Source organism: uncultured Pontibacter sp. (genome assembly GCF_947502515.1).
GTDB lineage: Bacteria > Bacteroidota > Bacteroidia > Cytophagales > Hymenobacteraceae > Pontibacter.
On record NZ_CANNAI010000001.1, the window covers coordinates 284,136 to 341,806 of the forward strand.

Consider the following 57,671-nt stretch of genomic DNA (forward strand, 5'->3'; position numbering starts at 1 on the left):
CAATCAGATAAATAACTTTGTGGGTTATAAATCGTGTAAAACTTATTTCTGTTACCTAACCTAAAAACTATGGCATCTTTTGATATCATCAGCAAAGTAGATCCGCAGACGATGGACAATGCGGTGAACGTGGCCCGCAAGGAGATCATGAACCGCTATGACTTCCGCGACACCAAAGGCTCGCTCGAATTCGACAAGAAGAACAATGAAGTGCACATCAGCATGGAAAACGACATGCGCCTGCAGCATACCGAAGACGTGCTTATCGGCAAAATGGTAAAGCAGGGCCTCGACGCCACTGCCCTCGATTTCTCCAAAGAGCCCTACGCATCCGGCGCCATGGTGAAGAAGGACATCAAAGTGAAAGCCGGCATCGACAAAGAGACTTCCAAGAAGATCATGAAGCTCATCAAAGACAGCAAGGCGAAAGTATCGGCTGCCATGATGGATGAAACCATTCGGGTGACAGGCAAAAAAATCGATGACTTGCAGCAAGTAATCGCGCTTCTGCGTACAAACGCCGAAGAAATTGGTATGCCGCTTCAGTATGTCAATATGAAGTCGTAATACCCTCACCTCACTCACCTTATATCTTATGTTTGACATATTCGCTAATCCGGATACCTGGATCAGTCTGCTGACGCTGACCTTTATGGAGGTGGTGCTCGGCATCGACAACATCGTGTTCATCTCCATTATTGTGGCGCGGCTACCCAAGGAGCAACAGGCCAAGGGGCGCAACATCGGTATTATGCTGGCGCTGGTTTTCCGCATTATTTTGCTGATGTTTATCGCAGCAATCGTAAGTGCCAGCAACCCGCTTTTCTCGATCAACCTGCCATTTACCAACGAGGATTTCCCGGTGTCGTGGCGCGACATTATCCTGTTTGCGGGAGGTCTGTTCTTGCTGGCCAAGTCCGTGACCGAGATTCACAACAAGCTTGAGGGCACCGAAGAGGGACACAATGTGGGAGAGGGCTCCATGACCATGGGCAAAGTGCTCGTGCAGATCATCCTCATCGATATCGTGTTCTCATTCGACTCCATCCTGACGGCGGTGGGCCTGGCGCAGGAGATTGTCGTGATGGTGGTTGCCGTGATCATTGCCATGATTATCATGCTAGTATTCGCCAAGTACGTGAGCGACTTCGTGAACAAGCACCCGACTGTGAAAATGCTGGCGCTTTCTTTCCTGCTTCTCATCGGCTTTATGCTGGTAGTGGAAGCGCTGCACCAACATATCCCGAAAGGCTACATCTACTTTGCGATGTTCTTCTCGCTGATGGTGGAGATGCTCAACATGAAGCTACGCAAGAAGACCACTCCGGTGCACCTGCGCCAAAACGAGGTGCTGCCCGAGGGTGATCCTTCCCGCTAAGGTTAAACAATTAGCTATTATCGCAAGCCCCACCAGGTATACTGGTGGGGCTTTTGTTTTCCAGAACACTCCGGCTTTGTGCAGCATCTTTAGTTCGTGCGAGGCATCTGGAAGATTGAGTTTTTGTACTTGCTGGTGTGCGGTGCCCAAGCAATTGGAGGCGCTGGCAGGTATAAATACAATGTATATAGGAATTTGCTATATTAACCGTATAGAACCACCCTATACCTGGCTATGTCTAAAAGACCTTATCTCGTTTCTTTGTTCCTACTGGTAGCCCTTGTAGGGTTGAGTGTATACAGTATTAGTCTGATGAGCCCACCTGAAGCTTTGTCGGCTGATGCTCCAGCTACTGACTTTTCGGCGGAACGTGCTATGGCACACGTTCGGAAAGTGGCCAGCCAGCCGCACGCCATGGGTACGCCGGGACATGCGGAAGCGCGACGGTACTTGCTGAAACAAATGGAGATGCTGGGACTTCAGCCTGAAGTGCAGGAACAGGTGATCGTGAATCCGGTGGGCGATGCCAGCAATGTGGGCTATGTGTACAACCTGCTAGGCAGAATAAAAGGAACGCAACCAGGCGGGGAAGCTGTGCTGGTGATGGCGCACTATGACTCGCAGCCCAACACCCCCGGTGCCGGCGACGATGGCGCAGGTATAGCAGCCATGCTCGAGACCGCCCGTGCCCTGCAGATGGGTGAACCGCTGCAACACGACGTTATTTTTCTGATGACTGACGGCGAAGAGTATGGCCTGTACGGGGCCAAGGCTTTTTTGAAGCATCCCTGGGCGAAGGAAGTAAGTGTGGTCGTGAACGTAGAGGCACGTGGCAATGCAGGCCCGAGCATGACCTTTGAGATAAGCCCCGAAAACGGCTGGATCGTGGAGCAGTTTGCTGAGTCGGCACCATACCCTTTTGCCAGCTCCATGATGTATGAGGTATACCGCAATCTGCCCAACAACACTGACTTCACCGTATTCAGAGATGCCGGGTATACGGGGGTAAACTCCGCTTTCATCGACGGCTTTGTGCACTACCACAAAATGACCGACTCACCCGAAAACCTGGACCGAAACAGTCTGCAGCACCACGGCAGCAATATGCTGGCGCTGGTGCGGCACCTGGGCAATGTGTCGCTCGATAACACCAAGGCGCAGGACAAGATTTTCTTTAACCCGGCAGGCAGTTGGCTGGTGCAGTATCCGGCCGTATGGAACCTGCTGTGGGCGGCACTCACGACAATGCTGCTGCTGGCATGCATCGTGGTGGGTATTCGCAGAAAAGCTTTTTCGGCGGTGCAGTTGATCGGAGGCCTTGTCGGTTTCCTGCTGGTGGTCGGCATCGTGGCGGGACTGACATTCCCCATCACCGGCTTTGTAAAAGGCATGCTGCCTTACAGCCATGATATGAATGGGGTATACGGCGCCGGAAGTTTCTTTATGGGCTACCTGCTGCTGGCGCTTGGGTTGATGCTGCTGCTGAGCTGCCTGCTGTTGCGCTGGGCGTCGGTGTTTGCTTTGGCCACGGGCGTCTGCCTGCTCTGGTTTGCCCTGATGGTGGCAGCCCTGCTGCTGGTACCGGCTGCGGCTTATCTGTTCATGTTTCCGCTGCTTTTCTGCTTGTTGGCTATGCTGGTGCTTTTCCTGAAAGACCTGCACCAACAGCCCGTCGGCTGGTCTTATGCACTGGTGCTGCTGGCAGGTATAGTGCCCGCTGTTTTTATGCTGATGCCGCTGGTGCGCTTCCTGTTTGTGGTATTTGCCTTACAGATGCCTGTCGCTACGGTAGCCACGTTGCTCTTGCTTGCCGGCCTGGCTATGCCTTTGCTGGTCACCATCGAGCGCAGCTTCGGCTGGCGTACGCTGCCGCTCTTGCCTGCCTTTTTGCTTTTTGCAGGAGGTATACAACTGTTCCGGGCCATTGAAGCCGAGAAGCCAAGCCCTGAGCAACCGCTGCACAGCCATGTGAGCTACTACCTCAACACCGACGATAGTGTAGCCGTCTGGGCCTCGGCTTACCAGCGCACCGATGACTGGAACCGGCAGTTTTTCCCTAGCCCAACCACAGGAGCTTTGACCGAAATATACCCGATGGCTGCAAGGCAGTATTTGAAAAACGAGGCAGAGCCTATACCTGTGCAGGTGCCGGTAGCGAGTCTGGTGAACGAAGGGATAGCCCCTGGCGAACGTGTGCTGACCATCCGGCTACAGTCTCCGCGTGGGGCGGCTCATCTGGACCTGGTGCTGCAGCCCTCCGAACAAGACGCTATGCTGGGAGCTGCGATCAATGGGGAAGCGCTTGCCCTCGGGCCCATGGAAACAGAACAGGGATCGGTATACTTTGCCAAGGTGCACGGACTGCCCGACACTAAAGAGGTTGAGCTGGAAGTGCGTCTGAAGCAAAGCAGCAGCCTGCAGCTATACCTGTATGATGTGAGTATTGGTCTGCCCCAGCAACTGGTGCGGCAGCCGATGCCCGCGCATGTGATACCGGAGCAGGGCCGCGAAAGCAACCTGACACTGGTCCGGAAGTCGTACCGGTTTTAAACCTGATAAGGGATTGCTGTACTTTTAAGTGTTTTTGAGCAGATGGCATAACTTGTGATGCCGGGCATACGGTATAGCTATTCAACTACCTGACGGCCCCTTACTTATGCTCAACGATAAACTGCTCACCCTTGCCTGCGGGCTTTTATTTTTGCTGATGATTGCCTGTGGCGACAGCCCCAGTACTGACCAGGCCAAAACTACCACGCCTCCGGTTGTAAAAGAGATGAGCCGCAGCGCCGCCTTTATAGACTATGCCGCCAGCACCACGATGTTGCAGTCTGAGCTGGCCCTCCTAGCCACCGAACGTGCCCAATCCGAAGAGGTCAAGGCCCTGAGCGCAGAAATGCTGGCCTTTTATGGTGATGCGATGAAGCAATTGCAGCAAGTTGCCAAAGCAGAAGGTTTGCACACGAGTTTGCCCGATTCGCTGGGTTCAGCTGACAGGGCTACATTAGAAGAATTTGGGAAGTTGACCGGTGCTGAGTTTGACGAACACTATCAGGCGTATGTGTATGCTTCGCAGCGATCGCAGCTGGACCACTACAGAGAAATGTTGTTAAAAGCAGAAGAAGAGGAGATCCGGAACTGGGTCAATGAAATGCAGCTACAATTGCGGGCGCGCCTGCAACTGGCCGCACAGTATGACAGTGTCAGATAGGTATAGCAGACAGGCTTAGCTCCAGAGATCGGCAGCTTTTCGGGCCATCCGGAAGAACAGGTCTTTTTCCAGGCCTGCCACCTGCCTGGCTTCACACTCAGAATAACCGTTTTCGGAGGCATTCAGGTAATCGTAGTAGAGCTGTGCCAACTCCAGTGAGTCGTCCTCAAACTGCTCCGTCATATTTTCGCGCTGCAGCTTTTCTGGCTCGAAGATCTTGGAAGGATATAGCTTGTCCAACTGGTAGATCAAATACTTCTGCGAGGTATTGTCAGAGCGCTTGCTTCCGCCACCCAGCAGTTGCTCCAGTGGCAGGTCGTCGTCGTCGTCATACTCGTCTTCGAATTCATCGTCCACAGCCAGTGGTTCGTACACTACCAGGTCAAAGCCGGTTAGCTCCAAGTAGTCGTCAAACTGCTCTTTTATGGGTACCAGGGTAGGGGAGTCATGTTCGCTGTTGAGCACGTTGGCCATATGCAGGGCAATCTCCTTGCCTTTCTCGCCGGCGCCGATCAGGATCTGGTTGAATTGTGTGAAATCGCAACCCAGGTAAATAAATTTGTACTCATCATCGAGCACAGTAAAACACCACAAGGTGATGAACTCTGTATCGTCTATTACGACTGTATCAATATAGAGCTCATTGATCTGGATGTAGTAAGGTGTGTACTGCGGAGAGTCCATGGCTGATTCGGCTTTTGGTGTACAGTATTTGCGTATACGCAGTTTGTTTGCACATGGCAAAGTTTCTATATAGAAAATAAGCGAATGGCCCTAATCTTCGTGTCGGTAAATATAGTACAATACCCCACCAAGCGCCGTAATGCCTGCCCGGATAGCCCAACCAATGCCCTCGCCCCACTGGTTTACCCAGTCCAAAGCCAGCAGATTGGCGCCTGTGAAACCAATAACGAGCGAAACCAGCCCGGCAAGAAGGAGAAAAAGTCCAATGAATTTCATAACAGCATTTTATAAGGTGACAGACCTGAAATACAGAAGTATGTTATAACAAAGAATGACTTGTTTTAAACAGTCTCTATATAGTCCACTTTAAATATAATAAATATTATTTTCAGCACAAGTTTTTTGCTGAAAAAGCGTTATTGGGTGCTGTCATTCTATTGGACAAAAGCACGAATCAGGACCAGATTCGGTTGATGAAATTCTGTGCGTTTTTATAGGCAAGCTTGGCCAACTGTTCTTCGGAAAGGTGGTTTTGCAGCCGCTCCAGCAAAAAGCTGTAACTGGTACCTGCCTGTTCGTGCTCCGGAAAATAAAAAGGGACACGCGTTGGATCCGGAAAATCAGCGGTATAGAAATAGTCGGCACCGAAACTGATAACATCTTCGGCACCCTTCCCAAAACCATACAGGATGTGCTCTATTAGTGCGTCAGGCTTCCCGTCGTTCACAAAAGCACGCAGGAAGTTCATGCCGATCAGCCCCCTGCGATGAATAATCTCCTGTGCCAACTCGTCGGGCAGGTTGCGATTGTGTACCCATACCGGTCTAAAGTTGGAGTGACTGGCGATAACAGGTATAGCAAGCCGCTCCCGGTCGATGTGCTCTAGGATGTCGAAAGCCAGGGCGTCGCTGGTGTGGGAAAGGTCTACGGCTATGCGGCGTCCATGCAGGTAGTCGAGCAGCATTTTGCCATCGCGGGAAATACCCCTGTCCGTCATGTTGCCGCCCCCAAAGCGGTTGCCCATGTGATGCGTAAAGCTAATGTAAAGCAGGCGGCCTACGGTGTCGATGATCTTCTCTAGTTTCTTAAAACCATCTTCCAGTGGTTCATCTTCTTCACAAAAACCGGAGGCATTCTCAATGGCTGCCACCATGCCGATGTTGCCTTGGCCGGACAGCACCTGGTGCAGAGTGCCTGGGTCTGAAACAGCAGTCAGGCAGCTTTTATCGTCTTCTGCCAGCTTTCTGAATATCTCGGCTTGCAAGTGGGCATAATGGGTACTGCCCGGAGCGGTGGAGCAGTAGATGGCCATGGTTTGTAAGCGGACATTGCCTTGCGTAAGGGCGGGTAGGGCACAACCGATCTCAGCTACGTTGTCAATGGCCGAACCGGGCACATCCGACAGGTATACCAGCAGGTCGCAGTGTAAGTCAATGATAGGCAGTCGGGCAGGAGCAGTCATTATGTTTGGTTTGGTTTCGGCTTAAGGTACGGAGAAGTCATGAAAGAAGGTATACCTGCCTGCATTGCCTGGGTACGAGTAAGGAAGTGTGCATAAAAAAAGCCGGAGATTACTCCCCGGCCAACGTTTGCCTATCCATCGCTGTTAATAATCAAATCCGTCGTCACCGCCTCCTTGCTCATCGCGCTGCCGACGGCGTTCGCGGTTGCTGTCTTCGCTGTTGAGGCGATAGGTAAAGCCGATAAAGGCAATGCGCGTCTGGCGCTTGTTGTTGTGCGTCTGCTCAAAGCCTGGCCCGAAGCTCTCAAAGTTAAACTCGCGGGTGTCGAATATGTCAGAAATGCGCAGTGTGATGGTACCTTTCTTGTTGAGCACGTCTTTTTTCAGGCCCAGGTCTACCGCATACATTTCCTGCATCTGGCCCTGTATATCAGCCATTGGAGCACGGTAGTTCGCCGATACCTGTATGGCCAGGTCTTTCCAGACGGTCATGTTGGAGTTAAGTTTGGAGTTCCAGGTCCACTGGTCATTGCTGAGCTCGGTATCTCCGCCCGCATCATTCAGTTCTACCCTGAAGCCCGATACGCTGGCATTGATCTTCCACCACTTAAATGGATTATACGTTCCGACCAGTTCCACACCATAGGATGAACCGCTGGCAAGATTAAGGAAGGTAGTGGACGTTACGCCAGAAGCCGGATCAAAAGTGCGGAAACGCTGGATCTGGTCGTTTGTGCGACGATAAAACACAGTGGTGTTAAAGGAGGTGTTGTCCCAGTACTTGATATAGCCAAGTTCATAAGAGTTAATGAATTCAGGCAACAGCTCCGGGTTGCCAGAACGGATGTTGAGTGTGTCGGAGTAGTCGATGAAGGGGTTAAGCGACCAGGCCCGTGGTCTGTTAATGCGACGGCTGTAGCTGAACTGTACCGTGTTGTCACGGCTGAATTCTTTTGTAACAAACAGACTTGGGAACAAGCTAAAATACTGGTTGTCGAACACCCTGTTCTGTGTACGCTGGTCTGATTTGGTGAAGGTCTGCTCTGCCCGCAAACCCGCCTGGAAGCTAATGTCTTTGATCTTATTGCTGTAGTTGCTGTAAAGGGCATGTACCTGCTCATCGTACACAAAGCGATTGGTCACATTGTCGTTCACCAGCCACTGGTTGGTTTCAGGGTCGTAATTAAAGAACTTGTTGTCGTTGTCGAGCAGCTGGAAACTACTACGGTAACCAGCCTCAAAGCGACTGTTTTCGTTGATCGGGTGCACATAATCAGACTGCGTTACGATGCGGCGGGTATTATCATCAGAAGAGACCCGCTGTTGGTTCATACGGTCGACAGGCTGTCCGTTTTCGAGTGTTAACCGCTGCATGATATTATCCACCTCGTCACTGAATCGCTCCGTGTAAATCACGTCGGCAGTCCACTCGCGGCCTTTCTGATCGAAGGTGCGCCGGTAGCCAAGGTTATAATCCATCACACCGTCATCCTCAGTGCCGCGTGTCTCGCGCAGGTTCAGACGCGTCAGGTTCATCTCACCATCCAGGTTGCGGTTCAAGATGCTGTTAAAGCCCCGCTCGTCGCCGGTGCGGTATAGGGCAGATGCCGAGATGGTGTTTTTGGGATTGATGCTATAGTCGGCCCCAAATCGGAAGCTGTGCGAAATATCGGTTCGGCGGTTAGTGCCCAGGTCTTCACGGAAAGTGCCCTCCTCCAGGTTAGTCAGGAAAGAACGGCGCACACCGGGACGATAGCTTCTGCGGAAATCGTAGCCGCCGTTGAAATTCCACTTGTAATGGCGGTAGTTCAGGTTGAGGGAGCTGTTGTAGTTTTCGTAAGTACCCACATTCACGGTAGCAGTGCCATTGAAACCGGGCTTCATATTCTTCTTCAGGATTAGGTTGATCACACCAGATGTGCCTTCCGGGTCATACTTGGATGATGGATTGGTGATCAGCTCCACGCTCTCGATCATACTGGCCGGAATCTGGTCAAGGGTCAGGTTGGACAGAGCCGTACGTTTGCCGTCTACCAGTATGGTCACGTTGGAGCTTCCCCGCAGACTCACATTGCCGTCTAGGTCCACATCCACAGAGGGCACGTTTTGCATGGCATCGGCCACGCTACCGCCTTGCGCCGCTATGTTCTGCTCCATGTTCACAACTTTTTTGTCAAGCTGAAATTCCACCATGGGCCTTTCGGTCACGATCTGCACCTCTTTGAGCTGCGTAGCGCCACCTTTTACAGGTATAGCGCCCAGTCTGATGTTGCTGTCAGTATCAGTTATCCTGATGTTCGGGATAAAGCGGGTCGGGTAGCCTACAGAGGAAATGCGGAGGATGAACTGCCCCTGCGGTACACGGTCGAGCTCGAACTTGCCTTCTATATCGGAAGTGGCGCCGGTTACCAGGCTGGAGTCGCGAGCAGTCAGGAGTACAATGTTGGCGAAGCCCAGCGGAGCTTTAGAGTCGGCATCCTGTACAGTGCCGGATACTTTGCCGCGGGTGCTGGTATTTTGAGTGGGTTGGTCCTGCGCCTGCAGGTCAGGTGGAGCGCTAAGGTATAGAAATGTTAAAAAGAGTAATGGTAAAACGTAGGTTCTCATAATTTTAGATACGGATATGTCAAGAAAGCGCTGAGTTGCTTCAGGGTGGGAAGCGATAGGGTAGTGTAGGAAATTGTGCCGGGGCTGGCCATTCCTTTCCATCTGAGAAGATCACAGTTCGCCCCGGCTTCAACTATTAGCCACAGGTAGGACAGGCGGGAAAGGCAAAGGTTTAATCAGTGAGGCAGATTTCCGGGAGGAAGGAGCAGGATTAGTGCAATTTTTTGGAAGTTTGTTCTTTAATAGACTGGCAGTTAGGTGTTTGTGGGTCTGAAGAATTTTTTAAAATTGTTGTTAAAACTTTATTTGGTTAGGCAAAATAGTAAAACCCTTGCCCTCTGTAGTTTGAGAGGGCAGGGATCGTATATTGGCTACTTTGGCATCACCTTACTCAGGAAATCCCATACCACCACACCTGTGGCGACTGAGATGTTGAGTGAGTGCTTAGTACCAAACTGCGGTATTTCGAGCACAAAGTCAGAATGGTTGATGACTTCCTGTTCCACGCCAAATACTTCGTTACCAAGCACCAGAGCATAATGTTGATGTGGTTCAGGTATAAACTCGTTCAGTTTCATGCTGTTCTCCGCTTGCTCCACAGAGCCAACCTTATACCCCTGGGCTTTTAGTTGCTTCACCAGCTCCAATGTATCCGGCACATGCTCCCACTCCACGGATTCAGTAGCGCCGAGGGCCGTTTTCTCGATGTCGCGGTGGGGCGGCGTGCCGGTAATACCACAGAGGTATACCTTCTCGACCATAAAAGAGTCAGCGGTACGGAAAACAGAGCCCACATTATTGAGGCTGCGCACATTGTCGAGCACCAAGACTAACGGTATTTTTTTCTTATTTTTGAATTCTTCAACCGAGTCGCGGTTGAGGTCGTCCATGGAAAGTTTGCGCATTTTTTAAGGACTCAAGATATCAGACACAGGACGCAGGAATTCTGCGCAGGTATAGCATTTGCCATGCTTCGGTGCAAAGGTCCGGCGGTTAGGGGAGAAATCAAATAGGGATCAGGATTTACCCACCCCTGCCCCCCCCCTCAATAGGGGATTCCTTGACACTGCTTAGCATTGTAATAACTGTTACACATCGCTGGCGGGTATGGCAAGACTAACTCGCACGCTGGCTATGAAACGAGCAGCAGTGCCATGTGCGTTTTTCGGCGCTCCACTGTTTGAGCGTTCAGCGAGTTTGGAGCGTCTTGATTTTTTTTGCTTACTTTTTTCATCAAGGAAAAAAGTAGGGCCCGCCTGGCTAAGGCAAAAGCCAGCTATGCAATAGCACAGTAGCTATACCTGCTAAATTGCAAACGATGCAGCGACAACTGTTGCTATACCATACACTGGGCCAGAGGCCCCACCATAGTAGACACGAGCGAGGACGCTCGCGCCATTACATAATAAGATTAACCGGGAAGATGCTTCCCATCAAAGATATACAGGTATGAAAGGAGGAGACAACGGCACAGTAACCCCACTGATGAAACAATACAACGCCATTAAGGCGAAGCATCCGGGCGCGCTGCTGCTATTCAGGGTAGGGGACTTTTACGAAACCTTCGGCGAGGACGCTGTGAGGGCAAGCAAGATATTGGATATCGTGCTCACCAAACGCGGTGCCGGCTCAAGCTCTGAGACGGCGCTGGCCGGCTTCCCGCACCACTCCCTCGACACCTACCTGCCCAAACTGGTGCGTGCCGGCGAACGCGTTGCCATTTGCGACCAATTGGAGGACCCGAAATCGGTAAAAGGTATTGTGAAGCGCGGTGTGACCGAGCTGGTAACACCCGGCGTTTCCTTCAATGACCAGGTGCTCGAAAAGCGCAGCAACAATTACTTAGCGGCTGTGCATTTTGGTAAGACCGAGGCTGGTGTTTCTTTTCTGGATATCTCGACCGGCGAATTTATCACGGCGCAGGGCGACAAGAACTATGTGGGGAAATTGCTGCAGAGTCTGGCCCCGGCGGAGGTGCTTTTCTGCAAGCGCGAAAAGGAAACCTTCTTTCAGAGCTACGGCCCCGACTTTAGATATTATGCCCTCGAGGAGTGGGTGTTCAGCTACGATTTTGCTTACGAGTCCTTGACGCGACATTTTAGTACGACTTCACTCAAAGGCTTCGGTATAGAAGGTATGCAGGAGGCGATTACGTCGGCAGGTGCTATCCTGCATTACCTATCCGAAACACATCACAACGAAATCAGCCACATCGCTACTATTTCCCGCCTAGAGGAAGACAAGTATGTATGGCTTGACCGCTTCACGGTGCGCAACCTCGAGCTGGTTTACCCGCAGAATCAGGACGGCGTTCCATTGATCCAGATCCTCGACCAGACCACGACGCCGATGGGTGCCCGCTTGCTCAAAAAATGGGTGGTGCTGCCGCTGAAGGACGTAGTTCAGATCAAGCGCCGCCTCGACACGGTAGAGGCCTTGACCCAGCACAATGAGTTGCTCGACGAGCTATACCTGCACCTGAAGCAAATCAACGACCTCGAGCGACTCATCTCCAAGGTAGCCGTGCGCCGCGTGAACCCACGGGAGCTCATGCAATTGGCGAAAGCTTTGGACGCGATTCAGCCGATCAAGAAAATGCTGGCTGCCAGCGGTATACCTGCGCTTGTAAAACTAGCAGATCAACTGGCACCGTGCGATGGCCTGCGTGAAGAGATTAAGAATGTGCTCAAGCCCGATGCGCCGATGCTCACCAATCAGGGGAACATGATCAACGATGGCGTGAACGAGGAACTGGACGAACTGCGCAAAATAGCCTTCTCAGGGAAAGACTATCTGGCTCAGCTGCAACAGAGAGAGGTGAAGAACACAGGCATCAGCTCGCTCAAAATCGCCTATAACAAGGTATTTGGCTACTATCTGGAGGTGACGCACGCGCACAAAGACAAGGTGCCGGCCAGCTGGATCCGCAAGCAGACGCTGGTGAACGCCGAGCGCTACATCACCGAGGAACTCAAAACCTACGAAGAGAAAATTCTCAACGCAGAGGAGCGTATCTATACCATCGAGTTTGGCTTGTTCAACGAGCTAGTGCTGCAGGCCATGGACTATGTTGGGCAGATTCAACAAAACGCCAAAGTGATTGCCGTGATCGACTGCTTGAGCGCCTTTGCAGGTATAGCTGTTGCCGGAAACTATGTAAAGCCCGAAGTAAGCGACAGTCATGTGCTCGACATCAAAAAAGGACGCCACCCGGTAATAGAAAAGCAATTACCGCTAGGGGAGGAGTACGTGCCAAATGACATCTACCTCGATAACGAAGAGCAGCAGGTTATTATCATCACGGGTCCGAACATGGCAGGTAAGAGTGCCCTGTTACGCCAGACGGCCCTGATTGTGCTGATGGCCCAGATTGGCTGTTTTGTGCCGGCCGAGGCAGCCAGTATCGGCATCATCGACAAGATCTTTACCCGTGTGGGCGCTTCGGATAACCTCTCGAAGGGTGAATCGACCTTTATGGTGGAGATGACCGAGACGGCAAGCATTCTGAATAACCTCTCGGACCGCAGCTTGGTGCTGATGGACGAGATTGGGCGCGGCACAAGCACCTACGATGGCATTTCGATTGCTTGGGCCATTGTAGAGCACCTGCACAACCACCCGAAGTTCCGGGCCAAGACACTTTTTGCGACACACTACCACGAACTAAACCAATTGGCCGAGGACTTCACGCGCGTGAAGAACTTCAATGTGTCGGTGAAAGAGGCGGGAGGTAAGATCCTCTTCATGCGCAAACTGGTGGAAGGAGGCAGCGAGCACAGCTTTGGTATACATGTGGCCCAGATGGCCGGTATGCCGAACAGCGTGGTACTGCGTGCCGACGAGATCATGCACCACCTTGAGAAAGAAAAAGTATCAGAGCACGCGCCGAAGCAGCGGATGAAGTCAGCTCCTAAAAACAACTACCAACTCAGCATGTTTGAGCTGCAGGACCCGCAACTGCAGCGTGTGAAAGAGCTGATGGAGCAGCTCGATATTAACACGATCACGCCTGTAGAGGCTCTTTTGAAACTCAATGAGCTCAAATTGTTGTTAAAAGATAAAGGCGAAGTGGTACGCTAACAGGTATAGCCGGGCAGTGGCTAAAGATTTTTAGAAAATTTTCTCGCTGAAAATCAGCACAAAAAGGAAAAGTGATAGAAAATTTTATTGCTGCCTCTTGACTTCTGAAATTTTGTCTATATCTTTGTATCACTAAATCGCTAAGGGGTTTAGGGAATGACTAAAAGCGGGAGTAGCTCAGTTGGTAGAGCGCGACCTTGCCAAGGTCGAGGTCGCGAGTTCGAACCTCGTCTCCCGCTCAAAAGGCAAATTGATAAAGACGTTGTGATAAGCAACGTCTTTGTTTTTTAAAGTCACCCCTCCGAATAACGTTTCGGAAGGCGCCGGGATGGTGGAACTGGTAGACACGCAAGACTTAAAATCTTGTGAGCGCAAGCTCGTGCGGGTTCGATTCCCGCTCCTGGTACAAACAAATCTTGTTAGCTGTAGCTATCACAACAAAGCCCATTCAAATAGTATTTGAGTGGGCTTTGTCGTTTCAGGGTTTCACTAGCATCCCCCTCCCCGGATACGTTGTAGTCTCTTACATTTACTAGCACAACTTTGCATAAATGGGTAAAGCCTGTTAAGTAGTTATGCAGCGTGGAGTACGCAGGTAGAAAAGCTCTATCAGAAGTTTAAAACAATATGTAGTTTAGCTTGTTCCGAGCAATAGAAGAATAGCTTTTCAGTATAAATAGCACTATGATTTAAAGTAATAGAGCACACAGTTTAACTCTATTGCTTACCTTCGTAGATATAAGTCAATTTTAAGTAATTATTGTCCTGTACAGTGCACAAAGAGGTTAAAAATATATTTGGACGAGTGTTCTACAGGATAGAATACAATGAGTTGACCAATGTGGTAACAGCTACATGGTATGGCACTGCGACACAGCAGGACCTGAAAAATGCCGTTGTAGCGGGTTTAGGGCTACATGAGAGCACACATTGCGCTTATAGGCTAAACGACAACACAGATTTTTCGAGTCCATGGGCCGACTCTGTCGCTTGGATAACAAAAGAATGGTTGCCACGTGCCTATGCAGCAGGTATACGCTACTTAGCCCATGTGGCGCGTCCAGGTTCTTTTGGTGAACTAGCAGGCGAAACGATCCTTCAAGGTAAGATTGGCTCTCAAATAGAAGTTGCCCTTTTTACAGATAAAGCTAAAGCACTAGGTTGGTTGCTCGATAAGCAGCAGGAGCAAAAGTCTATTCTAAAGGTCCGTTCGTAACGAAGAGGAATAAATCAGCCTAAACTTTTAATGTTGTTTGCGATGGAAGTTCGGTAACAGCAGCTAGCATAAGTATAAGAGTCCTTGTAACAATAGTTGCGAGGACTTTTTTTGTATAGAGAAGTCTTATTTTTGCATACCTAAAGAAACACTTCCGTACAGGTTAAATCAGAAATTTGTCAGCAGTTAATAATACAAGTTATGAGCGCAGCACCCAGCGACTTCTTTTACACAGTGCGTACAGCTCCAGAAATAAAATCGGAGTTGCTGCCGCGTGTTTTTGAAGTATGGTCAACGGCCATGCTGCAGCAAACGAAAACGGCTGACCTTCCGCTGTGCTATATTGATTTGCAGTCTGTGCTGGACAGTAACCAACCAATGCCCGCTGTGCTGCAACTGCTGCGGCAGGTATACAAAAGCACTGGCTCCCGAACTGATCTGAATAGAGGCACTAAGACTACCTTTTATGATGCTGAACTGCCTGCATTAGCCGAACTGAGGGAGAAGGTAGGGCAACTGCCTTTTTACCAGGACTTAGTGCATTCCCCTGCCATACTGCCTGAAGTGGATAGTGAAGTGCTGCCGGAGCAAATCCTGGAGGTAACCCAGCCTACTCTCGCCTTTCTGAATCCGATTGTGGAAGGTATGTCGCAGCAGGTGTTGTTGCGTGCTGCTGAAGCTGCCGGGCCAGATGTAATGATGCTGTTCGACCCAAAGTTACTGGATAGTGGCGTCAAAAAAGCCAAATCCGATAGTGTGTGGCACCAACTCTTAGGGGAGAAACTAGAGAAGATAAAGGCTTTCTACAAGCAGAACAGAAATGCTGACAGGAGGGAAGAGTACTTACTCAATAGCTTTGAAGAAATCTTCCGGAACAAGGGCGCTTTCACTCTGCGCTTCCGAATCAATCTGCCAGAAAAAAAGCAAACGAATTTTTACATGTTGCTGGTTGTAAAGTCGGTACAGGCTTACATAGGTATAAAAGAGCTGCTAACAAGGTATAGCGACTATCAGGAAGACGGCGTGCCACTATTTGGGGCTAACCTACAGCATCAACAGATGTCTCTGTTTCAGGAGCATTACAAGTACTCCATCGCTAACTTAGTGCAAGACCTTTCTCGACGGGCAACAGATTATAGTAACCGCACAGTGCAGCAGGTACACGAAATGCACAGCATCGGTACCCATTACATTCTCGAGAACTACAAGGAGGCTTATGAGCAGCTACTGAGGCAGGGGAAAGTGCGTTTTATAAATCCCAAGACCGGGCAGGTTATTAGCAAGCCGACTTATACTTCTAAGATCAGGTATAGCGCCTGAAGTATTATTGAGCAGATAAGACAAAGCTATACCTGCTACCAGCGCTCAGCCAGCCCATACCTGTACTTGCGGGTCACAGTAGCTCTAGTCAGGCCTGAAGTATACTAAGCTGGTTGTTCCGCGGTGACTGGATCTATCATGGCATGTACTCTTTTTACAGAGTTTGCCGGGAAGCCACCTTGCTTTGCGTGTTCCCGCACCATTTCTTCGTTTGGCGCATTGTAAATACAATAGATCTTGTCATCCGTCACATAACTGTGTACCCACTGTATTTTGGGGCCCATATTATCCAGGACACCGCAGGAGGTCTGTGAAATGGACTGTAACTGCTCCTGCGTTAGATTACCAGCGCCCGGAACTTCTCTTTCAATTACATACTTAGGCATTTTGTTCTGTTTTAAAGTTGGCTTTAACTTGTCTCTAGCTGCAGTAACTGGTATGCGAGGGGACTACTACATGTTAACGTTATATGCTTTTAGTAAGCTATTTCAGCCGACAGCAATTTAGTGAACAGCCTTTTTCCAAGGACCAAAGTATTAGGGGTAGAAGTGCTTCGGGAGTATGCCTTGTTTTTCGAAAGTGTACTGTCCTTCTGGTTAAATAGTTGGATAAAACAGGAAGCCCGTGCAGAAGGTTTGCTTCTGCACGGGCTTGTAAATTTTGATCTAAAAAAGAAAGCTATACCTTATCGCACCAACTCCCTGTTTCTGTTTGCGTCAATAGCCAGCAGGATAAAGAGCAGGATGGTAAACGACCACAAAGATGAACCTCCGTAGCTGAAGAACGGTAGCGGTATACCTACTACTGGCGCCAGACCGATGGTCATGCCCACGTTGATGACAAAGTGGAAGAAGATGACTGATACCACGCAATAGCCATAGGTGCGGCCAAAGACGGACTTCTGCCGCTCGGCAATGTACACGATTCGCATCATGAGCAGCAGAAAAAGCGCTATCAGGATGGTGCTTCCCACCCAGCCATGCTCTTCACCAATAGTGCAGAAGATAAAGTCAGTACTCTGCTCGGGTACGAAGTCAAATTTGGTCTGCGTACCCTCCAGAAAGCCCTTGCCCCAGAAACCGCCAGAGCCGATTGCGATCTTGGATTGTGTCACGTTCCAGCCATAGCCCAATGGGTCAGCCTCCGGGTTGATCAGCGCTTTGATACGGTTTTGCTGGTGTGGCTGCAGTACGTCATTTACGAAATAGTCTACGCTGAAAACCATACCTATCACCAGCACAAAAAGCGCGATCATAGTTTTGAAGCGGCGCATCAGACGATAATCCAGGAACATAGCCAGACCCATGAGCGCGGCAATGCCAATTAGCAAGTACAGCTTAGGCACAAGCAGCGTAAGGATAAAAATAGCTGCAGCTGAGCCGCCAATAATAAGAATCAGCGGCGACATGCCTTCGCGGAAGAAAGCTAATATAAAAGCGCCGAACACCAGGGCGGAGCCTGTTTCGTTTTGCAGGATGATGATAACCGCTGGCAGAAAAGTGATGGCCGCCAGTATCATCTGGTCTTTCATCTTCTGCTGACGCAAACTCACTTGACTCAGATATTTTGAAATGGCCAGGGCCGTTGCAAACTTAGCTAGCTCGGCAGGTTGCAGGCGAAAACCGCCTCCCAAATCTAGCCAGGAGCGTGAACCTGCTACAGGGTTGGCTACTGCCAGCGTAAAGAGCAGCAGGAGTATAATGCCGCCATAAATGGGAAAAGCCAGGTGCTCGTATACCTTATAATCGACTACGAGCAGCACAATCATCAGAATCACACCAGTGGCAATAAACGTTAGCTGCCTACCCGAATTGATGTCGAAGCTGAAGATGTTCACTACGTTGTCGGGGCTGTATACCACAGCATAGATATTCATCCAGCCTAGCGCAACCAGTACAAAGTAAATCAGCACGGTGAACCAGTCCAGGTTGCCAAACACGCTGGTTGTCTGGCGACGGCTGCTAGGCTGCACCACTCTCTCCTTAAGTAATCCCTGTCCTCCTGTTGGCATAGCTTACTTCGATTTAATGTTCAAGTACTCACGGCTCAACACCCACTTCTCCTGCTCCTTGATCGTTACAGTGTCCGTCAGGTACTTCTCGATCATCAGGCCCGCAATCGGCGCCGCCGACTGGCCTCCCCATTTACCGTGCTCCACATATACAGCAATCGCAATCTTGGGGTCTTCCATAGGGGCAAAGGCCACAAACACAGCGTGGTCAGGACCTTGCGGGTTCTGAGCTGTACCTGTCTTGCCGCACACCGTTATACCTACTTTAGAAAGGTTGGCGCGACGGGCCGTACCGGCACGCACTACTTCGGCCATACCTTCTATGATCGGGTCAAAGTGTTGAGGCTTTACGGAAGTATAGTGACGCTCGTAGTTCTCCGCCAAAGGCTTGCCGTCCTCGCCAATCGAGCGGATCAGGTGCGGGGTCACGTAGTAGCCCTTGTTAGCAACAATGGCCATAAAGTTAGCCATCTGCAGCGGCGTTACACCCAGTTCGCCTTGGCCGATGCTGAGCGAGTAAATGGTAGAGTACTTCCAGCGGTTCTTGCCATACACACGGTCATATAGATCGGTGGAGGCAATGATACCTGACTTTTCGCCCGGTATGTCAATGCCCAGTTTCTTGCCAAAGCCAAAGGTGAGCACGTGCTCGCGCCAGTCCTTCAGTCCAAGAGAAGTATCGGTAAAGGTATTTTTGGACTTGCCCTGGTTAATCAGCGCCTTGTAAGCCTGGAAAAACCACGGGTTGCAGGAGTGCTGCACGGCACCACGCAAATCGAGTGGCGATGGGTGCGGGTGGCAGTTCACAAGCGATTTATTGCAGGCGTATGTTGTGTTAGGGTTTATCACGCCGTCTTCCAGTGCAATAAGGGCCTGCGTAAGTTTAAAGATAGAGCCCGGCGGGTTACGATCAGCCATGATCGGTCGGTTGAACATGGTCTTGTCCGGATCCTGCAGCAATGTCATGTAATTCTTGCCGTAGTCTTTGCCGGTAAACAGGTTCGGGTCGTAGAATGGGGCCGAAATATAAGCTAATATTTCGCCGGTCTTCGGCTCAATGGCCACGATGCTGCCTTTCGCACCGTTCATCAGGTGCTCGCCGTAAGCCTGCAGGTCCAGGTCAATGGTGCTCACCATGTTCTGGCCAGCCACCGAGAGGGTATCGTAAGCACCGTCTTTGAATGATCCTTTGTCGATGCCGCGCACGTTCACCATTTTGTACTTGACGCCCCGTTTACCCATCAGGTACTTTTCGTAGGCCATTTCTATACCTGCTTTGCCGATGTAGTCGCCGGGGCGGTAGCCTGCGTAAGTGCTGTCTTCGAGCTGTTTGGGGCTGATTTCGGCAATATAGCCCAGTGCGTGTCCCAGGCTTTGGTGTGGATAGCCGCGGGCCGTACGGGCGTTGATGTAAAATCCGGGGAAGTCGATCAGGTTGTCCTGAATATGCGCAAAGTCTTCCGTGCTCAGCATTTGCTGGAAAATAGAAGGCTTCACCCAGGAGTAGACACGGGCTTTCTTGAAACGCTCACGGGCATCCTCCATCGTGATGTCGAGCATGCTAGCCAGGCGCAGTGTATCAATGTTGCGGGCCTCCTTGGGCACGATCATCAGGTCATACACGGGCGTGTTCTGCACCAGCAGGTCACCGTTACGATCGTAGATTAGTCCCCGGAAAGGATATTGGATAACCGTCTTGATGGCGTTTGTCTCGGCAGCCTGCTTGTAGCTGCTGTCCACCACCTGGATATAAAACAGGCGCAGCGCGTAGACGATGCCTACTGCCAGGAATATCGCTTGTATGACGTACTTTCTGTTTTCGAGATAATTCATCTATTCGCTCTCTTAAGGGAGAAGAACAGTAATTGTAGGATCACCATGACCACACCTGTAAACAACACGCTCAGTAAAATTTTAGGCACTGCGGCTGATAATCCCTCCAGGCTGAAAATTTCCAGCAGGAATACGGCCGTGTGATGCGCCAGAATCAGAGTAAGTGCATAAGCCAGAAACCAGCGCCAGCCCATCACATGTATGTTCACTGAATCATTGGTATCGTAACCATCCCGGGGCGTGAGAAGGTTCAATATCATGGGTCTTAAATAGGCCAGCAGCACGCTGGCCGCCGCGTGTATGCCCATGGTATCGTAAAAAATATCCACCGCAAAACCGGCTATAAAGCCCAGGAAGAGCAGCAGCACACGGTTCATGTTGATGGGCAGGAACAGCAGGAAAGCAATGTAAATAAAGCTGAAGCCGGTACCGAAGAGTACCAGGCTGTCCATCAGCAGTATTTGCAAAGCCACAAACACGACAAACTGCACGATATGTCTTATACCTAAGCTGCTATTCATGGGTTAGTATACCTGCTTCGTGTTCTAATGAATCCTGTTCCGGCCAGCGTGGGTTTTCGACCACATACACATAGGATAGCTGTGCAAAGTCAACGGCCAGCTTTAGCCGGATAGTATAAAAGCTCTTGTCAAGCTCGCGTTCCACCTCACTGATCGTGCCCACCATGATGCCTTCCGGGAAAACGGTGTTATAGCCACTAGTCACCACGGTATCTCCTATTTCCGGCTTGATGTGCAGCGGGATATAGTCGAGCAGGGCAGTACGGTAATCGCCCCCCGTCCATTTAATCGTGCCGAAGGTGTTATTCTTCTTAATCTTGGCCGAAATCAGCATTTGCGAGTGCAGCAGCGACGTAACTGTCGCATAGTGCCGCGAAACCGTTTTCACACGACCCACGGCGCCGTTCGGGGAAATAACGCCCATACCCGGCTTCACTCCATCCAGACTGCCTGCAGCGAGTGTCAGGTAGTTGTTGGTGCGGCGCACCGAGTTGTTGATCACCCGTCCGGCATGCAAAATAAAGGGCTCCGACTTGGAAGAGTCGGAAACGGCGTAGTAAGTTGTGTCGAGCTGGTCGGTGCTATCTGCATCGGCCTCCTGCCTGTAGTACATCAGCTGCTGGCGCAGGACGGCATTCTCCTGGGCTAGCGTGCTGTTAACAGACGCCAGCCTGAAGTAATCGGTTACACCGCTCTGAAACTCCAGCACACGCCCTACATAGGTGTTGGCGGAGTTGAACATGGCAGCTCCCTGGTACGTGTTGTAGCGCACGATCAGGAAAATACAGAGTGCCTCCAGCAGCACGAATATAAGGAACGCACGGAACCGGTAAATAAATGCTAATAGATTCCGCATGCGCTACTCTTAGGTCAGCAGGACGTTCTTGAAGCCTTCTAAGTTTTTGATAGCCGCACCCGTGCCGCGCACCACCGCTCTAAGCGGGTCTTCGGCAATATGGATCGGCAGTTTGGTTTTGGCAGCCAGTCGCTTGTCAAAGCCACGCAGCAAGGCACCACCGCCTGTCAGGTGGATACCGTTGTCGTAGATGTCGGCAGACAGTTCCGGTGGCGCAATTTCCAGCGCCTTCAGTACCGCTTCCTCGATCTTAGACACGGACTTATCCAGCGCAATGGCGATCTCCTGGTAAGTTACCTTGATCACCTTCGGTATACCTGTCATCAGGTCACGGCCACGTATCTCGTAGTCAGCCGGTGGGTTCTCCAGCTCCGTCAGGGCAGAGCCTACTTCTATTTTGATTTTCTCGGCAGAACGCTCACCGATCAGCAGGTTGTGCTGGCGGCGCATGTAGTCCAGAATGTCTTTGGTGAACACGTCGCCTGCGATGCGGATAGACTGGTCGCACACGATACCGGAAAGGGCTACTACAGCGATCTCCGTCGTACCACCCCCGATGTCCACGATCATAGAGCCAATCGGTTGCTCCACGTCAATGCCTATACCTATAGCGGCAGCCATTGGCTCCTGAATCATCCATACCTCTTTAGCTCCGGCGTGCTGCGCGGAGTCACGTACGGCACGTTTCTCCACCTCGGTTATACCTGAAGGAATGCAGATTACCATACGGTGAGAAGGCTGGAACAAGCGACGACCCGTGTCAATCATCTTGATCATACCGCGGATCATCTCCTCAGCGGCGTGGAAGTCGGCAATTACGCCATCTTTCAGCGGACGAATAGTCTTGATGTTTTCGTGGGTTTTTTCGTGCATTTGCATGGCGTTGCGGCCAATGGCAAGTACACGACCCGTGGTGCGGTCCACGGCGATGATGGACGGCTCGTCCACCACAATCTTATCGTTATGAATAATCAGGGTATTGGCGGTACCCAGGTCAATGGCTATATCGCTGGTAAGAAAGTTAAATAGTCCCATTCTTAGTTTGTAAAGGCGTGCGGCTGCCTGTTATATGTTTAATATACAATATTTCCAATCAAAAACTAGCCGCAAAATTAGTGATTTTCAGCGGAATTAATAATGCTGAGGCGGAAGAGGTAAAAGTTTTCAATTTTTTTCTTGCCCTCGTTCCATACAATTCTCTTTGATGACCTACATAACGTAGGTATGGGTATAAAATTGGATGACGCACTAAGTAAAAAGCCTCACCCTAGGGATGAGGCTCTTGAGGTTGCGAATGCTATACCTGCTTAGTGCTTGAAATGGCGCACGCCCGTCATGACCATCGCCATGTTGTGGGCGTCGCAGTAGTCAATCGAGTCTTGGTCTTTGATAGAGCCGCCTGGCTGCACGACTGCTTTTATACCTGCCTGGTCGGCAATCTCCACACAATCCGGGAAAGGGAAGAAGGCGTCTGAAGCCATCACTGTTTTGCTAAGGTCAAAGCCAAAGCCTTTGGCCTTCTCGATGGCCTGGCGCAGAGCATCCACACGCGAAGTCTGGCCCACTCCGCTCGAAATCATCATTTTGTCGGTAGCAAATACAATGGTGTTGGACTTGGTGTGCTTGCAAACCTTGGCTGCAAACACTAAAGCCTTTTTCTCTTCAGCTGATGGCTCACGCTTGGTAACTGTTTTAAAATCGGCTTCTGTTTCAGTTTTCAGGTCTTTGTCTTGTTCGATTACCCCGTTCAAGAGTGTCTTGAACTGCTTGGCTGGCAGCTCTACTGGCTTCTGCTTCAGAAGAATGCGGTTTTTCTTGGTGCGCAGCAAGTCCAATGCCGCTGTGTCGAAATCAGGGGCAATCAGCACTTCGAAAAACAGTTTGTTCAACTCCTCGGCTGCACCCATGTCGATGGTGCGGTTGACGATGATCACGCCACCAAAGGCTGAAACCGGGTCTGTAGAAAGGGCAGAAAGGTAGGCCTCTTTGATCGTTTCGCCTGTTGCGCAACCGCAGGCGTTGGTATGTTTCAGAATAGCCACAGCGGGCTCCTCAAACTCAGCACCCAGTGCCACAGCCGCGTCTACATCCACGAGGTTGTTGTAAGAAAGCTGCTTACCGTTCAGCTGCTCAAACAGGTCTTCGAGCTTGCCATAGAAAGTTCCTTGCTGATGCGGATTCTCACCATAGCGTAGTGGTGTAGCCTCACGCACACTCTGCTTGAACACGTTGATATCCTGCTCCTTGCTCAGATAGTTGAAGATATGCGTGTCGTAGTTGGATGAAATGTCAAAGGCCTTGGCTGCGAAACGCTTGCGGTCTGCCAGCTCTGTCGCGCCATCTTTTTCTTTCAGCAAGTCCACCACTTCGTCGTACTGCTCGCGCGAGGATACGATCAGCACATCTTGGAAGTTCTTGGCTGCCGCTCTGATCAAAGAAATGCCGCCAATGTCAATCTTCTCAATCACGTCCGCCTCAGAGGCGCCTGACGCCACGGTCTCCTCGAATGGGTATAGGTCTACCACCACCAGGTCAATTGGCGGAATCTCGTACTGCTCACGCTCAGCCAGATCGCTCTCGTTGGCACGGCGGTGCAGAATGCCACCGAACACTTTCGGATGCAAGGTCTTTACACGACCACCGAAAATGGATGGATAGGCCGTCAGGTCCTCTACGGCTACCACGTCAGCTCCTTGCTCTTCTAAGAAGGCTTGTGTGCCACCTGTAGAGTAGATGGTGACGTTGTGCTGCTTCAGGAGCTCTACCAATGGCTCCAAGCGGTCCTTGTAGTACACTGAGATAAGTGCGGATTTGATTTTGACAGATTGCATGGCTTTTATGGGCTAATGGGTTAATATCTTAATGGGCTAATGCGATAATGTGTTAATCGTGTTTTGTGTTAAGCTTCAGGTATAGCGGTTTCGGTAACTGTACCTGCTCTTAACCTACTCTTTTATTCAAGGTATAGCTGGCTTGCTAGCTCTTGGCTGTTTGCAACACCAGTTTTTCCACGACCTCGGGCAAGTACTTGTGCTCCAGTTGCAATACGCGGGCAGCGAGGTCCTCTGGGGTATCTTCAGGGTACACAGGGCATCGCTCCTGCAGTACAAACTCGCCTTTGTCATACTCTTCGTTCACGCGGTGGATGGTTATACCTGATTCCTTATCGCCCGCCGTAACAACGGCCGTGTGTACATTGAGTCCGTGCATGCCTTTGCCACCGTACTGCGGCAACAGGGCAGGGTGGATGTTGATGATGCGATCCGGGAAGGCCTGCAGGAAGTTCTGCGGCACCAGCCACAGGAAACCGGCCAGCACAATCAGGTCAGGCTGGAATGCTTGTACCTGTTCCAGTACTTTGCTGGAGTTGTAAAACTCGTCGCGGGAAAATAAAAAAGCCGGGACGTGGAAGGTCTCGGCTCGTTTGAGGGCATACGCTTTCGGGTTGTTGGCGAACAAAGCGGCCACACGAATCTCTGGGTGGTGCTCGAAGTACTCCATCAGGCGCTGTGCATTGCTGCCCGAACCCGAAGCAAAAATGACTATATTTTTTTTAGCTGCTCGTTCCAAAGTAAGGCTTTGTAATGAAGCTGCAAATATAGCGGGTTTGGGTATACAAGCCAGCAAAAGAACGCAGAAAAGGTATGGCTTTTATCGCTTAAGCACACGTTCGTATAGCTCAATCCACTCCTGCGGGGTCATCTTCGAAGCCAGTTCACCTATCAGCTCCAACGGCACATGCTCAGGTTTTTTGAAACGGATACAGCTTTTGCCCATGTCGAGTTTGAATTTGCTGTGCCTGGGGTGCTCTTCTTTAAACCAGCTCAGCAAAGCTTCATCGGCATAGATACCCATATGGTAAACTGCGATGTGGTTCTTCTGCGAAGCGATGCCCATAAAAGGAAGCGGCTGTTTTGGATCACAATGGTAGCCGGATGGATATAGCGTATGCGGCACCACGTATCCCAACATGCCATAGCCCATCATTTCCTCAAAACCAGCGGGTATATTTTCCGCGATAACATTCCGCAAATCATACATGATTTGTTTTCTGTCTTCAGAAAGTTCGGCCAGGTATAGCTCGGGTGTTGGAGCAGTAGATTGCATGGGTATAAATAAGGTCAGATTTTCAATAACAACCAATTTTCCGGGTTTGTATCTTCAGCATTGGATGGGTATTTTATGGTTTGCACCTCCTCGGCCATAAGTGAAACATCAAGCATGATCTTCCAGGGACCTTTGCCAAATGCCGACCTGCGGATTTGGTATTCCCAGCCTTCGTCCTGCAACTGCACCACTTTCCAGCGGCCGTCTTCCTGCATATCGTCGGGGCGGTAGTAGTTGGCGTGCCACTTGCCCTGGTTTGTCCACCATTCCTTCCAAGGACCCCATTCGCCGTTCATTAGTTTTCGCTCACCCAGTTTGCGGGAGGCATGCAGATTTACAATACTCTCAGGTCCATCTGCCAGGTATAGCTCCATCCAACCACTGCGGTAGTTTTGCACAGGCGCCTGTACACCAATGTACACGTAGTCTGCCGACTGCTTCAGGTATAGCGTTATATCCTCCTGTACTTTGAGCATCTTGGCATCAGTCCACTCGCCAGCGCTGAATCGGCCGTCAACCATGACAGGCTTTCCCTTAGGTATAGCAACCTGATCAGGAGCGTGCCTGGAACCTATGCTTGCAAGAAGCAGCAACCAAGGCAAAATGAATGATTTGATCATAGTCTTATGGGGAGGTTACATATTCAAAGAAATAGAATATAGTATAAATATACTAATAACCATATAGTTGCGAAATAACCTTTATTACGATGCTATACCTTAAGCTTTGCCTTTAATGACCAGGTAAACCGAAACTCCGCTACTTTGTCACCTGACTCGTCAGTGCCAATGCTGGTGGCCACTACCGTTACACCGGCGCCTGTGACCTTTGTCTGGTCTGCCGCCGCCTTTATACTTAGTCCGTCCTCACAGGTGAACGTGATTTTTCCTACTGCCTTTTTCGAGAAGTCTCCTTCCATGTGCACCACCAGCATCGATACCCCCGGATCTGACTTGTAAGTTTGCGCCATGCATAGCAAGCCTGTAGAAAGCTCGGCTGCCATGCTCAGGCTGGCGAAATAGATGGAGCCGAAAGGGTTTTTATTGAGGTATTTATAGGGAATTGTCACTTCAGCACGTTCTTCTGAGATAGAGCGTACACGTAAGTCAGCCATGTAGGCCATGGGTAGCTTGGCTAGCATGAACAGCCGTAGCTTATTGGGGGAGGTAGCTAATTTGCGGAATTGGTCAGCAGTGGATGGGGCGGTTTCGGCCATAACAAAGGGTTATTTAAAGGTTTTGCATACGCGTTTAGAGCCATCAGGTATGGTAGCTATGCGCTTACCAGTTGTTCTTTGGGTTGCAGCACGCATTTATCGCACACACCTTGCACGCAAAACCGAAATTCCTCAACCTGGTACCCCTCTGGCATCCGAAGTGTAGGTACGTATACCTCGTTCAGACAGTAAGTATGCCCGCAAGCAGTACAACTGAAGTGGATATGGTCATGCTGGTGCCGGTGCTTGTTGCAGGCCTGCTGGCAGAGTGCATAGCGCGTAATGCCATCGGTGCTGGGTATGCTGTGCAGCAGTCCATGCTCCTTAAATGAGTGCAGGGTGCGGTACAGCGTTACCCGGTCAAACTGCGGGCCGAGCTGCTGCTCAATGGCGGCATGGGCCAGTGCATGGCGATGCTCAAGAAACAATTGAAGCACCTCTATACGGCACTTCGTCTTGCGAAGCCCATAGGCCTCGAGTAATTGGTGAAGTTTGTTCATAAGATAGGGTAGGTTCGGGTACAGGTATTCGCTGCGCAGACAAACGAACTATGTAAATAACAAAAAGCAGATCTAAAACGCAAGGCCTAAGCGGCTGGCAGTCTGTTGCTTCAGGAGAAAGTCCAGGTATGCCTGGAAGGGGGACAGGTCTAATTGATCAAAAGCATGGACAGGATGCCGGTTAGCATAATGAACTTGCCCAGGTTGCTCAGGAATGTGAAGTCACGCTTGCGGTCGGCCCGTACCAGCTTCACCGTCATCCAGATACTTGGAAGGAGCACAAGCAGCAGCATGTATACATCAAAGCCTATACCTGTGACGGGGTGGAAGATAACCAGAAGCAGGAAAGCTTGGAAAAGCGCGATGATTGGGTATAGCGCATATTTGGCCCGTCGTATACCCAGCACAATTGGTAGTGTTCGGCAGTCAAAAGAAGCATCGCCCCGCACATCCTCCATGTCTTTTATGATTTCCCGGATAAGTGAGATCATAAAAGCAAACACTGCATAGCTAATCGTGATGTTGTTGAGTTTACCTGCATACACTGCTACCAGCAGGAGCATGGAGGCCCCTAGAAGCGCAACGACAACATTGCCCACAAGCGGCATTTTTTTGAAGCGGGCCGAATAGCCCCAAAGTAGCAGGACAGCCCCCAGGTTGATAAGACCTACCGGAATCGAGAGCCAGAACCCGAGTGCTATCCCTATAAATGAAAGCACCATGTGTGTGAACATGGCAGGGCGCCGCCGTATGCTCTTCCCGACTACCACACGATCTGGCTTATTGATGGCGTCGATTTTTATATCGTAGTAATCGTTGATAATATAGCCGGCTGCAGCAATACATACCGTCGAGAGCGTTAGCAGCAGGAAGCCGGGCGTGGCAATACCTGAAAAGTTTATACCTGCACTCAGTAAACTAGCCTGTACCAGCGCCTGGCTCAAGATGATGAGCAGTAAGTTGGGAAAACGTATGAGAGACAGAAATTCTTTCAAGACAGGGTAACAGGTATAACAGCGACAAAGTTAAAACCGGCATGTGGTACTGCAAACAAAGGGCATAAAAAAACCCCTTGCAGGAAGGGGTTTTCTTTGCGGTGTAGAGTAGAATCAGATTCTCTGTACGTTTACCGCATTGATTCCTTTTTTGCCTTCTTGCGTATCGAAAGCTACTCTGTCGTGCTGCTGGATCTGCAGACCGTTCAGGCCTGTCACGTGCACGAAGAAATCCTCATTTGTTTCGTCTTCGGTGATGAATCCGAAGCCTTTTGACTCAATAAAGAACTTTACTTTTCCTGTCTTCATAAAAATGAAAATAAATAATTTTAAATAAACTGTCTGTAAGATTAAAAAATAATTATATATATGCAAATATTTATGTAAAAGAAATTTGCTATTTGATTAAAGAAAAGTATAATGTGATCACCAAGTGTCCTGCGCTTTCATGATTTTCTCAATCAGTTCACGCACAGCACCCTTGCCACCATCTTTAGTTGAAATGAATGTGCAGACATCGCGTATGTCATCTGCTGCATCAGCAGGACAGGTTCTCAAGCCGCAGCGCTGCATTGCCTCCAGGTCTGGCATGTCATCGCCCATGTACGCTACTGTAGCGGGGTGTATACCTTGCATATAAAGGTAGTTTTCCAGCGCTTCCACTTTATCGTCAGCTCCCAGGATGATGTCTTCTATCTCCAACTCCTCTAATCGCACCCGCACCCCAGGCTCGTTTTTGGCCGAGATTATGGCCACGTTGTAGCCCTGTCGGATGGCATGTTTGATGGCAAAACCATCTTTGATGTTAAAAGCACGGACTTTCTCGCCGTCGGCAAATACATAAAGGAAACCGTCGGTAAGTACACCGTCTACATCAAAAATGAAGGTGTTGATGCGGCTAAGGTCAGGTTGTGTGATGGACATAGTGTAAAAGAAAAAAGGCCCTTTCTGGTGAAAGGACCTTTAAAAATATAGATTTAATTTAATATAACGAATTTTTCAGGGCTGAATATCAGCTTAGTCCTGGTTGTCGCGCCACTCGTATACCCAAGCCGCCTGAATCTGCTCCAGGTGGCCTTCGTTAGACTCTTCGCGCTTGCCAACAAAATTCGGCAGCGAAAGTACCCAATCAAGCAATTCGGTAAAACGAACGCGGTATATCTTTGACTCGTTAAAGTCATCGCCAAACTTCTCGTACAGCGCCATGGCTATGTCCTCGTAGTCATTCCAGTGAATTGGCGGTTCATAATTCTTATCCATGTGTTTATCAGTTATTTGGATGTTCGGTTATGTGATAAGCGGTTTTGCCCAGTGATCGGTGGCGAATTAGTGGCCCAGGAAGTCTTGCGGCGGTATGGTCACGATAACATCTTCGTTGCCCTGCACCACACATTGGCAACCCAGGCGGGAATTGATGCGCGGGTCTACGGCACGGTCAATGTAATCCTCTTCTTTGTCAGTAATCTCAGGCAGGTCGTCCATACCCGATTCAATGTATACGTGGCAGGTGCTGCAGCCGCATACGCCGCCGCAGTTGTGCTGCAGCTTGATGTCGTTATTCAGGGCCACGTCCAGCACTGACTCGCCTTCCACCGCAGGGTGAACCTGGTCAGGCGAACCATCGCTAAACTTAAAGGTTATATTTACAACTTTCATCTGTCTTTCTATTTAAGGTGCAAAGTTATGAAACCCGCCCCCCGATTCAAAGCCGGGCGCTTTATACCTTCTTCGAATAAAACAGCATGACCACTGAATAGGTTACAGGTCTACTCCTTGGGATGCTGAACCTGAATGCTTTGAGTGAGCAGTTGATACACCTGCTGGTAGAGTGGCTGGTCCTGCAGCCGCTGCAAGTGCTCTTCTATTACATTCTGATCGTGACGCACTGCTGGGCCTGTCTGCACATCGAAAGGGTGCTGTTGCATGGCCTTGGCAATGGTTTCCTGTATGAGGGGTTGAAGCAGCGTATTAGGCAAGTCTGCCTGTTGGAGCAGTTCCCGGCTTATACCTAGCAAGTGATTAGTAAAGTTACAAGCGAACACAGCCGCCAGGTGGAGCTGTTTTCTCTTAGTAGAACTCACCTCGTAGACCTGCTCTGAAATACTATTTGCTACGAGCTGTAAGGAATGTAATGTTTCTGGCGCGGTAGCTTCCAAAAGGATTGGGATATTTTTGAAGTCGACCGGTTTAGACTTAGAGAATGTTTGCAACGGATAAAAAACCCCTGTCTGTGCGCCTGCTATACCTTGCAATGCTGCTAGCGGTTGCGAACCTGAGGTATGGACCACAACCGCATTCTGAGGAACATGTAACTGTGCTGCTACTGATTGCAGTGCAGCATCAGGCACCGCAATTAGTAACAGTTCAGCGTCAATGTTACGCATATCTAATGAGTCTAGTGCCATAGCTGACGCCAACTCTTCCGCCAGTTCTTCTCGATGGGATTGAGTCGGGCTATACACTGCTACTATCTTATGCCTAGCTTGTTGTAAGGCTTTACCCAAGTGCCATGCTACGTTACCAGATCCTATGATAGCTGTGTTCATGGGTTTGTTTCAAAATTTGTTTGAAGCCATTTTTCTACTTCTGACAAAGGTACTGTGTAACACTCCATTTCATCCCCTTCAGAACCTACAATAGCTGTATAGTCAAAATTTAGTCCTTTGCTTAAGAGCATGTAGTGCGCCTTCATTATTTTGGCTGGGTGAAATTCTAATACATGGCATTTCTCAGCGAAAAGAATGTTCGTCAGGCCTGCTCCATGCGAAGAAACGACGGCCTCAGCATCATAAAAGAGTTGAATTTGATCTTTATAGTCTAGGTCTTCAGCCCATATTGTAATGAACCCGAAACTTTCCAACAGAGCTATTAATTCCCGTTCATTCAAAATGCGGCGAAGTCTGGCTTTTGAGCGGCTGATATACACGCGTTTTTTGGGATTGTCGCGTTTAATCCTGTAGCCATCCCAAAGCTTTTCTCTTAGCCACTGGCTAACATCAGGTGGTATGTACGCGCTAAAAGTAGCAGCTACAAAAGACGGAAGATAAAAGTTAGCTATTTTGATCTTTTGGTGTTTGCCGATATACTTTAATTTGATGTGTGGGTAGTCACGCAACAAATAACTCAGCATCTGCTTTTGGTAAGGTTGTGCTCCATTCCACATCAGAAGTGTGACTGGTTCTTTTATCAGCTGCGTGATAATATAGACGCGTGGTAGACAGTCAATCAACCAATGTGAGATATTATTGTCAGCCCAATGGCTGTGTTGTATGGTCGTATATACTCCGTCTTTGTAGGTATGTGGAATCAGCAAACTGAAGTCCCGAAAAGCCTTTGTTGCTGTAAGTCTCGTTACACTTGAGGCTGATTCGACGATTAATTTATGGTTGAGCAGAATAGCTCCTGTATGGCTTAAAAAGGTAACATCCTTTAGTTTATAAATTGAAAGCTCCTTTTGTCTATGTCCCAATGCATAATCTGATTCAAAATAATTATAAGATGCCGCACAAGCTTTCAGAAACGCCTTCTCTTCTTCTGTAAACTCTAATTCATATTCTTCGGTGAGATTGATTTTCTCACCTCGGCCGTGGAGGTAGGAGAAGAAGGGGTAATAATTGAATAGGCGTAATGTCACATAAAAGGCACTGTATATTTTACGTTTAAGTGTTTTAAAAAAAGCAGATGCCATACCTCGCTTAGTGAATTGTAATTTCTTCTATGCCTGAAATTTCAGCTGCTACTTGCGAGAAGGAGCTGTAATAGGACCCTAGTACTTTAGTGGTTTTAGATAGACAATATAAATCAATTAAAGCTTCTTGTATGCCTTGGGCAGAACTTCTACTATAGCTGCTTTTCGGGCATATAGTAATTCTATTGGAGTATCTATTTAGCAATTCTTTTTCAGTTTCTTCACAATCTGTGGCTAAAAAGAAGTTCGCATTATTATTATCAATTTCATGTTCTATCGCGCTAATAAAACTTTGTATTGGGCTGTGTTCGATAGCCATTTTATGATCGCTACGACGTATATGTACACCTACCGTATGTAAGAAGCGCTTACTTATTTCATTTATCTGACTTTGTAGCTTGTCAATTGGTATGAAATTCTGTGCATAACGTTGGCCAGAGGCCAGTTTCCAGGCGGAACAAACAAAAGCACTTCCTTTACTATTTAGTACCTGCACTAAAGGATTAATGTGTTTGAATGATTGCACCTCATAGTCCTTCATATCCCGAATGTTTTCAGGTTGTATAGAAGTGTCTATTTGAGCTACTGCATGCTCAATATCTTCATACCATATCTCAGCGTTGATATCTAGCGTTCTTTTGGTTAGTGCATACAAGCTCTTTTTAGTGAGACCTGTCGGCTTAGAGCCCGGTAGATAAGGGAACAAGGCTTTTTTTCCTGCCCATTGCTTCTCTTCAATGACATCGAAATTTAGAGATGGCTTAAACAGATCAGAATATTTGCAGTTGAGCCATTGGTCTCTTCCCCAGAACACAACAAGTCTTTTTCCAAGTTGCTCTGCCAATGTAACGCCAGAATCAATGGCTCGCATTCTGTTACAAAGCCCCCCTACAGGTTTAAGGTATAGTTTATCGATACTGTTCATTGGAAAACTAAAGGTAAGCAATTGATTTACTTTCTGTCAATTTATAGAGCGGGGGAATCTGTGTAAACAAATAAGGCAGGCTTTTTACAAGCCTGCCTTATCCAACTATGGTTCAATGTATGATTACGCTACCTGTGCCTTCCGCTCTTCTCTCACCTTTGTTGCTTTTCCTTCACCACCATTACCTTCTTTATTACGACGAACAATCGCCATCACAAAGCCGATAGACATGATGATAGTGCCGATCCAGAGAATGTTTACGAATGGCTTCTCCATTGCTTTCAAGATGATGTAGTCTTTCTGCGTCACATTCACACCGATTTTGAACTTATGGTTCTCAGTGTCAATATTCAGGAAGGTGATGCGTATACCCAGGTCTTCAATGATCTCCGGTACGCGACCCATCATCTGGTCTTTGATCATCAGCACAGGGTGGGCATGGTAGTTCTTGCGCTCGCCCATGATCTTCATGGCAGCCTGAACCGCTACGTCGCCTTCGGCTAGCTGTACACCCGGTACTTGCTCGATTTGCTCGATGCCGTTAAATACTGCGATGTAATCGTTGATCACTAGCGTGTCACCAGCAGAAACTTCATACTCCTGCAATTCACCCCAGTCCTTCTCTTCGTTCGGGTCTGGCACGGTGGAAACGTGGGTATACAAATCCTTGCCAGCGAAATGCTTGATGTCAGGAGAAGCCAATAGGCCCATGTTCGGGTTAACTTGCGCTCTTGGGTATAGCACAAAGTTTTCCTTCTCGCTTGCATAGTTCACTTCGTAGTAAGTATTCTCCGGAGAAATCAAGTCCAGCGTATCGCCTGTCTCAAAATATACCTTGTCTTTTACCTGAATTCGGCCACGAGCTATGGCTTTGTACATGTCGTCGGTCTGGTACAGGAGTTCCTTGTTCACGTAGCCCGGAACGCCTTTCACTTCCTGGAACTGACCGTGGTAGCTTACCTTGAAGCGGTCCATCTGCACCGGTGTGTTGCGCCACAGGAGCACGTTGTCGCGGTTGATCTCGTCCGGAAACTCACGTGAGTAAAGCATACCGGAGTTGTTCTGCGAAATGATATTGGAGTAGCCTGAGGAGAAAAGAATACCAATCAACATCAGAGCTATACCTATGTGCGCCACGGCACCTCCTGACAACGTTATTTTCTTCTGCAGCAAACCAAGGATAATGCTGAAGTTGGCGAACACCGCGAAGAGCGATACCACAAACAACAGGATGTATACCGGATTGTCAAGCTTGAAAGTAAAGATATCGAACTTGTTAGATAGGATAATCACCAAGCTAGCAAACAGCAGCGTAAGCATCAACGGCATGGTGATGGCGTCTTTGAAACTCTTCTTGTTCGCTTTTTTCCACCACAGCAGCTGACCTATACCTGTCAGGATAGCGATGGCTACACCTGCCCACAGCTGGAACTTAGTGTAGTGCGCAATCTGGTCGGCAGGCAGGGCTGCGTTAGATTCTATACCTATGAAGCCCAAGAACGAGTTGTAAACAGGTATAGAAGTCGTAACGAGTACTTGGAATGCAGCTAGGCACAGCACGGCAGCACCAATAAACACCCAGAACTCTGCACTGTAAGTCGAAAGCTCTTTCTCTGTTGTCGGGATTTTCTTCCAATTGTAAATCAATAGGCTGATAGCGAGCACCGTGAATGCCATCATATATGTGAACAGCTGACCTGACAGACCTAAGTCAGTGAAAGAGTGTACAGAGGCATTGCCCAAAATACCACTTCGCGTCAGGAATGTTGCATATAGAATCAGGACAAAAGAAGTAATCACTAGAATAAACGTAGCACGTAAACCTTGCTTGCTGCGGCGGTAAGCGATCATGGTATGGATGCCACCTACCAGCACGAGCCACGGAATGTATACCGCGTTCTCCACCGGGTCCCAGTTCCAGTAACCACCGAAGTTTAGTGTTTCGTAAGCCCAGTAAGCACCCATCATGATACCGATACCCAGCGTCACGGCCGCAAAATGTGACCATGGCAGTGCAGGACGAATCCACTCGCTGAACTTTCCTTTCCAGAGACCGGCAATGGCAAAAGCAAACGGAACAAGTGAAGCAGCATAACCCAGGAACAGGGTTGGCGGGTGGATCACCATCCAGTAGTTCTGCAACAGCGGGTTCAGGCCCGTGCCATCCGCAGGCTTAAAGTTCGGGTCCATGGCAAACACCGGGGCGTCGGCCATGAAGTCGCGCATGAGAATGAAAGGAGAGGAACCCAGCTTAAAGTCGCCGATCACCACACCCAAAATCATAGAAGAAATGAAAATCTGCACGAAAGAGAAGATAGCCATCACAGGCGCTTCCCACTGTTTGTTCTTTTTGCCCGCGTTCATCAGCACCACGCCCAAGGCCACGTGCCAGAACATCCAAAGCAGGAATGAACCTTCCTGACCTTCCCAGAAACAGGAGATCATGTAGTGCACTGGCAGGTGGTTCGACGAGTGGCTCCAAGCATAGTAGTACTCGTAGCGGTGCTCGTAAATGATGTTGAAAAGACTGAAGATAATGGCCACAACCGCTATACTGTGCACGTAAAAGGCACCACGTGCCAGTTTGCGCCAAGTCGTATCGCCGCTTTCTTCGGTTTTCTGGCGCGCGGCCATGAAATAAGCATAGGAGGCTACGATGGCCGCCACAAAAGCAACAATCACACTGGCGTGGCCAAAGTCTCCGATTAGCGTATTAATCATTTCTGATAGTTAAAAGTGTAAAGTTAAAAGTCATGAGTTGTGCGGTGCTAAGAGTATTGGCTCTTATCTCTCAACTCTTAACTTATTTATATACCTGCGGTGTTGGTTTGGATTTCGTTCTCCGTGTACTTGGATGGACACTTGAGGAGTATCTTGTCGGCCACGAACACTTCGTTCTGCATGTTGCCTGTAATCACAACTTGCTCAGATCGTTCGAAGTCCTGTGGTTTAGGGTTGAAGTAGACCACGCGCTGTTCGAAGCGATTGGTGTCCACCAGGGTGAAGGCGAAATAGTTCGGGTCCTTCATCGGTTCATAATGCATGCCTACAATGTGGCCCTGATCATCTTTTTTGAGGCGACCTACCACGTGTACTTTGGTGGAGTTGCCGTCTTTGGCCAGCTCAATGGCATCGCCAAATGAAACATAGGTGCTCGCATCGCCAGCCGTGGTCATGATAATGCCAATGGCCATTGCGATAACGATAATGCCGATGATGTGTGACTTTTTCATCTTTATCTGATTATAGATACTCTGTTTCTGTTAGCCTAACACACGATAAGACGTTTTAAATCCATCGCAAATAGGGATATTTATCATTTTTTGCTCTTACCGGGCAAAAAGAAATTAGCGGTTCACGTATTCGTCTTTCAGCTGTTTCTCCAGACGGCCCACCTTGCGGTCGAGGGCAATCAGGTAGAACAACACGCCTGCCAATACAGTGAGTAGCACAGCTACAACCACGTAAATCTTTCCATCCTGACGTAGCGTGTCGGCCATTTCGATGTTTTGCTGCGGGGCCGACGAGAACTCCACCATCTGGTCTTGGGCTATGGCTGGTTCGAAGGCCAGTAGCATGCCCAGCATAAAGCAGCAAATGGCCAGTATTCTAAACATTTTCATATAATCGTTGTCTCAGTAATTCGAATCTTGATTTGACGTTCACGATCCAGATGCCTAGCAGCGTCCAACCCAGCACGGCAGGGTAGAACACCAGTCGCAAGCTACTATCTAGGTCGTAAGCGTTAAAGCCGGGGTTGCCTCCGTTGCCTGGGTGAAGCGAATCAGTCAGGCGGGGCAGAATGAACAGCAAAGGGATAAGGGCTGCAAATGCAAAGATGTTGTACACGGCGCTGATGCGGGCACGTTGCTGTTGCTCGGCAAAAGAGCTGCGCAGCACGAGGTAGGCAAAGTAAATCAGCAAGCCAATAGCCGCACCGTTCTGTTTTGGGTCGTTGCTCCAGTACTCACCCCACGTAAACTTGGCCCACTCCATACCTGTCACGATGCCCAGCACACCGAAGAGTATGCCCACCTTAGCGGCTTCGTGCGCGATAATGTCGTTTTTGATGCTCGGCTTGCGCAGGTATTTAATAGAGTACACCACCGATACCAGCAGAATCAGGATCATCCCGAACCACATCGGCACGTGGAAGTACAGGTTGCGGATAGTCTCGTTCAGGATAGCCAGTCGGGGAACATCCGACAGCATACCTACCGCCACGGTAAACACCAGCAGCAGCACAGTCAGTATTTTCCACCAGTTCTTCTTCATGTTCCTTCTTCTCTTATTGATGATGGAAGCAGGCCTGCGCCTTATCCCATCTTACTTTTTATTTCTAACAGTTCTGTGGTCTAATTTGTCGCAAAGTTCCGCCCAAACTGCCTGTTAATTTTCGTTTACTCAGCTACTTATATCATATTTTGGGCTGGCTGTGCCTCGCTTGTCAAAGCCATACCTTACGAACGCCAAAGGTACGGGAACAAAATATAAGAAACAGTGACAACGATCATGTTTATGGCAAGCAAAGTCAGCAGTTCGTCGAGGCTGGCAGCCCGCTCCAGCCCGTCCATAGCGTTTTTGGACATTTTTATCAGCATCAGGAGCATCGGCACAATCACAGGGAAGCTAAGCACGGCCATGAGCGTACTACTGTTGGCGGCTTTAGAGGCTATACCTGAAATCATGGTGAGCGAGGTTGCGAAACCGATGGCGCCAAGCAGAATACTCAGCAAAAACATCGGGATGTCTTGCACAGGGTTGCCCAACACAAAGGCGTAGAATATAAAGCAGATCAGCGCCAAGACCAACATCAGACAGGCGTTGTAAAGGATCTTGGCCAGAATGATACCCTGCGGACTCACAATAGAATAGAAGTAAAGCAATCGGCCGCGGTTCTCCTGCATAAAGCTCTTGGCGATGGCGCTTACCGACGTAAAGAGCATAATAATCCAGAACAGGGCGTTCCAAACGGGCACTTGTAGCGCATTCGAGCGAAGCCCGAAGCTGAGGTAGCAGACGAACACCGTGCTGCTGACGTAGAGGAGCATGCCATTAAAAGCATACTTCTGCCGCCACTCCAGCAGGAAATCCTTCTGCATTAAGTATATGACTTCTTTGAACAGCACCTCCGTAATTTTGCGCAAAGGTACGACACAAATTGTATAATTGCTAAAGTGGGGGTGTGGGTATATGTGGGTATAAGTATAGCGGGCTGAAGCGGGGAAAAGTATTTATACTATGTCATTTCGAATGCTAGTTAGAAATCTGGAATATTAAGATTACCAATCTAGATTTCTCCCGTAGGTCGAAATGACAGAAAGGAATTGAGTTCAGGCTGTTCGTTTCAAGAGCAAATCACCCCCACAAACCAACAATTAAGCAATCAGCAATTTATCAATTCAAATTTATCAATTCAACTACTCCTTCTTTTTCTTCTTTTTACGATGCTTCACCACCTTCGCTTCACGGTAAAAGATGATCTCCTCAGCCATGTTAGTTACCTGGTCGCCTACTCTTTCTAATTTCTTAATAATAGAAAGCAAAGCAAGGCCTTCGGGAATCCGGTCGGGGTTGTTTTGTAGATATTTGCCGATCACCACGTCGGATTTGCGGTAGATTTTGTTCAGGGCCTTGTCCCGCTTGATGATTTGCTTGGCCAGTTTAGGGTCCTCGCTCTTGAAGGCGATACGGCACTCATTGAACATCACTAAGGCTTCGTCATACATCACCATCACATTGGTTAGCTCCACCAATTCAGGGTCAAAGGGGCGTTCAAGTTTGCAGGCGAACCGTGCCATCCCTTCGGCAGTGTCGCCTATGCGCTCCAGGTTGGTGTTAATTTTGAGAATGGCCAGCACGGTGCGCAGGTCCACGGCTACGGGTGTGAATAAGGCAAAGAAGTTCTCGCACATGCGGTCGATCTTGAGGTCGAAGCTGTTGACTTTGCGCTCAAGCTTGATAATGCGCTGCGACAGTTCATGGTCGGCGTTCATCACTGCTTCGCGCCCGCTGGTTAGCTGGTGCTCCACCAAGTCCCACATCTCCAGCAATTTTTCCCGCAGGCGTTCGAGTTCTACATCTATATGAGGCATTCGTGTATCGTTTATTTTGAGTGAGACTAATTTTTATACGTGAATCAGGTATAGGAATGCTTAACCGAAGCGGCCCGTAATGTAGTTCTGCGTGCGGGTATCTTTCGGGCTCGTGAACATGGTTTTGGTTTTGGCGTACTCCACCAGCTCGCCCATGTAGAAGAATGCAGTATGATCGCTCACACGGCCTGCCTGCTGCATGTTGTGCGTCACGATCACAATCGTATAATCTTTCTTCAGCTCATAGATCAGGTCCTCGATTTTAGCGGTAGAAATCGGATCGAGGGCGGAGGCGGGCTCGTCCATCAGAATCACCGAAGGCTGTATGGCCAGGGCGCGGGCGATACACAGACGCTGTTGCTGGCCCCCTGAAAGCGCCAGTGCCGATTTGTCGAGCTTGTCTTTTACCTCGTTCCACAGGGCGGCTTGTTGCAGAGATTTCTCGCAGGTTTCCTGCAGAATCTTCTTATCCTTAATACCCTGAATTCTTAGTCCGTAGACCACATTTTCATAAATGGTTTTCGGGAAAGGATTAGGTTTCTGGAACACCATGCCCACTTCTTTGCGGAGCTCGTCTACCCGAACATCATCGGTATAAATGTCTCTGCCGTCCAGCAAAATCTGCCCTTCTATGCGGAAGCCGTCAATGTAGTCGTTCATGCGGTTGAAGGTGCGCAGAAACGTAGACTTGCCGCAGCCAGACGGACCGATGAAGGCGGTCACGGCTTTCTCTTCCATGGCGATGTTGATGTTTTTGAGCGCATGGAAGTCGCCGTAGTAAGCGTCGAGGTTAATGGCTTCTAACTTGCTGTGTTTTATGTTCATGGGTGAAAACTTACCATTTTATTTTCTTTTGCTGACGGTGGCGCAGGTATACCGCAATGCCGTTGAGCAAAAAGGTAATTAATAGGAGAATGATAATGGCCGCCGCCGCATTGGTCAAAAAGGCTGCCTGCGGACGGGAGGTCCAGTTAAAGATCTGAATCGGCAGCACGGTAAACTCGTCCATCGGCGAACTCGGCACGAAAGGCACGTAAGCCAATGCTCCGATCACGATAAGCGGAGCCGCCTCACCCACTGCCCTTGAGAGCGCCAGAATCACCCCGGTGAGGATACCGCCAAACGAAGCGGGCAGCACCTGGTACCACACCGTTTGCCACTTGGAGGCACCCAGCGCAAAAGAACCGTCGCGGATGGTGCGGGGCACGGCCTTAATGGCTTCGCGGGTTGTCACGATGATGATAGGGAGAATCAGCAGCGAAAGCGTGAGGGCTCCTGCCAGCAAAATCCCACCCAGGTTCATGATGCGTACAAAAAGCTCCAGACCCAGCAGACCGTAAATAATGGACGGCACACCCGCAAGGTTGGCGATGTTGATTTCCAGGAAATTCGAAAGCTTCGTCTTTTTAGCATATTCTTCCAGGTATACGCCAGCGGCTATACCTAGCGGGAAAGCAATCAGGGCGGAGAGCACCAGAATCCAGAGGGTACCTGCCCAGGCGGTCAATATACCCGCACGGGCAGCACGGCGCGATGGCAGGCTGGTCAGGAAGTCCCAGTCAATGCGGCCTATACCTTCTATCAGAATGTCAATCAGAAAGATGGCTAGCACCGCCAGCCCGATAAAGGTGCAGAAGATGCCGAACACCTGAAAGGCCTTGTCTTTGAGGCGATTTTTCTCGGAGTTAGTCATACTTTTCCTGATATCTCTTTTTAATCCAGAAGCTGAGATTGTTCAGCAGAAACGTGAACACAAACAGCGTCATGCCTGCCGCGAAAATGGTGCGGTACTCCAGCGAGCCATGTGGCACGTCGCCCAGGCTCACCTGCACAATGTAGGTTGTAATCGTCTCGATCGGCACCAGTGGGTTGAGCGTGAGACGCGGTTGCTGACCTGCGGCGATGGCCACAATCATGGTTTCGCCCACCGCTCTCGAAATAGCCAGTATCACTGACACCAGTATACCGGACGAGGCGGCTGGGACCATTACCCCAAAGGCAGTCTGCAGTCGGGTAGAGCCCATGCCATAGGCGGCTTCACGCAAAGAGCGGGGCACGGCACTGATGGCGTCTTCGCTTAGCGAGGAGATCATCGGGATGATCATAATGCCCATCACAATACCTGCCGATAGGGCGTTGAAACCTGCCAGCCCGGGTATAAAACTTTGCAGGAAAGGCGTCACCACCGTCAGGGCGAAGAAACCATAGACTACCGTAGGTATAGTGGCCAGTACTTCCAGCAAGGGCTTAATGAAGGTTTTGAAACGGGCATTGGCATACTCGTTCAGGTAGATGGCGATGGTGAGGCCGATGGGCAGTGCCACCGCAATAGCGATAACGGTAGTCAGGAAAGTACCCGCCACAAGGGGCATAATCCCGAACTTTTTCTCAGCGAAAAGCGGCGTCCATTCTTTCTCTGTCAGAAAGCGCACAATAGACACTTCGCTGAAGAACAGCACCGACTCCGAGAGCAATACCCAGATAATGCTGACCGTGATCAGGATGGTGATGGCGGCCGACAGCCACAGCAAGCCTTCGATAATTTTCTCCTGTACTCTCAAGGTGCTTATGATTTTAGTACAGGTATAGCCTTTGTCTCCGCAGGCTATACCTGTACTGTGTATTTCAGGGAATTATTGCTGGTTGGTGGCGGTGGCGGCACCCTCTACAAACTGCTCGAACTTCTGTTTTTGCTCGTTGTAGATGTTGTCTGGCAGGGCGATGTAACCCACTTCCTGCGCCAGCTCACCCGCGTTGTCGAGGTAGAAGTTGATGAAATCCACTACTTCCGGTTTGTCGATGGCTTTAGAGCTAACATACAAGAACAGTGGGCGGGAAAGCGGTGCGTAAGAACCGTCTTTCACGGTTTCGAGCGATGGCAGGATGGCGCCTGCTCCGTTGCTGTCGTCTTCGTCGTTTACAGGTATAGCCTTCAGCTTGCTCTTGTTCTCTTCGTAGTAGGCATAGCCAAAGAAGCCAAGCGCCAGTGGGTCAGTCGATACGCCCTGCACCAGCACGTTGTCATCTTCGCTGGCGGTATAGTCACCGCGGCTGGAATGGCTCTTGCCCACAATAGCTTCGGTAAAGTAATCGTAAGTACCTGACTCTACACCAGCGCCATATAGGTGAATCTCCTGATCAGGCCACTCCGGGCGAATCTGGTTCCAGCGCTTGATCGTGCCCTGTGCTTCAGGCTCCCAGATTTTCTTCAGTTCAGCCACAGTGATGTCCTGTGCCCAATCATTGGATGGGTGCACAACCACCGTCAGTCCGTCATAGGCCACGGAAAGCTGTACAAACGAGATTCCGTTTTCGCTTGCAGTTTGCTCTTCGGATGCGTTCATGGCGCGGGAGGCATTCACAATGTCAATCTCGCCGCGGGTGAATTTCTTCATGCCGCCGCCTGTGCCCGACACGCCTACGGTTACTTTCACGTCAGGAGCCTCGGCGCGGTATTCTTCGGCCACTGCTTCTGTCACAGGGTATACAGTAGATGAGCCGTCGATCTGGATAGAGCCCGCCAAGTCGCTATTTCCTTCCTGGCTATTGCCACCGCAAGAGGTCAACATAAGCGAAGCGCATAGTAGTGTTGCTGCGCTGAATTTTAATCGGGAGAAGCTAAGTTGTAGCATACAATTCGATTTTGGTTTATAAGATGAGTGTGATCGGTTTTTGTTGAATTGTACTATGTTATGCGGATATACTGTTTTGGTAATCAGGGAGTTGTTTAGAAAGCTAATTCCATTTGCAGCCTGAACTGAGTTTGGTCTTCGCGTTCTGCTTCCTGTATGAATGTTACGTCACTCTGAACCTTGAGCGAGTGCCCCACAATATACCTGGACACACCCAGGGTATACTGCTCCTGATTTCGCAGTCCCGTTTCGGCTGTCGGATTATAGTCGGTGTAGCGGCCGGCTACTTCCCAGTTGCTCGGCATCAGGTAGCCTGCCTGCAGGTTTAGGGCGGTGCCTGTTACAAAGGTTTCTGCCACGCCGCCAAACTCGTCTCGCAGTACCACTGGCCCAGTCGGAGCTTTTCGGTTGGCATACTCACCCATGGCCGAAAAGCCACGGTACTTGAACATGGCGTCTACGAACCAGGTGCGCAAGGTGCGTGTTTCGCTCAGGAAGTCGCCAAGCTGTGCCTGTTCGCGTGCGGCATTGTTATTATAGTCGTAGGAAGTGGCCAGCGAAAGTTTAGGTGTTTGCTCACGCTCGATGTCGCTGCTCACGTAATCGCCGTTGCCTTCAAACTCGCCGAAGGGCAGTAGTTCAACACGGCCTGTATAATTATAGCCACCTGAGTTGTTGACGGTAATATCACGCCCTTCGCCCATCGAGATTGCCCCGATCTCTCGCAATACAACCTGCCCCAGCTGGTGCTGGTGGTGTAGCTGCAAGCCGGCGTCGCGGTCAAGGTTGAAGCGGGAATTGAGCAGGCTGCGGTCTACGAACTGAAGTTTCTGTGAAGAGATCACCCGTTCCCGGTTACCCGGCAGTTTGGTCTGGCCTACCCACAGCCGCAGGTTAGGGGTGAGCGCCCACTTGGCCACAGCATCCAGTATAATGTTGTCGGCATTGTTGGTCACGTCGGGTACATCGCTGCCGATATCGCTGTTGCTTAAACCAAGCTCTATTTTATACACGAGCCGTGGCGAAAAGGCAAAACCATCAAATTTGAGGCGTGACCGTCGCACAAGGAAGCGGTCTTCCCAGTTTTTTGTATTCGGGTCGTAGCCGCCCTGGTATTGCAGCTGGAAGCGAGCCCCAAGTTGCAGACTGAAGGAAGAGTCGGCTGCAATGAACTGTAGTCCTTTGCCAAACGTGCTTTTATTTATGGTCTGAGCTTGTGTGCTGAAGGTGCTGAGGCAGATGATGAAGAGTGCTAAGAGCACTCTTGTGGTGTAGTGGTTCACGTGCTGTATTAGTTAAGGTGAGAATTAAGCTAATGCCATGCAATTGTTTTGGGTTAAGCTGCGGTAGTCTACGCCGCGCCTTGTTTTTGTTTTTTCAGGATTCACTATGGGTAGTCAGGCCATGTATGCTGTTCCTGAATCACGCTACAAAATAACGCCTCTAGTATTACCTCAAGGTTATGGCCATATTACGAATATGTTAAGGTTTGGGGTATGCCGGGGAGTTTAGGTATAAAGCACAGCAGCCGCTGGCTCCCGTGAACCAGCGGCTGCATAAGGTATAGCGCTCACCTTAAAAATTAAACTGAGCCTGCAGTCGTAGGCGGCTGCCGTGCTGGCTGTTGTTGAAGTTCTGGGCATTGCGGATGGTACGGTCGCCGATGCTGTAGTCAGCCGTTAGCTCCACACTCTTGTGTACCAGCCACTCTACGCCAATCTCGGTTTCATATACGCTGTAGCTGGGCGCGTCGCGCTCGTGCTTTTTGCCGCCTTCATAGTGCTGCAGCTTCACGAAAGGGATGATCACCTGCGATCCGACTTCTTTGCGGTACATGGCCTGTGCGTAGCCGCCGTGCAGACTCTTCACCTCAATCGCATTGGTCTCTGGGTTGAATTCCGGACCACGGCCTACATTGTATTCCGCCTGAAAACCGAATGGCTGCGGGTATACGACTAGTGTTGCTGCGATGCGCTCGTCATCAAAACCATCTTTCAGGTACTTCTCGGCTATACCTACGCCTGGCGAAAGTTGGTCCGGCGTAACGGTGTACTTGCCTTTGTAAGCCTGAATACCGGGCTCAATAATTTGCTTGTTGCCCACCAGCAATGGGTAAGAGAAGCGGGTAACCACGTGCTGGGTGTTATTGGCCTCAGGGCGGTTGGCCGTTTGGCCGTTAAAGATACCGATGCCGAACACGCCATAGTTTCCAGATCCCTTCAAGCCAGCGCTTGTCAGCATCTCAAAGCGATCCTGTATTACCTCGGGCGTCCAGTAAAAGAAAATGCCCAGGTCACGCTCGTTGGCTATAGCACTGTTCAGGCCGTCGTTCCGGTCAAGGGCCAGACGGTTGCTACTCGACTGCAGGTTCTCGAAACCATAAGGAATTTTGCTTTGCCCCACCCGGAAACGGTATACCTTGTCTTTGTCGAGCGACACGTCAAAGTAGGCGTCGCGGAGCTGCAGGAAGTGCAGGGCGTTAGAAGAAGGTGAGGAAGCGAAGTCAGGCTGGATGTAGATCGAAAGCCGATCGCTCACATCACCGCTGAAGATCAGGCGACCACGACGCAAAAACACGCCACCACCCTCACCAAGGGATTTATCGCACTGGTCGCACTTGAGGTTGGGATTGGTTTCAAGCAGGCGGTTGTAGCGCACCTGGGCATAGCCACGGAGTGAGATTCTTTCATACCAGGCCTTCTTTTTAGGAGCTTCCTGCACTGCCGCCGGGGCTGGCTGCTGCACAACCACTGACGTGTTTTGTACAGTGGCAGTGTCTGTCGTCTGGGCCTTGGTTTCTTTTGAAAACAAAAAGCCTGTAGCTAGCCCTGCTGCGAGGACAGCACGCGTTACGGTTGTTACCTTCATCTTTGGGTGAGTATGGGTTACTAAAGCCTTAGTCTGTTTCCGCTGCGGAGTCTACTCGCTTTGGGAAGGCTCTGTTGAATCTGAAAAAGAGCTATGTGTTTGATTCATAACACTTTTTTGTTTTCAACGCTGCAAAGGTCGGGTGCTAATGTTACTCGTCTGTTATGGCTATGTTAAGTTTATGTTACCAAAAGCGTGAGTAGGTATGAATCTGTTTTGGGAATAGGTATGGGCGCTGATTTGGAGGGAAGCCATGGGCCTGCATGATCAGCAGGTGGTAAAGGTAAATTTCAGACTACAGAGATAGCAGGGGAAGAGAAATGGCCGTTGGCTATAGCTGTTTGGGAGCGCTCTTATACGTGTATTACACTAATAAGGAGTAACCGGGTTATCACTTTGCGGATACTTAACAGTGACTTAACAAAGCACCTCGATCTTTAACAGTTTAGTAACCGGGCGGTAATTTTAGCTTAAAAGGCCGATTCTACTTTTGCAGCGAGACTAAGATACAGTTAAGCGCAATGAAATCACTTTTAACAATTCTCACCATCCTGGCCACTTCCATTTATGGTTTTGCTCAACAAGGCACGCTGGCAGGAAAAGTAACTGACAAAGCAAACGGAGAGGCCATCATCGGAGCCGTAGTCTTTATTAAAGGCTCTTCTAAAGGTACAGTAACAGATTACGAAGGCAGGTATAGCCTTCCGCTTGAAGCTGGCCTGTACCAGATCTCCATCACCTCGCTTTCTTACAAACCTACCGAGCACACTAATATTAAAATAGAAGTAGGCAAGACTACCACCCTGGATGTGCAGATCGAGCAGAACAGCACCCAGCTACAGGCCGTGACCATTGTAGGTACCCGCCAAACAAACACCGAGCTGGCCCTGATGGAAAACATGCGGCAGAGCGAAGTGGTGGTGAGCGGGGTATCGGGCGAGCAGATAGCCAAGTCGCTGGACCGCGATGCTGCCGAGACCGTGAAGCGTATACCTGGGGTTACCATCATGAACGACCGCTACGTGGTGATCCGGGGTATGAACCAGCGTTATAATACCGTGATGCTGAACGACGCCCTTACGCCGAGCACCGAGCCTGACGCCAAGGCCTTTTCTTTCGATATTCTGCCGACCAGCGTGATCGACCGCATCATGATCTACAAGAACGGTTCGCCGGAACTGCCGGGCGAGTTTGGTGGTGGTGTGATCAAGATATATACCCGCAACGTGGTGGACGAAGATAAAACTTCCATCTCTTTCTCGAGCTCTTACCGCTCCGGAACGACTTTCCGCAACTTCAATACCTATAACGGCAGCAAAACCGACTTCCTTGGTTTCGACAATGGCTACCGCGCTATACCTAAGAGCTTCCCCGACAACCTGAACAATGTAAACCAGGAGCAGCGCAGTGTGCTGGGGCGCGACCTGCCAAACTCATGGGCTCCCGAGCTGGTGTCGGCTATACCTGACATGCGCTTTTCGTTTGGTCTGAACCGCCGCCTGGACATTGGCTCCGTTCGCCTGAGCAATGTGTCTGCAGTATCATACAGCAACACCCGCACCAACACCGTAGGTACCCGCGACACCTATCTGTCTTTTATACCTGAGTTGGGTCGCAGCGAGCGCCAGTTCAGCTTCAACGACGAAGTATCAGCGCACAATGTGCGACTGGGAGTGATCCACAACTGGACAGCCCGCCTCAGCAACAACCATAAACTGGAGTTCCGCAACCTGTTCAACCAACTAGGCAGCAGCGAGGTGCTTCGCCGCGAAGGTATAGACTTCTCTAACGCCAATCAGGAGCAGCTCAATTACTCGCTGCGCTACGAAAGCCGCACCATCTACTCCGGCCAGTTGCAAGGCACACACGACCTCAACGACGAGAAAAGTACCCTGACCTGGACGGGTGGCTACGCTTACACCAACCGCAACGAGCCTGACTACCGCCGCTTCCGCACCTTCCGTGGCGCGGGCTCTGCCGGTCCTTACGAAATGACCTATAAGTTCACCCCAAGCCTGAACGATGCCGGCCGCTTCTACTCCGAGCTTGACGAAAACACGGTGATGGCCAATACGCAATTTGAGCACCGTTTTAGCACAGCTGATTCTACGGCCGAGCATGCTCCGAAAGTGAGAGTGGGTTTATACGCTGAGCGCAAGTTGCGTAACTACGACTCCCGCTACTTCTCTTACATACCTGCCAACAGTAGTACTTTCGATAACAGCATACTTTTTCAGCCTTACGATCAGGTGTTTGCGCCGGAGAACATCAATAGCCAAACTGGCTGGAGAGTAGAAGAAGACGCGAACCCGCAGAACAACTACGAAGCGCAGAGCAACTTGCTGGCAGGTTATGTGGGCGGTGCCACACCGCTTACGGGTGCGCTGTCGGTGTCGGGTGGGGTGCGTGTGGAGTATAACCAGCAGGAACTCCGCTCTGTGAACCTGGATGGCTCGCGCCTGAACAGGATGAACCCGGTGCTGAGTGTGCTGCCTGCGGCGAACTTCACTTATACCTTCAATCCGAAGTCTATGCTACGAGCTGGTGCGAGTATCAGCGTTAACCGTCCGGAGTTCCGTGAGCTAGCCCCGGCCCCTTACTACGACTTCATCAATTTGCTGGAAGTGACGGGTAATCCGAATCTGGAGACAGCCACGATCTACAACGGTGACCTGCGCTACGAATTCTACCCGAATCCAACCGAGATCCTGTCACTGGGCGTGTTCTACAAGTACTTCAATGAGCCAATCGAGACGGTATTCCAGAACACGAGCGGCGCCAACAGCATTACTTTCGATAACGCCCGCCAAGCTTATAGCTATGGCCTAGAGGCAGAGGTGCGCAAGTCACTGCTGGGCCTGACAGCATCACCAATGATAGACAACCTGTCGCTGGTACTGAATGCCGCGCTGGTACAGAGCCGTGTGCAACTGGACGAGAAGTACGACAACCAGAGCACCGAAAGACCGATGATGGGGCAATCGCCATACGTGGTAAACACTGGCCTCTACTATCAGGATGACGCCCGCCAGCTGCAGTTCAGCATGCTCTACAATGTGATCGGTACCCGCATCTTCGCGGTAGGTAGCAACCTGCGCCCGACCGTGTTCGAACTGCCGCGCAACGTGATTGACTTCTCCGTGACCAAAGCATTCGGCCAGAACCTGGAGCTGAAGGCAGGTATACAGGACATCCTCAACCAGAAGACGCGCCTGATACAGGACTCCAACGACGACGCTAAAATCACAGGTATAGACGAGTCCTTCCGCGAGTTCCGCAAAGGCCGCTACGCCACGCTGGGTGTTACATACAAGTTCTAAAACTGATTTCCCTATAGAAAACCAAACCCATATACCTTAATTCATTACTTATGAAAAAGCTATTTAATTTATTACTGGTTGCTGTTGTTTCAGTTTCCTTTTTCGCCTGCGACAAGGACGACGACCCAGGAACTACAACACCAAAAGGCATCGAATTTACGATGGTTCAGGAAAGCGGCATGATGGCTGTTTCAGGCTCTACCGAAGAAGACTTCACCATGAAAGCCGGCACAAAATACCTGCTGAAGGGCTTCGTGTATGTAAAAGACGGTGCTACACTCACCATTGAGCCGGGTACTATCATCATGGGTGATAAGAACTCAAAGGGCACCCTGATTGTGGAACGTGGTGGTAAGATCATGGCGCAAGGCACAAAAGAGAAACCTATCGTATTTACATCAGCTCAGCCTGCAGGCCAGCGTGCCGCTGGTGACTGGGGTGGCCTGATTATCCTGGGCAAGGCTCCTGTTAACCTCGGTAACAATGCCCGTATCGAAGGTGGTGTGGACCGTGAATACGGTGGCACAGATGCCAACGATAACTCCGGCGTGCTGAAGTATGTGCGTATCGAATTCTCAGGTATAGCCTTCCAGCCAGACAACGAAATCAACGGCCTGACAATGGGCGGTGTAGGCGCTGGTACTACAGTGGATTATGTGCAGGTTTCTTACTGCGGTGATGATGCTTTCGAGATGTTCGGTGGCACGGTAAACGCTAAGCACCTGATCGCTTACAAGACTGTGGATGATATGTTCGACACGGACAACGGCTACTCTGGCAAACTACAGTTCCTGCTGGGTATCTCTGACCCGAACATGGCGGACGTATCTGGTTCAAACGGTTTTGAGTCGGATGGTGATGCCCAGGGCTCTGATGCTACGCCGAAGACTTCCGCGATCTTCTCTAATGTGAGCTTGTTCGGACCGAGAGCTACAGAAAGCACGCAGTTCAACAGCAACTTCAAGCGCGCGATGCATATCCGTCGTAACAGCAACATTCAGGTACACAACTCATTATTCGCTGGCTGGCCAACAGGCTTGCTGCTGGACGGTACGAAGTCACAGGCCAATGCCACAGCAGGTACGCTGGCTATCAAAAACACAGTAATCTCGGGTTCTCAGAATGCCCTGACAGTAGAGAGCGGCAGCACATTTGATGTGGCGGCCTGGTTCAATGCGGCAGATAAAGGCAATAATGTAGTGGCGGATAATGCTTCGCTTAACATCAGCGGTGGCTTCAACCAGACATCCCGCCCGGTGCTGACAGGCAACAGCCTGCAGAGCGGTGCTAGCTTCGAGGGTATGGACAACTTCTTTGAGCGTGTGACTTACAGAGGTGCTTTCGGTTCTGAAGACTGGACAGCTGGTTGGGCTAACTTCGACCCGAACAACACAGCTTACTAAGAGCTAAAAATACGGATTGCGCATAATGGGTGAGATCAATTGCGACAGTCCATAGTAGTGTGGCTTAGTCTCCCACACTACGCCCAAGACCCGCCTCGTAAGAGCGGGTCTTTTTTGTGCCCATACCTGTAGGAGTGTTAGAGCACAGGTATAGCTGATCTATATCTGTCAGGCTATACCTTAAAAATCAGTAACAGAGCTAGTGTCGCCGCCCAGGTACTGAAACAGAAAGTAGGCCAGCACAGCCAGCACAATGATGCCAATACAGCCGATGCCGCCACAGCCACCACGACCTCTGCCGCCGCCACCTCTACCCCCGAATAATTTACTCAACATCCAGAATTTGAATAGGCCTCTTAACATAGTTTATACCTTAGGTGGAACACATATAACCCAACAGACTTTTGCCCGTCAGGAGTTAAAGGTTACGCGAAGGCGGGCATAGGAGTTGAGTAAGCAGGTATAGGGCTGTATGCTTCATGGGTCTAATTGCGTGTGGGACGCAGTTTGGGAATAGTGCTCCGTGCGTATTGACACAAAGCTTTTCTGAACATAACTGGAGCATAATCCAGCGAGTTGAAGATTAACAGCCCCGGCCATAAGTATAGCCGGGGCTGTTATGTGGTACTGGTATAGCTGGAATTTAGCTGATCGGCACTTTTCTTAAAATCGCCTCGATGAAATCCTTCGTGCGAATGCCATCTGCCTCTGCTTCGTAGTTGAGGATAATACGGTGGTTCATGACATCATGCGCCACTTCTTTGATGTCTTCAGGTAACACGTAGTCGCGGTCGTCGAAGTAAGCGATGGCTTTAGCGGCACGGTTGAGGGCAATGCTGGCTCGCGGCGATACGCCAAACTGGATGTAGTCGGCAAACTCGTTCAGATCGTATTCGGCCGGGCGGCGGGTCGCAAACACAAGCTCAATGATGTACTTCTCGAGCGTCTCTGATATCTGCACCTGGTTTATTTCGCTGCGAATGGCGAAGATGTCTTCCTTGGACAGGACCTTGTTCACATTGTCATTGAAAGCCATGTTGGCCATACGGCGCATGATCTCCAGCTCGTCCGCTTTCTTCGGGTAGTCAATGTATACCTTCATCATAAAGCGGTCGACCTGTGCCTCAGGCAATGGGTAGGTACCCTCGTGCTCCACTGGGTTCTGGGTAGCCAGTACTAGGAATGGCAGGTCGAGCATGTAGGTTGTTTCGCCAATCGTTACCTGCTTCTCCTGCATCGCTTCCAGCAGAGCCGACTGTACCTTGGCAGGGGAGCGGTTCACTTCGTCCGCCAGAATCAGGTTGGCGAAGATCGGACCTTTCTTTACTTCAAACTGGGACGCATTCTGGTTATAAATCATGGTGCCGATCAGGTCGGCAGGCAGGAGGTCCGGGGTGAACTGAATACGCTGAAAGTCGAGGCGCAGGGCGCGGGCCAGTGAGTTAATGGTAAGGGTTTTGGCGAGGCCAGGTACGCCTTCCAGCAAGATGTGGCCGCCGGTAAAAAGACCGATTAAAAGGCGGTTCACCATATAGGACTGTCCCACTACTACTTTCCCCACTTCCTGAAAAACCTGCTTTATCTTCTGCTGGTGGTCTTTCACCTGGTCCGGATATACTAATTCGTCTGCTGGCATAGCTCAATGGCATTTAAAGGCCCTAAATATAGTGATTCTAAGGGAGGGGCGCAATTAATTGCGTTTGGCTATGCCGCTATGGTATAAGGAGGGTTAAAAAGAAAAGAGCGCCCTAAGCGCTCCTTTTATGTTCTGTCTCAAATATGATGGAGTTTTGAGCCTGTTTCTTCAATGCTTCCATGCGCTCTCGTTTGGCTTGTCGTACCAGCTCTATCATGCTGTTTAGCCTGTTCTCCTCCACATCTTCGATCGGCAAAATCATAGTGGTATGAGGGGATTCAATGTGGATGCGGTGTTGCCGCGTCATCAGGTACAGCATCAGGAAAAAGCCGCTTAGCAGGGCAAAGGCATCGTTAAAATAAACGAAAAAAGCCGAAACGACACTAAAAGCAAGGTATAGGGATTTGCCTGTGGCTTTAATTTGCCACGAAGTGATATCTTCGAGCATCACAGACTGGTAGGTTTTGAAAAGCCAGTTGTTCTGCCGTAAAATGACGCGATGGGTGGTAAGTGTCAGCTTCTTATCCACTGTCTGGATAAGGTGCCTTTCTCCACCAAGAAGTCGTGTTACTGCCATTCCTGATGGAGCATTAAGTTTGTTTATTTTCGTGTTGAGTCGTAGCGAGTGTATCACAGCTAAAAATTGGTGTTATCTATACCCAGGATTCCCGGAAGCACCAAAGGGTTGCATGCAAGTCCGGAACAAAGTTAAATAAATAATAATTCTTATACGAAGCCAATTAGCGCTGTATAGGTTTTATTATAATTTCATCCCAGTGGTACTATACCTACGGCAAGTAGCTTTTTAGGATTGTAAATTAGTCTGCAAAAAGTTTGCCCAATTGAGTAATTTGTAATAAAAATTAAAAATAAATTATATTTATATATAGAAGAAGCCGCTCTAAACGTTTAGAGCGGCTTCTTCTATAAGTGCTTTCGGGTTATTTCTAGGCAGTTAGGTAAAATTCTCCTTCGTGGCCATGCGCACGCTGGTTCTTGAAGCGACCAATATCAGTCTGCATATTCTCGTAAATTTCCAAAATCTCTTCTGAATCCTGTGTCAACGGTTTTATGTGCTCAAGCAGTAATTTAGCCGCCAGCGGATAAAACTTGGAGTCGTCCGTATTCTTGGCATTTACTTTAAAACTGCTTACATGCGTTTCCAGCTTTTTCAGGCTAGGGTGTTCGCCCTTGAACTCCTGTATGGTGTCGCGAAGCTTCTCCCGTATCATCAGGTACAAATCCTCTTCGAAGGTCATCCCGAAGTCATCATCCTCCTCTTCATCATCGAAGCTGTAATCTAAGTCTTCATCGTAATCGAAATCGTCTCTCATGGCTGATAATAAGGTTATTTTGAATTGTTAGTACGCACAGTTGTTCTTTGGGTGTTGCATAAAGTATACTGTTTTCTTTCCGAACAGATACATAAAAGCAGGGCAGCATCTGATTTAAGCTCCCAAAGAAAATGCATAAATAATGTTTCGTATTCGTTTTTGCAATGCCTCAGGGCACACCTGTATTGAATTATTTTGCTGTTGAAAAAATGTGGCGGGATATTGAATTGAGATTAAAGCGGATAAGCATAAAAAAAGACCTGCTCCCGAAGGAGAGGTCTTCTTTGTAAAGTAGGCTGCCTGGGTTTAGGAGAACTTGCGTTCGATCAGGCGGAGCAGTTTGTTTACGCTGTCCTGCTTCTTGCTCCAGTCATACTTGCGGGCCAGGTCATGAGTGACAAAGTGCATCGCCTCTTCCGGGCTTCTGAACTGGTCTAGCTGCTGGATGGTGTTATAGTAGGTCATGTTGTCGCCGTCGAACAGCTCGTTGATGAAGCTGAAACGCTGGTTGATCGAGATAGAGTTTTTAAGCGACTCAATCTTGCGGTTGCTCAGAGAATCGGCTACTGAAGAGGAAGCAGGTTTGCTGAACTTCTCATTCATAGTCGGACGCTCCGCCTTAAAGCGCTCGTTCAGGTTACTGTCCGGGATGGCGGCAGGTCTGGGCGCAGCTGCTACTGGCGCTGATGCAGGCATTGCTACTGGCGCGGGAGAAGGCGCGGCCACCGGAGCAGACGCTTCTCGTTGCGCCATATGGATAGGCGCTACTACATCTTTTTCCTCCATGGGAGCGGCCGGGGTAGGCTTGGCCAGCGAAGCCGCATAAGCCGCCAGAGGCGAGATCTGCTCCTGTCTGATCTCTTCTTCTGTAATTGACAGCAGGCTGTTGAATGCTTCCAGTACCTCTGACAGCGGCGCAATGCCATCGCGATTGGCGTTCAGGTATAGCCTGAAGCGGCTCAGGATATAATCGCGGTCGCGGTTGGAAGGAGAGAGCGTGCCTATAAAGCCTGTAAACAGTTGTTTGTCCAGGTCAATGTATTTTAGGTTCTCCTGCAGTTTGGGCAGGGTGATGTCTTCCTGAATGCGCAGGAATTTCTCTTCGAAAGTGGCTACCGGTGCCAGCTTGAGCAGGAATGTGTCGTAGATCGCCTTCTGAAGGAGCGGCTCAAAAGCATCACGCTTGATCAGGATCTTGCGCGATAGCACATTCATAAAGTTGAGCAGCGCTTCCTTTACCTCTTCATGCTCATAGTCAAAGTAGGGGCTGCGCAAGTTGGCCATTTCGTGGTGCCACTTGAGCAGGAGCTCTTTTATTACAAACAAATTGACCTGTTTAATGGGCGTAAAGCCAATTAGTTGGGGTCCGTTAATCGTGTCGTGCGCAGCAAAGTGACGGTCACAAAGTACATTTGCCAGTTCTTTGCTGTAACGTTCAAGCCTTAATTGATTATATTTGTCTTCCATTGGTATACCTTTCTTTCGTAAAGTTAATAAATAATATGCCAAACTTAACGGTGCAAAACCTGTTCGATCGGCAGGTGGAAGTGGCACCCGGCCAAACGCTGCTGAAGGCCATTCAAGCCGAGGGCATCGACTGGATGCACGCCTGCGGAGCCAAGGGGCGCTGCACCACCTGCCGCATTATTGTGCAGGAGGGGCTGGAGCACTTCGGGCCGCTCACCGACAGCGAACAACGCTACCGTGACAGGGGCCGCCTACAAGCTAACGAAAGACTGACCTGCCAGTGTACATTAGTAAGCGGAGATGCCCAGGGCCGCGTGCCCCGGCAGACCATGCTCCCGCACATGAAGTATAGCAACTAGCCAATCAGCCATTACGAAATAGTACATGTTTATAGAACCGCGCGTAGGTAACGAGAACCACGCAATCAGAAGAGGGTGGATAGAGGTGATCTGCGGATCGATGTTTTCGGGGAAGACCGAGGAGCTGATCCGGCGACTGAACAGGGCCAAGATCGCCAAGCAGAAGGTGGAGATATTCAAGCCGACTATCGACAAGCGCTATCACGAAGAGGATGTGGTGTCGCACAATGCCAATGCCATACGCTCTACGCCGATAGACTTTGCGCAGGACATGCTGCTATTGGGCGGCAGCTGCGATGTGGTAGGTATAGATGAGGCGCAGTTCTTTGACGACGGCCTGGCCGAGGTATGCGTGAAGCTGGCCAACAGTGGCGTGCGTGTGATCGCCGCCGGCCTGGACATGGACTACCTGGGCAAACCCTTTGGACCGATGCCGGCTTTGATGGCGGTGGCCGAGTACGTAACCAAGGTGCATGCCATCTGTGTACAGTGCGGTGATATTGCGACTTATTCTTACCGCAATGCTTTATCAGAGCAGCAGGTGCTGCTGGGCGAAACGGAATCTTACGAAGCCCGCTGCCGCCACTGCTTCCAGGAAGGTATCAAACAAAAGAAATAACGCTAGTGCTATACCTGTGGCCAGTGCCGCAGTGCGTTGCATATGATTCCTGATAAAATTAGCGAGACCTATACCTAACTTTTATACCTGTGCCGAAGCTGCTTTTGCGTTTGCTATACCTGTCTGTCGTGCTGCTTTGGCTGCCGGCACTGGTGCAGGCACAGAGTCCGGTAGGTATAGGGCAGTGGCAGCTGCACGTGCCTTATACCCAAGGCAGGGCCGTGGCCGATGCCGGTGACCGCGTATACCTGGCAGCCGATCAGGGCCTTTTCTATTATGACAAGGAGTACCGGAATGTGCAGCCTGTCACCCGCATCGACGGACTGAGTGAGCAGCGCATCAGCACCATTGGCTACGATCCGGAAACAGCTACACTTGTTATCGCCTACGCCAACGCCAACATCGACCTGCTGCAGGAGAACCGCATTGTCAATCTGCCTTCCATCCTGCGCCTTGCCGTCGACGGGGACAAAACCATTCATCATATTCACATCCATTACAAAACAGCCTACCTCTCCACAGCTTTTGGCGTGGTGGTGGTTGACCTGGCCCGGCAGGAGATTAAAGACACCTATGCTAATCTGGGGCCAAGTGGTGAACGCCTGGCTATAAAAGCAAGCACCGTACAAGGCGACTGGTTATACCTGATGACGGACCGGCAGGTATGGCGTGCCAACCGTCTGACAAGCAACCTCAAAGATTTCCGCAGTTGGCAGGCAGTGTCTACTGGCCTTCCACAAAATGCTAACCTAACTGCCATGGCCTCTTTTCAGGATCAGGTATACCTGGCAGTGGCAGGTCACGGACTTGGGATACTCCGGCAAGGCGCTTTGGAGTCAGTGCCTATACCTGAGCTTGGTACTATTGCGCACTTACAAGCTTCTGCCAATTACCTGCTAGGGGTTACAGAAGAGGGCGTTTTGCTGGTCGACAACCGTGGTACAGCTTCCATGTTAGAGCACCAAGCTATACAGTCTCCGCGCATGGCAGTGCAGGACGATAAGGGCACCACCTGGATCGCTGACAGGAATAAAGGCTTAGTCGCCAGGGGGCTTGGGAGTGATGTAATGGCCTTCGCGCCGCCAGGTCCTGCGTCAAGCAACAGCTTCCGGGTGGCTGCTGGCAATGGGGTGGTGTATGTGCTCAGCGGAGGCTACAGCGATAATTACCAGCCCCTCAACCGCACTGATGGCTACTACGGTTACCAGGGCGGGCAATGGTATAACAACAGCCCTGCTTTATCACCGTCAGGTGGCACGCCGCTCCGAGACTTTGTGGATGCAGTCTACAATCCGGTGACGGGACATGTATACATGGCGACATACGGGAATGGCTTGCTGGTCTGGAAAGGAGAGGAGCAACCGCTACTCTACAATGGCACTAACAGCACGCTGCTCAGCACGCAGCCAACTACCGACCGCACCGAGCAGGTACGCCTGACTGATGTGGCCGTGGATGCTGCCGGGCAGGTATGGGTGGTGAACCGCCATCGGGTAGCCGGTGCGCTGGGCTTGCATGTGCTGCGTCCGGACGGGGAGTGGCAGGGGTTCAACCTGCCAGATATAGCCGATAACAACAACTTGGAACGACTGGCGATAGACGATAATGGGTACAAGTGGTTGAGTATTAGCCATACAGGTAATGTGCGTAACGGCTTGGTAGTGTACGACGAGGCAAGACAGCAGGTGCGGGAGCTCAGGGCAGGTGCTGGCAATGGCAACCTGCCAAGCGGTGCCGTGCACAGCATCACCAAGGACCTGAACGGCGACATGTGGATCGGCACATCAGCGGGAGTGGGTGTATTTTATAGTACGGCCGCTGTGTTCGCTGGTCAGGTGTACGATGCCCGAATCCCGATCATTGAGGGACGGCCGCTGCTCGGTGGGCAACTGGTGCGCGACATTGCCGTGGACGGTGCCAACCGCAAGTGGATGGCAACCGACAACGGACTCTGGCTCTTCAGCCCGGATGGGGATCGCCTGCTGCAGCATTTTACCATGCAGAACAGTCCACTGCCTTCTAATAGAGTATTGTCAGTAGCTATAGAGCATAGCTCAGGCGAAGTGTTTGTGGTGACAGATGAAGGTATAGCTTCTTATCGTTCAGGCGCTACGATTACAGAAGGCAAACCTGAGTGCGCCCAGGTATACCCGAACCCGGTAAGGCCTGATTATACTGGTCTGATTGGCGTGTCCGGATTGCCAAACAACGCCGATGTGCGCATCACCGACATCAACGGCACGCTGGTGTACAAAGTCAAAGCCACTGGTGGCACGCTCACCTGGGATGCCCGCGGGTACAACGGCAAGCGCGTAAAAGCCGGCGTAT

Annotated in this window: 54 protein-coding genes and 2 tRNA genes (1 of these 56 only partly in view); 14 read left to right on the forward strand and 42 right to left on the reverse strand. The window is 50.1% G+C overall.

What is annotated here, in order from left to right:
• The first annotated feature begins 69 nt into the window (after positions 1-69).
• From Q1A54_RS01365 to Q1A54_RS01380, 4 genes are all read left to right on the forward strand, one after another.
• Entirely contained in the window at positions 70-567 is a 498-nt protein-coding gene (locus tag Q1A54_RS01365; RefSeq protein ID WP_196118798.1) for a YajQ family cyclic di-GMP-binding protein, read from the forward strand.
• A 28-nt stretch (positions 568-595) separates the two neighbouring features.
• On the forward strand, positions 596-1,378 hold the full coding sequence (locus Q1A54_RS01370) for a TerC family protein (protein ID WP_196118796.1): 783 nt from the start codon (positions 596-598) through the stop codon (positions 1,376-1,378).
• Between the two features lie 312 nt (positions 1,379-1,690).
• On the forward strand, positions 1,691-3,928 hold the full coding sequence (locus tag Q1A54_RS01375; protein ID WP_299984522.1) for a M20/M25/M40 family metallo-hydrolase: 2,238 nt from the start codon (positions 1,691-1,693) through the stop codon (positions 3,926-3,928).
• A gap of 106 nt (positions 3,929-4,034) precedes the next feature.
• The gene (locus Q1A54_RS01380; protein ID WP_299984524.1) at positions 4,035-4,589 is read left to right on the forward strand and encodes a DUF4142 domain-containing protein; all 555 of its coding nucleotides are present in this window, start codon (positions 4,035-4,037) and stop codon (positions 4,587-4,589) included.
• Positions 4,590-4,604: 15 nt separating this feature from the next.
• Here Q1A54_RS01380 and Q1A54_RS01385 read toward each other — a convergent pair whose 3' ends face one another.
• The 5 genes from Q1A54_RS01385 to Q1A54_RS01405 all read right to left on the reverse strand — a co-directional run bounded on the left by Q1A54_RS01385 (position 4,605) and on the right by Q1A54_RS01405 (position 10,247).
• The gene (locus tag Q1A54_RS01385; RefSeq protein ID WP_196118790.1) at positions 4,605-5,273 is read right to left on the reverse strand and encodes a hypothetical protein; all 669 of its coding nucleotides are present in this window, start codon (positions 5,271-5,273) and stop codon (positions 4,605-4,607) included.
• A gap of 90 nt (positions 5,274-5,363) precedes the next feature.
• On the reverse strand, positions 5,364-5,549 hold the full coding sequence (locus Q1A54_RS01390; RefSeq protein ID WP_007657379.1) for a hypothetical protein: 186 nt from the start codon (positions 5,547-5,549) through the stop codon (positions 5,364-5,366).
• Between the two features lie 178 nt (positions 5,550-5,727).
• Positions 5,728-6,735: a membrane dipeptidase gene (locus Q1A54_RS01395; RefSeq protein WP_299984527.1), complete on the reverse strand. Its 1,008-nt coding sequence runs from the start codon at positions 6,733-6,735 to the stop codon at positions 5,728-5,730.
• A gap of 144 nt (positions 6,736-6,879) precedes the next feature.
• Positions 6,880-9,342: an outer membrane beta-barrel family protein gene (locus Q1A54_RS01400; RefSeq protein ID WP_299984529.1), complete on the reverse strand. Its 2,463-nt coding sequence runs from the start codon at positions 9,340-9,342 to the stop codon at positions 6,880-6,882.
• Positions 9,343-9,713: 371 nt separating this feature from the next.
• Positions 9,714-10,247, reverse strand: a complete 534-nt coding sequence (locus Q1A54_RS01405; RefSeq protein ID WP_299984531.1) for an RNA methyltransferase — start codon at positions 10,245-10,247, stop codon at positions 9,714-9,716.
• A 544-nt stretch (positions 10,248-10,791) separates the two neighbouring features.
• On the opposite strand from Q1A54_RS01405, the gene mutS reads away from it, so the two are divergent.
• The 5 genes from mutS (at position 10,792) to Q1A54_RS01430 (ending at position 15,958) form a co-directional block, all read left to right on the forward strand.
• Positions 10,792-13,422 carry a DNA mismatch repair protein MutS gene (gene mutS / locus Q1A54_RS01410; protein WP_299984533.1) on the forward strand — a complete coding sequence of 877 codons (2,631 nt, stop codon included), beginning with the start codon at positions 10,792-10,794 and terminating at the stop codon, positions 13,420-13,422.
• Positions 13,423-13,588: 166 nt separating this feature from the next.
• Positions 13,589-13,661 (forward strand) — tRNA-Gly (locus Q1A54_RS01415).
• Positions 13,662-13,744: 83 nt separating this feature from the next.
• Positions 13,745-13,828 (forward strand) — tRNA-Leu (locus Q1A54_RS01420).
• A gap of 399 nt (positions 13,829-14,227) precedes the next feature.
• Positions 14,228-14,638, forward strand: coding sequence for a hypothetical protein (locus tag Q1A54_RS01425; protein WP_196120213.1), 411 nt, complete (start codon positions 14,228-14,230; stop codon positions 14,636-14,638).
• 201 nt (positions 14,639-14,839) lie between these two features.
• Entirely contained in the window at positions 14,840-15,958 is a 1,119-nt protein-coding gene (locus Q1A54_RS01430) for a hypothetical protein (RefSeq protein ID WP_299984537.1), read from the forward strand.
• 104 nt (positions 15,959-16,062) lie between these two features.
• On the opposite strand, the gene Q1A54_RS01435 is transcribed toward Q1A54_RS01430, so the two are convergent.
• The 32 genes from Q1A54_RS01435 to Q1A54_RS01590 form a co-directional block, all read right to left on the reverse strand.
• Positions 16,063-16,344 carry a DUF4242 domain-containing protein gene (locus Q1A54_RS01435; RefSeq protein ID WP_299984539.1) on the reverse strand — a complete coding sequence of 94 codons (282 nt, stop codon included), beginning with the start codon at positions 16,342-16,344 and terminating at the stop codon, positions 16,063-16,065.
• Positions 16,345-16,643: 299 nt separating this feature from the next.
• Complete coding sequence (gene rodA / locus Q1A54_RS01440; protein ID WP_196120209.1) at positions 16,644-17,969, reverse strand: rod shape-determining protein RodA; 1,326 nt, start codon at positions 17,967-17,969, stop codon at positions 16,644-16,646.
• Between the two features lie 3 nt (positions 17,970-17,972).
• On the reverse strand, positions 17,973-19,802 hold the full coding sequence (mrdA, locus tag Q1A54_RS01445; RefSeq protein WP_299984541.1) for a penicillin-binding protein 2: 1,830 nt from the start codon (positions 19,800-19,802) through the stop codon (positions 17,973-17,975).
• On the reverse strand, positions 19,799-20,323 hold the full coding sequence (locus Q1A54_RS01450) for a hypothetical protein (RefSeq protein WP_196120205.1): 525 nt from the start codon (positions 20,321-20,323) through the stop codon (positions 19,799-19,801). The genes mrdA and Q1A54_RS01450 overlap by 4 nt, the downstream gene beginning before the upstream one ends.
• Positions 20,316-21,179, reverse strand: a complete 864-nt coding sequence (gene mreC, locus Q1A54_RS01455; protein WP_299984544.1) for a rod shape-determining protein MreC — start codon at positions 21,177-21,179, stop codon at positions 20,316-20,318. Before mreC ends, Q1A54_RS01450 begins: the two co-directional genes overlap by 8 nt.
• Before the next feature lie 9 nt (positions 21,180-21,188).
• A complete protein-coding gene (locus tag Q1A54_RS01460; protein ID WP_007652384.1) occupies positions 21,189-22,214 on the reverse strand; it encodes a rod shape-determining protein in 1,026 nt (341 codons plus the stop codon).
• Between the two features lie 272 nt (positions 22,215-22,486).
• Positions 22,487-24,010 carry a bifunctional phosphoribosylaminoimidazolecarboxamide formyltransferase/IMP cyclohydrolase gene (purH, locus tag Q1A54_RS01465; protein ID WP_299984546.1) on the reverse strand — a complete coding sequence of 508 codons (1,524 nt, stop codon included), beginning with the start codon at positions 24,008-24,010 and terminating at the stop codon, positions 22,487-22,489.
• A 145-nt stretch (positions 24,011-24,155) separates the two neighbouring features.
• The gene (gene purN / locus Q1A54_RS01470) at positions 24,156-24,749 is read right to left on the reverse strand and encodes a phosphoribosylglycinamide formyltransferase (protein WP_299984548.1); all 594 of its coding nucleotides are present in this window, start codon (positions 24,747-24,749) and stop codon (positions 24,156-24,158) included.
• 81 nt (positions 24,750-24,830) lie between these two features.
• A complete protein-coding gene (locus Q1A54_RS01475) occupies positions 24,831-25,286 on the reverse strand; it encodes a DUF1801 domain-containing protein (RefSeq protein ID WP_299984550.1) in 456 nt (151 codons plus the stop codon).
• A 14-nt stretch (positions 25,287-25,300) separates the two neighbouring features.
• Positions 25,301-25,906: a hypothetical protein gene (locus Q1A54_RS01480; RefSeq protein WP_299984552.1), complete on the reverse strand. Its 606-nt coding sequence runs from the start codon at positions 25,904-25,906 to the stop codon at positions 25,301-25,303.
• Between the two features lie 92 nt (positions 25,907-25,998).
• A complete protein-coding gene (locus tag Q1A54_RS01485) occupies positions 25,999-26,502 on the reverse strand; it encodes a DUF4442 domain-containing protein (protein ID WP_299984554.1) in 504 nt (167 codons plus the stop codon).
• A 56-nt stretch (positions 26,503-26,558) separates the two neighbouring features.
• On the reverse strand, positions 26,559-27,002 hold the full coding sequence (locus Q1A54_RS01490) for a transcriptional repressor (RefSeq protein ID WP_299984556.1): 444 nt from the start codon (positions 27,000-27,002) through the stop codon (positions 26,559-26,561).
• 149 nt (positions 27,003-27,151) lie between these two features.
• Positions 27,152-27,997, reverse strand: a complete 846-nt coding sequence (locus Q1A54_RS01495; RefSeq protein ID WP_007652371.1) for a geranylgeranylglycerol-phosphate geranylgeranyltransferase — start codon at positions 27,995-27,997, stop codon at positions 27,152-27,154.
• A 114-nt stretch (positions 27,998-28,111) separates the two neighbouring features.
• Positions 28,112-28,306, reverse strand: coding sequence for a cold-shock protein (locus tag Q1A54_RS01500; RefSeq protein ID WP_007652369.1), 195 nt, complete (start codon positions 28,304-28,306; stop codon positions 28,112-28,114).
• Positions 28,307-28,423: 117 nt separating this feature from the next.
• On the reverse strand, positions 28,424-28,921 hold the full coding sequence (locus Q1A54_RS01505; protein WP_299984560.1) for an HAD hydrolase family protein: 498 nt from the start codon (positions 28,919-28,921) through the stop codon (positions 28,424-28,426).
• A gap of 93 nt (positions 28,922-29,014) precedes the next feature.
• Positions 29,015-29,257: a Fe-S cluster assembly protein IscX gene (gene iscX / locus Q1A54_RS01510; RefSeq protein ID WP_007652365.1), complete on the reverse strand. Its 243-nt coding sequence runs from the start codon at positions 29,255-29,257 to the stop codon at positions 29,015-29,017.
• A gap of 66 nt (positions 29,258-29,323) precedes the next feature.
• Positions 29,324-29,653: a 2Fe-2S iron-sulfur cluster-binding protein gene (locus tag Q1A54_RS01515; RefSeq protein WP_299984562.1), complete on the reverse strand. Its 330-nt coding sequence runs from the start codon at positions 29,651-29,653 to the stop codon at positions 29,324-29,326.
• Between the two features lie 110 nt (positions 29,654-29,763).
• A complete protein-coding gene (locus Q1A54_RS01520; RefSeq protein WP_299984564.1) occupies positions 29,764-30,543 on the reverse strand; it encodes a Rossmann-like and DUF2520 domain-containing protein in 780 nt (259 codons plus the stop codon).
• Positions 30,540-31,685, reverse strand: coding sequence for a glycosyltransferase family 61 protein (locus Q1A54_RS01525; RefSeq protein WP_299984566.1), 1,146 nt, complete (start codon positions 31,683-31,685; stop codon positions 30,540-30,542). Before Q1A54_RS01525 ends, Q1A54_RS01520 begins: the two co-directional genes overlap by 4 nt.
• A 7-nt stretch (positions 31,686-31,692) precedes the next feature.
• Entirely contained in the window at positions 31,693-32,610 is a 918-nt protein-coding gene (locus Q1A54_RS01530) for a hypothetical protein (protein WP_299984568.1), read from the reverse strand.
• A 123-nt stretch (positions 32,611-32,733) separates the two neighbouring features.
• On the reverse strand, positions 32,734-35,331 hold the full coding sequence (gene ccsA / locus Q1A54_RS01535; RefSeq protein WP_299984570.1) for a cytochrome c biogenesis protein CcsA: 2,598 nt from the start codon (positions 35,329-35,331) through the stop codon (positions 32,734-32,736).
• A gap of 86 nt (positions 35,332-35,417) precedes the next feature.
• Positions 35,418-35,843, reverse strand: a complete 426-nt coding sequence (locus Q1A54_RS01540) for a cytochrome c maturation protein CcmE (RefSeq protein ID WP_007652359.1) — start codon at positions 35,841-35,843, stop codon at positions 35,418-35,420.
• A gap of 114 nt (positions 35,844-35,957) precedes the next feature.
• Positions 35,958-36,233, reverse strand: coding sequence for a CcmD family protein (locus Q1A54_RS01545; protein ID WP_234986277.1), 276 nt, complete (start codon positions 36,231-36,233; stop codon positions 35,958-35,960).
• Positions 36,220-36,885, reverse strand: coding sequence for a cytochrome c biogenesis protein CcsA (gene ccsA / locus Q1A54_RS01550; RefSeq protein ID WP_007652357.1), 666 nt, complete (start codon positions 36,883-36,885; stop codon positions 36,220-36,222). The genes Q1A54_RS01545 and ccsA (Q1A54_RS01550) overlap by 14 nt, the downstream gene beginning before the upstream one ends.
• Positions 36,886-37,070: 185 nt before the next feature.
• Positions 37,071-37,712, reverse strand: a complete 642-nt coding sequence (locus tag Q1A54_RS01555; protein ID WP_299985441.1) for a heme exporter protein CcmB — start codon at positions 37,710-37,712, stop codon at positions 37,071-37,073.
• A 318-nt stretch (positions 37,713-38,030) separates the two neighbouring features.
• Positions 38,031-38,705 (reverse strand): phosphate signaling complex protein PhoU, encoded by a 675-nt coding sequence (gene phoU, locus Q1A54_RS01560; protein ID WP_299984574.1) that lies wholly within the window; start codon positions 38,703-38,705, stop codon positions 38,031-38,033.
• A 60-nt stretch (positions 38,706-38,765) separates the two neighbouring features.
• On the reverse strand, positions 38,766-39,530 hold the full coding sequence (pstB, locus tag Q1A54_RS01565; RefSeq protein ID WP_299984576.1) for a phosphate ABC transporter ATP-binding protein PstB: 765 nt from the start codon (positions 39,528-39,530) through the stop codon (positions 38,766-38,768).
• Between the two features lie 10 nt (positions 39,531-39,540).
• On the reverse strand, positions 39,541-40,398 hold the full coding sequence (gene pstA / locus Q1A54_RS01570) for a phosphate ABC transporter permease PstA (RefSeq protein ID WP_299984578.1): 858 nt from the start codon (positions 40,396-40,398) through the stop codon (positions 39,541-39,543).
• Positions 40,391-41,266: a phosphate ABC transporter permease subunit PstC gene (gene pstC / locus Q1A54_RS01575; RefSeq protein ID WP_299984580.1), complete on the reverse strand. Its 876-nt coding sequence runs from the start codon at positions 41,264-41,266 to the stop codon at positions 40,391-40,393. The genes pstA and pstC overlap by 8 nt, the downstream gene beginning before the upstream one ends.
• A 72-nt stretch (positions 41,267-41,338) precedes the next feature.
• Positions 41,339-42,337 (reverse strand): PstS family phosphate ABC transporter substrate-binding protein, encoded by a 999-nt coding sequence (locus tag Q1A54_RS01580; protein WP_299984581.1) that lies wholly within the window; start codon positions 42,335-42,337, stop codon positions 41,339-41,341.
• A 95-nt stretch (positions 42,338-42,432) separates the two neighbouring features.
• Positions 42,433-43,620: a porin gene (locus Q1A54_RS01585; RefSeq protein WP_299984583.1), complete on the reverse strand. Its 1,188-nt coding sequence runs from the start codon at positions 43,618-43,620 to the stop codon at positions 42,433-42,435.
• A 292-nt stretch (positions 43,621-43,912) separates the two neighbouring features.
• Positions 43,913-45,205 (reverse strand): porin, encoded by a 1,293-nt coding sequence (locus Q1A54_RS01590; RefSeq protein ID WP_299984585.1) that lies wholly within the window; start codon positions 45,203-45,205, stop codon positions 43,913-43,915.
• Between the two features lie 521 nt (positions 45,206-45,726).
• On the opposite strand from Q1A54_RS01590, the gene Q1A54_RS01595 reads away from it, so the two are divergent.
• Positions 45,727-48,525: a TonB-dependent receptor gene (locus Q1A54_RS01595; RefSeq protein ID WP_299984587.1), complete on the forward strand. Its 2,799-nt coding sequence runs from the start codon at positions 45,727-45,729 to the stop codon at positions 48,523-48,525.
• A 50-nt stretch (positions 48,526-48,575) separates the two neighbouring features.
• Positions 48,576-49,928, forward strand: a complete 1,353-nt coding sequence (locus Q1A54_RS01600; RefSeq protein WP_299984589.1) for a T9SS C-terminal target domain-containing protein — start codon at positions 48,576-48,578, stop codon at positions 49,926-49,928.
• Between the two features lie 180 nt (positions 49,929-50,108).
• Here Q1A54_RS01600 and Q1A54_RS01605 read toward each other — a convergent pair whose 3' ends face one another.
• From Q1A54_RS01605 to Q1A54_RS01625, 5 genes are all read right to left on the reverse strand, one after another.
• A complete protein-coding gene (locus Q1A54_RS01605) occupies positions 50,109-50,291 on the reverse strand; it encodes a hypothetical protein (protein WP_299984591.1) in 183 nt (60 codons plus the stop codon).
• Between the two features lie 280 nt (positions 50,292-50,571).
• The gene (locus Q1A54_RS01610; RefSeq protein WP_196120153.1) at positions 50,572-51,564 is read right to left on the reverse strand and encodes a MoxR family ATPase; all 993 of its coding nucleotides are present in this window, start codon (positions 51,562-51,564) and stop codon (positions 50,572-50,574) included.
• Positions 51,565-51,676: 112 nt separating this feature from the next.
• On the reverse strand, positions 51,677-52,141 hold the full coding sequence (locus tag Q1A54_RS01615) for a hypothetical protein (protein ID WP_196120151.1): 465 nt from the start codon (positions 52,139-52,141) through the stop codon (positions 51,677-51,679).
• A gap of 370 nt (positions 52,142-52,511) precedes the next feature.
• Positions 52,512-52,898: a hypothetical protein gene (locus tag Q1A54_RS01620; protein WP_007660960.1), complete on the reverse strand. Its 387-nt coding sequence runs from the start codon at positions 52,896-52,898 to the stop codon at positions 52,512-52,514.
• A gap of 306 nt (positions 52,899-53,204) precedes the next feature.
• The gene (locus tag Q1A54_RS01625; RefSeq protein ID WP_299984597.1) at positions 53,205-54,365 is read right to left on the reverse strand and encodes a hypothetical protein; all 1,161 of its coding nucleotides are present in this window, start codon (positions 54,363-54,365) and stop codon (positions 53,205-53,207) included.
• 35 nt (positions 54,366-54,400) lie between these two features.
• On the opposite strand from Q1A54_RS01625, the gene Q1A54_RS01630 reads away from it, so the two are divergent.
• From Q1A54_RS01630 to Q1A54_RS01640, 3 genes are all read left to right on the forward strand, one after another.
• Positions 54,401-54,724: a 2Fe-2S iron-sulfur cluster-binding protein gene (locus Q1A54_RS01630; RefSeq protein ID WP_299984599.1), complete on the forward strand. Its 324-nt coding sequence runs from the start codon at positions 54,401-54,403 to the stop codon at positions 54,722-54,724.
• Positions 54,725-54,749: 25 nt separating this feature from the next.
• A complete protein-coding gene (locus Q1A54_RS01635) occupies positions 54,750-55,343 on the forward strand; it encodes a thymidine kinase (RefSeq protein WP_196120143.1) in 594 nt (197 codons plus the stop codon).
• An 89-nt stretch (positions 55,344-55,432) separates the two neighbouring features.
• Positions 55,433-57,671, forward strand: partial view of a T9SS type A sorting domain-containing protein gene (locus Q1A54_RS01640; protein ID WP_299984600.1) — the 5' portion only. The gene runs 68 nt beyond the window's last position; only the first 2,239 of its 2,307 coding nucleotides appear in the window; it begins with the start codon at positions 55,433-55,435; the stop codon falls past the right edge of the window.

Coding starts and splice junctions, on each gene's coding strand:
- Q1A54_RS01365 (WP_196118798.1), top strand. CDS start 70: ATGGCATCTTTTGATATCATCAGCAAAGTAGATCCGCAGACGATGGAC.
- Q1A54_RS01370 (WP_196118796.1), top strand. CDS start 596: ATGTTTGACATATTCGCTAATCCGGATACCTGGATCAGTCTGCTGACG.
- Q1A54_RS01375 (WP_299984522.1), top strand. CDS start 1,691: ATGAGCCCACCTGAAGCTTTGTCGGCTGATGCTCCAGCTACTGACTTT.
- Q1A54_RS01380 (WP_299984524.1), top strand. CDS start 4,035: ATGCTCAACGATAAACTGCTCACCCTTGCCTGCGGGCTTTTATTTTTG.
- Q1A54_RS01385 (WP_196118790.1), bottom strand. CDS start 5,273: ATGGACTCTCCGCAGTACACACCTTACTACATCCAGATCAATGAGCTC.
- Q1A54_RS01390 (WP_007657379.1), bottom strand. CDS start 5,549: ATGAAATTCATTGGACTTTTTCTCCTTCTTGCCGGGCTGGTTTCGCTC.
- Q1A54_RS01395 (WP_299984527.1), bottom strand. CDS start 6,735: ATGACTGCTCCTGCCCGACTGCCTATCATTGACTTACACTGCGACCTG.
- Q1A54_RS01400 (WP_299984529.1), bottom strand. CDS start 9,342: ATGAGAACCTACGTTTTACCATTACTCTTTTTAACATTTCTATACCTT.
- Q1A54_RS01405 (WP_299984531.1), bottom strand. CDS start 10,247: ATGCGCAAACTTTCCATGGACGACCTCAACCGCGACTCGGTTGAAGAA.
- mutS (WP_299984533.1), top strand. CDS start 10,792: ATGAAAGGAGGAGACAACGGCACAGTAACCCCACTGATGAAACAATAC.
- Q1A54_RS01430 (WP_299984537.1), top strand. CDS start 14,840: ATGAGCGCAGCACCCAGCGACTTCTTTTACACAGTGCGTACAGCTCCA.
- Q1A54_RS01435 (WP_299984539.1), bottom strand. CDS start 16,344: ATGCCTAAGTATGTAATTGAAAGAGAAGTTCCGGGCGCTGGTAATCTA.
- rodA (WP_196120209.1), bottom strand. CDS start 17,969: ATGCCAACAGGAGGACAGGGATTACTTAAGGAGAGAGTGGTGCAGCCT.
- mrdA (WP_299984541.1), bottom strand. CDS start 19,802: ATGAATTATCTCGAAAACAGAAAGTACGTCATACAAGCGATATTCCTG.
- Q1A54_RS01450 (WP_196120205.1), bottom strand. CDS start 20,323: ATGAATAGCAGCTTAGGTATAAGACATATCGTGCAGTTTGTCGTGTTT.
- mreC (WP_299984544.1), bottom strand. CDS start 21,179: ATGCGGAATCTATTAGCATTTATTTACCGGTTCCGTGCGTTCCTTATA.
- Q1A54_RS01460 (WP_007652384.1), bottom strand. CDS start 22,214: ATGGGACTATTTAACTTTCTTACCAGCGATATAGCCATTGACCTGGGT.
- purH (WP_299984546.1), bottom strand. CDS start 24,010: ATGCAATCTGTCAAAATCAAATCCGCACTTATCTCAGTGTACTACAAG.
- Q1A54_RS01475 (WP_299984550.1), bottom strand. CDS start 25,286: ATGCAATCTACTGCTCCAACACCCGAGCTATACCTGGCCGAACTTTCT.
- Q1A54_RS01480 (WP_299984552.1), bottom strand. CDS start 25,906: ATGATCAAATCATTCATTTTGCCTTGGTTGCTGCTTCTTGCAAGCATA.
- Q1A54_RS01485 (WP_299984554.1), bottom strand. CDS start 26,502: ATGGCCGAAACCGCCCCATCCACTGCTGACCAATTCCGCAAATTAGCT.
- Q1A54_RS01490 (WP_299984556.1), bottom strand. CDS start 27,002: ATGAACAAACTTCACCAATTACTCGAGGCCTATGGGCTTCGCAAGACG.
- Q1A54_RS01500 (WP_007652369.1), bottom strand. CDS start 28,306: ATGAAGACAGGAAAAGTAAAGTTCTTTATTGAGTCAAAAGGCTTCGGA.
- Q1A54_RS01505 (WP_299984560.1), bottom strand. CDS start 28,921: ATGTCCATCACACAACCTGACCTTAGCCGCATCAACACCTTCATTTTT.
- iscX (WP_007652365.1), bottom strand. CDS start 29,257: ATGGATAAGAATTATGAACCGCCAATTCACTGGAATGACTACGAGGAC.
- Q1A54_RS01515 (WP_299984562.1), bottom strand. CDS start 29,653: ATGAAAGTTGTAAATATAACCTTTAAGTTTAGCGATGGTTCGCCTGAC.
- Q1A54_RS01520 (WP_299984564.1), bottom strand. CDS start 30,543: ATGAACACAGCTATCATAGGATCTGGTAACGTAGCATGGCACTTGGGT.
- Q1A54_RS01525 (WP_299984566.1), bottom strand. CDS start 31,685: ATGGCATCTGCTTTTTTTAAAACACTTAAACGTAAAATATACAGTGCC.
- Q1A54_RS01530 (WP_299984568.1), bottom strand. CDS start 32,610: ATGAACAGTATCGATAAACTATACCTTAAACCTGTAGGGGGGCTTTGT.
- ccsA (WP_299984570.1), bottom strand. CDS start 35,331: ATGATTAATACGCTAATCGGAGACTTTGGCCACGCCAGTGTGATTGTT.
- Q1A54_RS01540 (WP_007652359.1), bottom strand. CDS start 35,843: ATGAAAAAGTCACACATCATCGGCATTATCGTTATCGCAATGGCCATT.
- Q1A54_RS01545 (WP_234986277.1), bottom strand. CDS start 36,233: ATGAAAATGTTTAGAATACTGGCCATTTGCTGCTTTATGCTGGGCATG.
- ccsA (WP_007652357.1), bottom strand. CDS start 36,885: ATGAAGAAGAACTGGTGGAAAATACTGACTGTGCTGCTGCTGGTGTTT.
- Q1A54_RS01555 (WP_299985441.1), bottom strand. CDS start 37,712: ATGCAGAAGGATTTCCTGCTGGAGTGGCGGCAGAAGTATGCTTTTAAT.
- phoU (WP_299984574.1), bottom strand. CDS start 38,705: ATGCCTCATATAGATGTAGAACTCGAACGCCTGCGGGAAAAATTGCTG.
- pstB (WP_299984576.1), bottom strand. CDS start 39,530: ATGAACATAAAACACAGCAAGTTAGAAGCCATTAACCTCGACGCTTAC.
- pstA (WP_299984578.1), bottom strand. CDS start 40,398: ATGACTAACTCCGAGAAAAATCGCCTCAAAGACAAGGCCTTTCAGGTG.
- Q1A54_RS01580 (WP_299984581.1), bottom strand. CDS start 42,337: ATGCTACAACTTAGCTTCTCCCGATTAAAATTCAGCGCAGCAACACTA.
- Q1A54_RS01590 (WP_299984585.1), bottom strand. CDS start 45,205: ATGAAGGTAACAACCGTAACGCGTGCTGTCCTCGCAGCAGGGCTAGCT.
- Q1A54_RS01595 (WP_299984587.1), top strand. CDS start 45,727: ATGAAATCACTTTTAACAATTCTCACCATCCTGGCCACTTCCATTTAT.
- Q1A54_RS01600 (WP_299984589.1), top strand. CDS start 48,576: ATGAAAAAGCTATTTAATTTATTACTGGTTGCTGTTGTTTCAGTTTCC.
- Q1A54_RS01605 (WP_299984591.1), bottom strand. CDS start 50,291: ATGTTAAGAGGCCTATTCAAATTCTGGATGTTGAGTAAATTATTCGGG.
- Q1A54_RS01610 (WP_196120153.1), bottom strand. CDS start 51,564: ATGCCAGCAGACGAATTAGTATATCCGGACCAGGTGAAAGACCACCAG.
- Q1A54_RS01615 (WP_196120151.1), bottom strand. CDS start 52,141: ATGGCAGTAACACGACTTCTTGGTGGAGAAAGGCACCTTATCCAGACA.
- Q1A54_RS01620 (WP_007660960.1), bottom strand. CDS start 52,898: ATGAGAGACGATTTCGATTACGATGAAGACTTAGATTACAGCTTCGAT.
- Q1A54_RS01625 (WP_299984597.1), bottom strand. CDS start 54,365: ATGGAAGACAAATATAATCAATTAAGGCTTGAACGTTACAGCAAAGAA.
- Q1A54_RS01630 (WP_299984599.1), top strand. CDS start 54,401: ATGCCAAACTTAACGGTGCAAAACCTGTTCGATCGGCAGGTGGAAGTG.
- Q1A54_RS01635 (WP_196120143.1), top strand. CDS start 54,750: ATGTTTATAGAACCGCGCGTAGGTAACGAGAACCACGCAATCAGAAGA.